Here is a 57,671-nt window from a genome sequence, read left to right as displayed (position 1 = left end):
TCAGAGTAGACATGACTTTAGCTAATCTCAACAGAGCAAATCTCAGTGGTGCTGATATGAGAGAAGCTATCCTGACAGAAGCAAACTTAAAGCAAGCTAACCTTAGCAGTGTAAATCTTCGAGTTGCCACAGTAAAAGGAACTAATCTAGAACAAGCTATCCTCCATAGTGCCGATCTAACAAAAGCAGATTTACAAGGAGCTGATTTTACCAATGCTGAATTAAGACAGGCTAATCTAAGCATGGCTAATCTCAGGAATACCAAGTTCAATGGAGCTAATCTTAGATGGGCTATTCTTAATGGAGCTGACTTAACTAATGCTAACCTGACTAATGTTAAGTTGAGTGGGGCAAATCTTCGTAAAGCAAATTTAACTAATACAAAATTAACTAATGCTAGTTTAGTTCATGCTGATTTAACTGAAGCCAATTTAATTAGAACTGATTTAGTCGGAGTAGATTTATCAGGGGCAATTTTGACTGGAGCAAAACTTTATGAAGTTCCCAGATTAAATATTAAAGCTGATGAAATTGTTTGTGAATGGATTGATACTAGTCCCAAAGGAGATCATAGCCAAGTTTATTATTTTAAATCATCAGCAGAATCTAAGAGATTTTTTAGCCAACAATCTCCAACAGTTCAAATTATTGTTGATTCACCTTTAGACCTAAAAGCTAATGTAGCTCTTGCTACAACCTACTATCATTTGGGTAAGGATTATAATTTTGTTACTCGTCCTCCCAGTATTGAAGTTAATTACCAAAAAACTATTTTGAATTTTAGAGTAGATAGTGATGAACTGTTATTTATGCTTGCATTTATTGTGATTTTTCCTTTTGCTGATGCTAAAAAAGCTCAAGTTAATGTGATAGAAATTGTCGAAAATATTCCTTTACAAAAAATGAATACCAAAATATTAGAATTGGAAATAAAAATGGAACAGCTTGTCAAAAAAAATCAACGAATCCAAACAATTATTGAGTCTGTTAGGCACAAAATTGCTTTTTTTTCAAGCCCTACTCAATTAATTTTAAATAATTCAAGTGGTGAGAGTTTAGTATTAAGTAGTAATCCAGGCTTTGGTAAAAAAAACTGTCAAAATATAACAGAGCAAACCTTTTCTTTGCCTCCTAAAAATAAGGTAGTTGATTTTATCAACAGCTTTTATTATTTGGGTCAAAGTTTGTGATCGAAGTAGAAGTCCATAGATCCCTGCGTAATTTCCTGCGATCGCAAAATGAACCTCACTGGCCTCATAATTTGACGATGGCACGTTTAGTAGCGAGGGCCTTGCGACTGGGACGTAGTGCTTTGATTCAAACAGGGTCTCCGCCGGGTAGTCATAATCAACAATATCAGTTAAGCTACCTAGTACCAATTTTAATGTGGCCTCAAAAAACAATATTAGTTGCTCCTCAGCAAGTACAGGAACATTTACTTAGGGTAGAAATTCCTAAGTTGCTTGGAAATAATTCATACAGTAGCTCATCACTGCCCAATAAGCCAATCCAAACCTATCCACAACAAGATTCTGACTTTAATGGACTACTACTAATAACTCCTGAAGCTTGGTTAATTAACCAATGGCCAGATGGGCAGTTTTCTCAAGGTATTCCCACAATTATAGATTGGGCAGACAATTTAGAAACTTGGGTTCAAAATTATTTAACTACCAGTTTTTTACCTGCTGACTGGAATCAACTGATGCAAGTTTACTCCGATGAAGCTGACTTTATTCGTGAAGCCAGGATAAACTTAACACGATCGCTTTTCCAACATCCAGCAAACCCCTACAGTTGCTACTTAATTGAACAAGATGAGGAGCAGATTTTACAAAATCTCATCGAACGTTTGTCATTGACTCCAACAAACAAGAAATTACATCGTAATCATTTGAATAATGATTTTTGGTTGAAGTGGCAAAGCGATGGACAATTAAGGTGGGCAGAAATTCATCGCCAGAGAGGCTCGTTTTCTTTATACTGTACTCCTTGTGATTTATCTGAAGCTCTCTATAATATATGGACTCAACAACCTGTCGTGATTATTGGAGGAGCATTAGACCTAGAGGCCAAAGCTTCTACCTATAGAAAGATGATGGGGTTAGAGGACTTGACCTGCGTTAAATTTTCCCCTGATCGTCGCAATGAGATGATTCAATTATATCTGCCCAATGGTTTGCCGATGCCAAATACACCTAAATTTCAGGAAGCATTAATTCAAGAAATCAGGACTTTATTGTATCTCAGTTCTAATGCTGTTGATGGATTAATAGCGATCGTCATTGGAGATGTACCACTTAAAGCTCAAGTGGGCGCTGTTTTGGCCTCTGAATTTGGTTCCCGAGTTCAAGTGGAAACTACTTCTCCTGGAGTACAAGGCATTTTGATTACTGGTTGGGAATTTTGGCAAAAGCATCAAAGGGAATTAAAAGCACCTAAATTATTGATAATTGCCACTTTACCCCTTCCATCTTTGGAAAATCCCTTAGTATCTGGACGAGTAAATTTTTATAAGCAACGGGGTTTAGATTGGTTTAGATTATACCTTTTACCAAAGGCATTACAGGAATTGCAAAGTGCTATTGCCTCTATCAGAGAATCTCAAGGTGTTGTTGCTTTGCTCGATAGTCGTGTAATTCGTCGTAGTTATGGCAAGCAATTTTTAGTAGCTCTTAGTCCTTTTGCCAAGATTGATTACTTAGATACTACATGGTTAACTTAACGAAGTCAGGAGTCAGGAGTCAGGAGTCAGGAGTCAGGAGTCAGGGGTCAGGAGTCAGGAGTCAGAATATCGATATTTAAGTACATAAATAGACATCTCCAATAATCAAAAATCAAATCAATTATTACACTCTTCAATCAAAAGAGAACTTGGACTCAACCGAGTATTTTTACTCAATTTGACCAGATGTCAAGGGAGTCCTTTTTAGATTTCTTTGATACTATAGCGCTGTGCGCAGGCAACAGGCAACAGGCAACAGCTCCGGAAGGGGGAATAAATTGCTGATAATATAAGACTTTTAGCTATTTGGCCTCTCCTGCAATTTGTAAATATACCAGCGCTCATTGCTATACATTTTGAAGTGCAGAATGTGGGTTGTAATATAAGCATTTGTGCCATTACAATCATGAATAGCTTAGAAATTTAAGCGAACGGTGAGTAATAAATAGTTATGCGTTGAAAGATGAGAAGTAAGGAGATAAGGAGATAAGCAAATGAAGCGAAAGAAAGATCCGACTGCTGCTGAACTTGTTATTATGACAGGATTCCCACCTCCAGAGGGTAAGTTAGTAAATTCTGTAAACTGGAACAGCTACCCTCTCAACCGCTGGTCATTTCAAAACGTGCGGCGCATCCTTCCAACAGCAAAACTATACCGCAATCCCGATCAGATGGTGCCTTTCCAACAAGATCCCCAAAACCTCGATCATTTATATGTAGATTTGGGTAATAATACTCGAGAGACTGTACAAGAAATACTTGAGTCATGGCAGACAGACTCTATTGTTGTGCTTCATAACAGTAAGCTAGTGTATGAGAGATATTGGAATGGAATGAGCCCAACTAAACCCCATGCAGTATTCTCAGTCAGCAAGTCGTACATCGGAACACTTGCGGCCATCCTGGTAGACCGGGGCGTTCTCGATCGCGACTGCAAGGTCGAGGTCTATGTTCCGGAGTTGGCCGATAGCGGATTCGCTGGTGCTAGCATTGGGCAGTTGCTTGACATGACTGCCGGAACCGAATGGGACGAGAGTCCGGCAGCAATGGCCGACGAAAACTCACCGGCGCGTCAATATTTCGCGGCAGCTGGTGTCTTGGTGATACCAGGTTCAAGCAGTGGAGGTGTCGCTTCATTTCTGCCTTCAATAGAGAGTAACCGGCCGCACGGACAAAGCTTTGTCTACAATGCTCCACAGACGGATGTCATGAATTGGGTTGTGGCTAGAGTTACTAAACGATCGCTCATAGAGAACCTCAACGAGGAAATCTGGTCGAAGCTTGGCACCGAAGGCGATGCATATTATTTGCTTGACGGTGCCGGTGCGCCTTGGGGGACAGGCGGTATGAGTATATGTGCTAGGGACATGGCGCGTTTCGGACAGATGATGTTGAATGGTGGGCATTTCGCTGGACGGCGAGTGGTTCCGGATTCGGTTATCACTAAGATCCTCACCAAGGGCAACAAAGCCACCTATGCCAACGGACCACATACAGAGACTTACCCGAATGGTGCCTATCGAGATTATTGGTGGATCACAAATGACAGGGACGGTGCATATCTTGCGAAAGGTGTATTCGGACAACTGATCTATATCAATCCGAAAGCACAGGTTGTCATTACACGCCATGCATCCGAAAAAGAGACATCTAATAAGCAGAAAACTATAGAGGTGGAAGCGACATTCCAAGCGATCGCAGATTTTTTGTCTAAATAAATGATTTTGAATTGAAACCCATCTTCCGCACGTCAAAATGTAGCACAACAGAAGCATAAAAACCTAGCCACTTATTTTTGAAAAAAGAGAGGTAAAAATACTCATTTAAGCCAATTTCTTGATTAATAATTTCTTAAATTCCAATTTCATCTACAATTCCTGCTATTGTTCCTAAGTGGTTAATATTTTGAATTTGTATCGTTTGTAAACCCATCATAATCTGCTCTTGATTTTTTCAGAAGAATTCTTTTTATTTTGTCTTAATTTAGATAAGCGGAGCTACTGAACACTTAACTTGAGTATAAATACTTAACACTTTAAGGGATTTGGCGGTCCCTCTCTATGTTTCTCTAATACTACAGGTTGAAGTGCGGAAGATGGGTTATAAGGCTGGTCCTCTGGCAATACTCTGAATAGTAGCTAAATTAACCAATGGATTAAGAACTAATTCTTAAAGTTAACTTTTTTACTCCTTTCTTAAATAGATTTAACAAAAAAAGTTTATTCTTGTCGAAGCTCACTGTTATGATCTAAATTAAAATCACTTAAATAACTATTGAGATAATAATGGGCGAAGCAAAGCGTCGCAAAGAATCATTAGGAGAACAATACGGCCAAGAAGCAAGATTTATTTCTTGGTTGCCAATTACTAAAAGTCAAAGTCAGAAATTTATGCAGTTGACTTCAACTGGTGCATGGATTGGTATTGGATTTCTGATTGTTGGCTGGTTAACAGTTAGATTTATTGGTCCTGCTTTTGGATGGTGGCAAATTCAATAATTCCTTATCTATGAAGCTAAGATAACAATTAGAAAAATTTAATAGCTAATAGTTAATTTTTAATTAGCAAGCATTAATTAAGAGTACTCTCAGAGTCAAATATTCTAAAATATTTATTTTATCAGATTAATGAGTATTTATTTAGCATCAAGATTAAATCAATTTAAACCTGATACAAATTTTTGACATTTTTAAAATACTAGATAAAATCTGTTCTAAAAAATTTTAAATTATGAATAATTTTTGTGACAGTTTGATTTTTGATAAATTTATAGATGTCAAAAACAACTTATTAAAATCAATATTCAAGATAATTTGGCAGTATAAAAACTCTATTATGTAGAATTTTAATTGACTCTAGGAAAATTCAATTATCACAATCAATAAAATCAATAAGCAAATACATTTTATTGTTGTGAATCCTGATTCAACTTTCAGTATTTTGTCTATAAATAGTTTTCAATATAAATACAATCTAATATCTATAAAAAATCAACAACTCACCTCTAGAAAAGTTTAGATTGAATTGTGTTCCCATTCAAAACTCTTGCTTACAGCTACTTTAATGCATCTTGATACTATTTAACTTATAACCATGATTAATTATTTGTATAATTTTCTGGTTTCAATTCCTCAAATCTCTAATTTTGGAACCTAAATTTAGTGTTTGAGTCTTTGAAAGTAAAGACATAAGTCATAGGTGGATGTTGCTCTTGATACCTTGCTCAAAAATCCTACTCAGTTAACCTAATCAAGTATCTAGTCATTAAAGACTACTCGAGAGATTTGCTAAAAAAATTATTAGGGATATACTTAATGTTCAAAAGCTAAACACCAAATTTTTATAAGACCTTAACAAAGTCTAAAATTTAGGGGTGTGGTGATAGGAGGATAACAGTGTTTCTGAGACTTGCAGAACAACATCGTCAATTTGTACAAGACCTAGTAATGAACTTGCAAGCTCTGGCAATTGTGCTGGAGAATAGAGGATATTTGGCATCTTGTTATACCTGCGGAGGTAAAATGAATAGTGCCTCATTTATGGTCAGCTTGGGAGAGAATCATCTGATTCGCTTTCTAGTATCAGATTATGGTATTACTTGGACAGAGATGCGAGATGATCGTGAACTAATGAAATTAGAAGGAGCTGAAGCAATTAGTCAGTTACAAGAGCTAGCTAATTTACTGAAAAATCAGATTCAGCCTTGTCCAAACTCTAGTCAACTTCCCCAGGAAGACTTAAGTCTGAACCAGGTTATCTAGTTTATCATAAATGTTGAAAGATCTCGAGCCGTTATCATCTTTAGATTTAATGGTCAGATGAATTTCAACCAGAAAAATAATTGAGCAATAGGCGCGCACATTTTTGGTGTTATAATCTGACCAATACTCGTGGGGCAAACGGTTGAATAAAAGCGCACCGCCTGCGCTGAGGTTTCCGAGGGCGTAAAGACGGAGCAAGACAGCTTGTGGAACTGGTCTGACGGGTGTGCAACTCGACTGGTTTGATTTGTTATCTAGTTAAGAATCTGTGTTAGTTTAGCTTTGCGTCAGCACTCGCAAGCATCTCCCGTTATAATCTTTGATTTAACAGTGAGAGTGTCAATAATTTCCTTCGTTAAACCCTTGTGGGTATGACGCTGATTGACATCTCCAGGGGTTGAAACACCCTGGATTCTGTGGCCAATCCACCGCAAATGGGATAAATCCACATTTGCTTAAAGCCTGTCAACAGACTCCTAAACTCCTAGGCATAGATCGAAATCTAGCTGTGAGTTTACTTTTTTTTGTTAGCTTTCACGAGTGGTTTTACTCAAGATGTTGGAGCAATCTTCTCGCTGCTCTAGCTGCCTACTTGCTTTTTCTGCGGAATGCTGCGCAAACAGCCGTCGTAAGAAGTTAATTCCCCGTCTCCTGTCCACCGGAATTTCACCGCACTATCGGTCTTGTCATGGCGACAAACCTTGTTCTTACTTGCCATTTCTAGTATAGCAGATTTTTACTTCGCTTTATTACCCGCGTGTCGTTATTCAACCAGCCGTTAAAACAGGCTGGCTAACTTCCTCCCGACGCTTTTTAGGTTTAATCTAAATTACAAATATTAAATAAAGCATTAATCCCCCCTTATAGAGCTATCCCTGATACGGAACTCCTGAAAACCTTGTGGGAAGTATGGGGAGGTTGGGGAGTAAGAATCTTGTCTAGAGTTCTCAAAAAAATGTATTTTTCAACCCACTTCTTTTTGGAAAAGCCTCTCAAACACTAATACATAACTTGTCTATTTTGTCAAACTTTATGTTAATAAAATTAATAAAAGATGTTGGTGATGGATAGCTGTTCCTCCCTTGAACAGCTAATCTTGTCTGCTTGTGGAGACGTAAGATATTAATTATCCACCAAAGGAAGAAACTTCAAATTCAGTTTTTAATCTCCCATTATAATCTATGATTTAATGGGGAAGTATAATGGAAACAAATTTAGTATTTCAGATAAATCTCTCTTCAATTCCATCAAGTCTGAGTAGATCGGGAAAATTGTTCTGAAATTTGTATAAAAATTAGCAACTTACCGAATAATTAAGGTTTAAACCCACATTCCGCACCACAAAATGTATTATATAAGAAGGAGTCAGGAGGACTGAGTCAGGAGTCAGAATTTAGGAGAAAATCATAGCTGCTGTGATTGAGTAAACAATCAAGCAAGTATTTATGCTTAATTGTTTACTCGGAATTTGATCAACGAAAAAAGTAATTGAGATGATTTGCATAGTATAAATACTTACCAAACTACGGATTTATATACTACTTTTGTGTTACAAGCTGAAGCACGAAATGTAGGTTTAAAGCCTCTCCTTTAAAGGAGAAAAAAGCGGTTGAGGGATGGCGAGGGGACCTCGCCATATCCAATCAACCAAGACAGCGGTCGTTCGCGACAGCGGAACGGAGTTCTATCTTCGGAGCTTCCCGTAGGGTGGGATGGCAAGGTATCCTCGCTGGCCAACCATCGACCAAGAGAAGAAAAAATTTTCACGCTCCGCGTCAATCCTCTTCTTTTCAAGGAGAGATAATTATAGCGCTGCGCGCAGGCAACAGGCAACAGGCAACAGGCAACAGGGGGAATAAAAATCTGTTTGCGCAAGCATTCCGTAGGAATCATATAAGACTTTTAGCTATTGGACAATTCCTGCAATTTGTAAATATGCCAGCGCACATTGCTATATTAATTGCTAATTATTAATTGTTGAAAATATCTGTAATTCAGAGAGGAAAAGCTACTTAAGTTGTATTTCGCTACATCTAGCTTGAACAGATGTTAATCTAGAAATAGATAAATCAAAAATTTAACATTAGCCAGACAAAAGCTACTACTAAATTAGACAAGTCTGGTGGTAATAGAGGAGAGTTGATTGCAAACTATGAGTCTTCTAGAGTCTCAATGGCAACATTTTTTCGTAGACACTAATAATGTACGGCTACATTATGTTACTCAAGGTGAAGGAGAGTTAGTTATACTCCTTCATGGGTTCCCTGAATTTTGGTATTCTTGGCGCTATCAAATCCCTGCATTGGCCCGTCATTATAAAGTTGTAGTACCAGACTTACGAGGCTACAATGATTCCGAGAAACCAGATAACGGCTATGACTTAGATACTCTAGCCGCTGATATTCGGGGATTAATTGAACGTTTGGGTTATGTTAAAGCTCATATTGTAGGCCATGATTGGGGAGGAGCGATCGCCTGGCATCTAGCCCAAAAGTTTCCTCAATGTCTTAACCGCCTGGCAATTTTGAACGCTGCCCATCCACAAAAATTGATTCAAGGAATAACAGGAAATATAGATCAACTATGGCGAAGTTGGTATATATTAGCTTTTCAAGTTCCTGGTATTCCAGAATGGCTGATTCAGCAAAATTTAAGAGAATTTATTAAAGGAGTTTTTCAAGGACAAGCTATTCGCAAAAGTGTCTTTACTACTGAAATTACTCAAATTTATCAAGCAGCTCTGGAAAAACCAGGAGCGCTGGTATCGGCAATTAATCACTATCGTCAATTTCTTTTACCTCAAAACTGGCTAAAGAGCTTTAATCCTAAGCCATCATTAATTACAGCACCAACTTTAATTTTATGGGGAAAAGAAGATTCTTTTTTAAGTCAAAAACTTACAGAAGGTTTAGATAAACTAATAGCAGCTCCTTTTTGGTTAAAAGTTATCCCTGAATGTGGCCACTGGATTCAGCAGGAAGTACCTCATACAGTGAATAGAGAGCTGCTTGATTTTTTACGAAAGAAATAATGGTTTTGGTGAAGCGCGTGTATGATATTAGTCTTAATTACTTAGGAGTCAGGAGTCAGTCCTCAGGAGTCAGGAGGGAAGAAAGAAGAAGTAAAGAGCAATAGAAGGAGAATGTTTTTTGTTTGCTGGCGCACAAAGCACGTTAACGCAGAGCGCGGAACTGAGTTCTATCCTTAACTATCTGGACATGATATCATACCTCAAATCACCAACGCCGAAATAATTGACAGTAAATTCGGTGGTATATGGGGAGATGTGGAGATTCGTATATTTGCACAATTTTTTGTATTTCATATAAATTTAGCAAAAAGCAAAAAAATCATAGTTGCATAATCTGTAGATTTATCATTAATCAGGACTTACGCAGAATCACCTTGAAAATACCATATGTAGGGGCGAATGGTATTCGCCCTCAGTCAATATAGTGTCTATGCATAAACCCTGATCAATAAAACACCTGCAACTATGAAATACTTAATCAAAGCTAAAATTTACTCTTCTTCTAAAATTTCTTCTTCACCTTCTTCCTCTTCCATATCATCAGGTCGTGCCACAGAATTAGCAGAAACCAAAGCACCGTGATTTAACTTTTCCCGAACTTGCTGTTCAACTTTTTTGGCAAAATCAGGATTTTCTTCCATATAAGCGATCGCCTTTTCTCTACCCTGAGCAAAATTACTTCCTCCGTAGCTATACCAAGCACCTTTACGCTTAATTACATCTGTCTCTTCAGCTAGGTCAATAATACAACCGAAACTAGAAATTCCTTTACCAAAAATAATATCAAATTCAGCAATACGGAATGGAGGGGCAACCTTATTTTTAGCAACTTTTACCTTAACATGAATACCATATTCCTCTGAAGATTTTTTCAGAGTTTGTGTACGACGAATATCAAGTCTTACCGAAGAATAAAACTTAAGAGCATTACCACCAGTAGTAGTTTCTGGATTACCATACACAACACCGATTTTTTGTCGAAGTTGGTTGAGAAAGACAACTGTACAACCAGACTTACCAATATTACCTGTAATTTTCCGTAACGCTTGACTCATTAAACGAGCTTGGAGACCCATGTGAGAATCTCCCATGTCCCCCTCAATTTCAGCTCTAGGAACCAATGCTGCTACCGAGTCAACAACCACAATATCAACAGCTACAGATCGAACCAGGTGATCCACTACCTCCAAACCCATCTCCCCAGTATCAGGTTGGGAGACAAGTAAATTTTCGATATCGACCCCTAATGCAGCAGCATAAGTGGGGTCAAGAGCGTGTTCCGCATCTACAAAAGCTGCAATACCTCCTGTTTTCTGAATTTCCGCGATCGCGTGTAAAGCAAGGGTAGTTTTCCCCGAACTTTCTGGGCCATAAATTTCAATAACTCTGCCCTTGGGTAAGCCACCTCCCAATGCTAAGTCTAAAGTCAATGCCCCACTAGGAATTGTTTCCACCTTCATGCGGGTAGCATCTCCCAAACGGACAATTGACCCTTTACCAAAACTTTTTTCTATAGTTTTCAGGACTGAATCTAAAGCTTTTTGTTTTTCTTTGTTATCTGTAGCTGAAGCCATGTATTTTTTTCCCAACTTAACACTAGACATTGACATTCTCTGAGGCTAAACCCCTAGCTATAGCCTGAGATTTTGAAGAGACTTGGAGGTAGCTAACTGCTAGACCCACTACTCTACACTTTAGATTAGGAGAGCCAAAACCTTCCTATTTTCGATTTCACGAAAACTAAGCCGTGCGAAACATACCATACTCAGTCACCTTATTCTCTAGGATTAAGGCCACTGTCGATGGACACGGCCAAGGTTCTACTCTAAAAAATATCCGTGTCACAAAACCCATAGCTTTACTTAATTTTCTAGGTATATTTTATTTACCATAGTCTCCAGAGGCTGCTAGTAAACGAAAACCTCTACAGAATGGCTACCCAAGTTAATCAATGTAGTTTTGCATACTGCATAATAGTAGCATTTTTAATTTTCTATGATTAGATAATACATATAAATATTATTCAGATGCTTCTATTATAATTTTTATAACATTTTTACTTATATAAACAAGGATTATTTGTAGCAATAATAAAAAAAAATGTTGAAGCTTATTGGCTGTCTTGCTCTTTCTCAGCAATTATTTGTGCTATCTTATACTTAGTAATATAGTCAGGGTCAGTGTATAAATTATTACTCTAGACACTTAAGATAGTGTAAATCAATATTTCAGTTAGCTAATACATCTGAGTAAATTTTTAGTCATCAACATTATATAGATAATGGCAAAAAATATTCCTTTCGTTGACCTCAAGCTCCAACATCAACCACTAAAAACAGAACTAGAAAATTCCATCCAGGCAGTATTAGAGAGGGGAGACTTTATACTTGGTCAGGCAGTAGAAAAATTTGAGTATTCATTTGCAGAAGCTTGTGGAGTTAAAAATGCTATTGGAGTTGCTTGTGGAACGGATGCCATAACACTAGGACTTCAAGCTTGTGGTATTGGTGCGGGTGATGAAGTAATTTTACCTGCTAATACATTTATCGCCACATTAATTGGGGTACTTCATGCTGGTGCTATCCCCGTTCTAGTGGACTGTAATCTTGACAATGCCTTAATTGACTTAGAAGCAGCTCAAAAGGCCGTCACCTCCAAGACTAAGGTAATATTACCAGTACATCTTTACGGTCAAATGGTAGCTCCTAGTAAATTACAAGACTTTGCTCAAGCTAACAATTTGATTATATTTGAAGATGCAGCCCAAGCTCATTTGGCACAAACAGAAGGATATCGTGCTGGAAGCATAGGAACAGCTGCTGCATTTAGCTTTTATCCAAGTAAAAATTTAGGTTGCTTTGGTAATGGAGGAATGGTTATTACTAACGATTCTCTGGTGGCGAATAAAATGCGAATTCTCCGTAATTATGGCGCACCGTGTAAATATGTCCATGAGGAAGTAGGTACTAACAGTAGGTTAGATACGGTACAAGCTGCAGTACTAAATGTCAAGCTTCCTTATTTAGAGAGCTGGAATAGCGATCGCAACCAAGCAGCTCAAAAATATGATAGCCTTCTCAATCCAATGAAAGAAAAAGGTATTATTCCCATACAGAATTTGAGTGGGAGTGGGCATATTTATCACTTATATGTGATTCGAGTCACCGACAAATCTCCCATTAACCGGGATACCCTAAAAGAGAAATTAACAGCCGAAGGTATTTCTGTTGGTATACATTATCCTATACCCTGTCATCTCCAACCAGCCTATAAAAATTTAGGCTATAAACAAGGAGATTTTCCCAATAGTGAAATTCTCAGTCAACAGATTTTATCCCTACCTATGTATCCTGTCATTAGTGAAGAACAAATTAATCAAGTTGTTGAGACAATTAGTAAGAGCTGATTTGTAAACTTAGCTAAAACCCTTATTTCATCTAACTATCAGGGATTTAGGTATTATTGGGCTATAACTCCAAAAACCTTTGTATTGCAAGGAATTCAGCCTCTTAATATTTACTTGATCAATCAGCTCTAAAATAGTTAATTAATAACTGTTAATTTGATTGATTTTAAAATTCAGGGTCTTCTCAGAAAAATATCACCTAAAAACAATTAATTTTAGCTATAAAATTGAGGAAAAAGTAGAATAAATAATAAGATGATAAGCATCTTTTTTTTGCTATCTCCAAATATTAATTATCCAAAAATTAAATTTAAAAAGTATTTCCTGACGGAATGCTCCGCAGAAGCCGCACTAACGCAAACAGCGAGTGATTTATACTGAAATCGAGATAAATGTAATTAAAAAGGGGATTTAAACCCGACCTAATAGCTGAAAGCTAGTTAAACTTGTGAAGTTTTCTTTCAAAGATTCATATCTGTCTAAAACTTTAATCTTTTGAATTAATATCAATAACACTAAAAAATATGCAAACTCGCCAAAAATTTCCCATTACTATTGAACAGAACATACTCACAATAGCGATCGCTGCCTTAGTATTTCTAATGTATATTCCTCTAATCATCTATTGGTATGATGGCTGGCTAAATAAAAGTATAAGTATAGAACATGAATACTTTAGTCATGGAATAATAGGTCTACCTTTTGCTGGTTATATTGTTTGGAATAATCGTCATAAATGGCAAGAATTACCCAATATTTTTCACCCATTGGGAGGCATATTATTAGGACTTGCAGGAGCTTGGTATGTAAGTGGTATCCCAGACCTGATTAACTTATCTTTTCCATTAATACTAGCAGGAATTTGTCTTTGGTTTAAAGGAATTCCTGGATTAAAATTAATGGTTATGCCGCTAATTTTCGTTTTGCTTGCTAGTCCTAACCATATTCCTTATCTAATAGAACCTTATGCCTTGCCTCTACAAAAATTTATTGCTGCAGTAGCTGGCTTCATTTTAACACAATTAAATATGGATGTTACTGTAGAACAAATATATCTATATGTAGGGGGAAGAATTGTCGAAGTTGCACCTCATTGTGCAGGTTTAAAAATGTTATTCACCAGTCTCTATGTTTCACTAATGCTACTTTACTGGACTGGTGCTATAGCTAGTCGTGTTAAAACAATTTTTTTACTTTCTAGTGCAACAGTGGTTAGCGTCAGTGCAAATATTATCAGAAACACTATACTAACAATTTTTCATGGTACAGGTCAAGATGAAGCTTTTCATTGGCTACATGATGGATGGGGTGGAGATATGTATTCTGCTTGTATGTTGGGTTTATTAGTTTTGATGATGAATTGGATAGACAGTCATTTGACAACATCAGTTGAACCTGCAAATCATGCTGATGCATAAAGTTATTGATCGAGTCTAGCTTTGAGATTTATCTTAACTAAAATAAATGTCAAAAAATCAATAAAATTTTCTTTGATTTTATATTTTTCTTTATGGGTTTAATAGCCTACAGTCACCTTTACTGTCTACAATTGGTTAGGGTTTGTAGACAGGAAGTCCGTTGTTAAAGACTATCCCCATTTACTTCCTTCTTCTTCCTTCTCAACTTCTTCCTTATCAACTTCTTCAATATTTTTCTTTATGGGTTTAATAGCCTACAGTCACCTTTACTGTCTACAATTGGTTAGGGTTTGTAGACAGGAAGTCCGTTGTTAAAGACTATCCCCATTTACTTCCTTCTTTTTCCTTCTCAACTTCTTCCTTCTTCAATATGGTTTATAGTTTAAAAAATCTCCAAAAGTATCAATTCCCACAAATAGTATTACTGGTATTTCTTTTAATCATTTTAGTAGTAGGTACTTTACCAGGTTATGTAGCAGGAAAATGGTCATGGGAAAATACCGCTAAAATTACTAATCTTAAAAGCTTAAAACAAATAAGAAAAGATGGATTAACTATTCCTGATTTGACAACAACATCTCATCAAGAAATAACAATTGCCGATCATAAGTGGTTGCTTCAAAAAATTGACTATGAAAATAAATCTGTCACTTTGTTACTTTTAACTCAAAATGGACAAAAAGACCAGCCTCAAGTAGAATGGATGGATATAAATGGGTATTATCGTTGGAAGACTGATTCGTACAAGCGAGTTAGTTTTACCTCACAGACACCTGATGGAGATAGCATTACAGACTCAGGAAAACAAAATAAATCAGATATAGAAGCTAGATTTTTGAGGAGTTGGACAAATAAACAAACCTATGCAGTTATGCAATGGTACGCCTGGCCTGGAGGTGGTAGTCCAAAACCTGGTGATTGGTTTTGGACCGATAGACTAGCTATGGTATCTCGGAATCGCGTGCCTTGGGTAGCAGTAAATATTTTATTTCCAATTGAACCTTTAGGAGATATTGACCCCTATTTGCCACAACTAACATCTATTGGGCAAAAAATTCAAGCATCATTATTAACAAAAGAAGCATTCAAATAATCTGCCAATAGTTAGCGATCGAGATTTCATCAGATAGTAATATAGCCAAAAATTTGGCGTTGATAATTGGTAAGATAATTTTCTACTAGGGGTGATACCCATCACTTAATTTGGTAAAATATTTTAGAGGTATCAGAAACAGACTACTCTTAAAGTTTCATCTCTTGATTTACCAACGCCAAAAATTTAACCACCCGACTAGGAAAACTTAATCAGATTAAGCTACTTTAAACCCTATGATTAACCGCCATTATAAAAAGTTAATTTCTTTATTTTTAGGCAGTTTCTACTCTAGTGCTGTAACTATTTCCTTAGCAACTCTAGTTTTTCCCAAAAGAGCTTATGGACAAATCCAATTACCAAATAACTCTCAGCAAAATATTTCACAGCTTAAAGCACCATCCATAGGTTCCCCCCCCTTAAATCCGAATTTTGACTCAGACCCAGATTTACGATTAAAACGTTACTTACTGGGACCAGGAGACCAACTGTCGATTCAAGTTCAGAGATTTCCAGACCTGAATGTAGCGACAACTATTGGTCCGGAAGGTACTATTCAAATACCTTTAGTAGGAACAGTGCTGTTGCAAGATTTGACAATATTAGAAGCAATAGCAAAAATCACCTCTGAATTAAATCAATTTATTATTAATCCAGAAGTATCCATATCCTTAGTTGTTCAACGTCCTGTCCGAGTCACGATCGCCGGAGAAATCACTAGACCAGGCTATTATCCAGTAGGAGGAAATTATCAAATTTCAGATGCTTTAAATGCAGCAGGTGGTACCACTTTTACGGCAGACCTGCGAAATGTAGAAGTGCGTAGAACTTTAGCTGATGGATCTGTAGTTGCTCAGGGAGTTGATATTTTAACCCCATTACAGATGGGTGGTTCACCTCCCAATCTGCGTCTAGAAGATGGAGATGTAGTGATTGTACCTTATCAGACTTCTATTACAGCTCAAGATAGTGATCGAGAATTACTAACTAACTATAGCCAAGCAGGTCCATTAGCTACTGGTATTGTGACTGTGAATGGGGAAGTAGAAAGACCTGGTTATTATCAGGCAAATCAAGTATCTTCTGCTTTACTCGCTGCTGGTGGTGCATCTCTAACTGCCGATCTACGAAGCATTTTAGTACGTAGGAAATTAAGTGATGGTAGTGTCGTTGAAGAAACAATAGACTTATATACTCCCTTGCAAAATTCTACGGAGTTGCCTAATATTCTTCTCAAGGATGGGGATGCTGTAATTGTACCTACATTAAAACCAGGCTCGGATTTTGGTTATGACCGCGATCTAGTGGGGAAATCGACTTTGAGTCAACAGCAGATTACTATTCGTATTTTTAGTAATCCTAACGATACCCTTGCTACTACTAATCTTCCGAACGGTAGTAGATTAATAGATATTCTCAATGGTATAGAATTAGATTCAGCCAATTTGGAAGAAATTAATTTGATTCGATTCGATCGGGAAACAAGAAAAATAGTTAGACGTGAACTTAATGGTAAAGAAGCAATATTTGGCAATAGTTCTCAAAATATTTTACTTCAGAATGAGGATATAATTGTTATTGATAGAACATGGATAGATAATATTACCAATTTATTTGAGAAGTATACACTTCCGATCAGAAGTTCCCTGGAATTTCTCCTGTTTTTCCGGGCTTTGGAACAAGATACTTCTAATGTGTTCTTCGGTGGAGGTAATGGTAATAATGGGAATAGAAACAGGAATAATAATTAATCATAATCAATAATTGATGAGAATTAGGCAGAGGTAAACAATAGAATAACTAGCTAATATCGAATAAAATGTTAAACAGAGCCAAGACTAAAAAAATCATTTCTAAATATATTAATAAATACTAGATTATGGCTATACCAATTATTAAACGCTATTTGATGGCTTTAGGACTATACAAGTGGGTAGGAGTAGCAACTTTCACTGTAGCAGTAGGTGTTTCAGGAATAATTGCTTTGCAGCCAAATCCAGAAACAAAAAGTACAATTCTAGGTACATTGAGGAAAATTAGTCCTGTTTTACTATTTTCTGAGACTGCTGCTCAAATCCAACAAAACGCTCAAGCAGTTACTCCAGAAATACTACTGAATGATGAAGTTCGACAGGCAGTAGCAGAAAAAGTATTGGTAGATCCAAGGAAACTCAAAGGAGCAATATTTGTTTTAAAAGAAGACATCTTCTATTTATCTTATGAAGATACAGATAAAGAAAAAGCTGTAGAAATAGTAGATGCTCTTATGGAACAAATAGTGGAGCAAAGCCGAAAAATTAATACTACATCTCAAAGAGCAATTATTGATGAAGTCAGAAAACGTTTACCCGCAGCAGTTGAAGAATTGAGAAAAGCTCAAGAACAGCAACAGAAATTTGAGAGAGAAGAGGAAGCATTACTGGTTACAGCAAGGGCAGCAGCTTTACCAGGGGCGATCGCAGGTAGCCGACAACAACAAACCCAGATTAAACTTGAGTTAGATGGGGTAGAAGCTCAGATTAAGAGTTTAGAAGAGCAGTTAGGGTTAACTGCAGATCAAGCTTATGTAGCACGGGCACTCGCTGCTGATCCAATTATAGCAAATCTCCGAGTGCAGTTGTATCAAGTAGAAAATCAGTTAGATAAGTTATTATTAGATTTTACAGAAGAATATCCACCTGTAGTTGAGTTGCGTAGGCAAAAACAAGTTGCAGAACAACAACTACAGCAACGTGCGGCAGAAGTTTTAGGGGGTAATGGGATAGCAGCACCATTGAGAAAGGTAGAGCAAATTCGAGTAGATGCTTCTTTAGACCCCACAAGACAACAGTTAGCAGAAGCCTTAATAGCTCTGAAAACTCAGCAGGAGCAACTACAAAGACAACTAGAAACAACAATTCAAACTGAGCAAGAATTGCTAGCTGAGTATGCGACTATTCCGAATAAGCAATTAAAATTAACTCAGTTGCAAGAAGAAGTTGCCATCAAAAAGTCTCGTTTGGATAAGATGCGAGCAACTTTAGAAGATGCTGAAGCCGCTGAGGCAGAAATAATTAGCAGTCTAGCTATTGCTGAGAAAGCTGCTGTTTTCAAGGAGGGTGAACCAGGAGGAGAAAAAAGTATGCCTTTGATGTTGGCAATAGGGGGACTAGCAGGCATAGTTGTTGGTGGAGGCTTAATTTTTGTTTTGGGAATGCTTTCTGGCAAGTTCTATTCTTGGGAAGAAATTCAAACAGCATTGAAGGAAAAAGATGTACAATTGTTGGGTTTGTTGCCAGATGTAATATTTTTTGACGATATGGATGCAAAGGAAATGCCTTTATTAGTTGAGCATAATTCTCCTTATCTTGAATCTTATGAAAAGTTACGGACAAATTTACAACGTCAAGGAACTAAACCTGTGAAAGTTTTGCTGTTGAGCAGTGGAGAAAAAGGGGAGGGTAAAACATTTTGTGCTTATAATTTAGCGATCGCTGCTGCACGAGCAGGTCGGCGGACACTTTTAATAGAGACAGACTTAAGAACTCCTTCAAAAGTTCAATCTCTTAAAATTGTTCCCGAACCACAAAGAACTTTTGAACCGCTTCGTTATTACAGTGATATCAGTAATTGTATCAAACAAGTTCCAGAGGTAGAAAATTTCTATATCATCCCTAGTCCCGGTCCTGTGAAACAAGCAGGAGGTATTATTGAATCAAGTGAGATGAAAAGGTTACTTTCAGATTCGCGACATCGTTTTGATTTTGTTATCCTTGACTCTCCTTGCATAAGTAAAAACAATGATGCTTTGATGTTAGAACCTTATACTGATGGCATGATTATTGTAACTAGGCCAAATTTCACTATGTCAGGTGTACTAACAGAGGTCATAGAACAGTTAACAGGTGATGATGAAGAAGAATCTGATAAATATATTCCTAAGCTTTTGGGGGTTGTGGTCAACGCTGCTGATATTCCTATAGATATTCCATTGGAACAATTTGATGATTTGGAGATACCCGAACCACAGCTCGCTGACTCACGGAGAACATCTAGTCTGAACACTGGAGTGGGAACATTGACACAGGTTCGCGATCGATAACGACTTTATTTACTCTCTTTCCTGTGCTTCTTTCGCTATGAAGCGGCTTTGTTCCATGAAAGTGGCGATCGCAAGCCAACCCTGTTGTTGGAGTTAACTAGATTTCAACTTTGTAGCTATTAGACTTACCTTTTTAAATCATACGGTTAAGCATGACACATTGTACGAATAATATCATGTCCGCTGGTATCATTTGTGTAAAACCAAGGGTGAATATCTACAGGAAATTTACGTTTTTTCAAGCTTTTAAGCCTTCTTCCCTCTCTCCTAGATAACTAAAACCTTCCTCCTTCTTCCTTCTTCCTTACCTTCACGCTTACAATACCGATGCTACCGGACATGATATAAATCTGGTTCCATCAAGGTAAATATAGATTCCAAAAAGCCCTCTGTTTGTCGTCCTGGCATACTATAAATGGCGTTGTCAGAAAAGAAGATAATTCAGAGAATGATCAGCGTCTAGAACTCAAGGAGAGATGTCATGGAATGTCCAGAATGCCACAGGCACCACATCCATAAAAATGGTCACGCGAAAAGGTAAGCAAAATTATATCTGTGTCAAGTGTGACCCTCAGTTGCTCACAGAATATCAACATAGAGGATACAGTGATGATCTCAAGCGCAACTGCTGGAAAATGTATGTTAATGGCATGGGTTTTCGTGCCATAGAGAGAATTACAGGAGTTTCACGCACAACGATTATGGATGGGGTTAAACTCGTGGGAACACTTCTACCAGATACCTATGAAGCAGAAACTATGCCAGAGGTAGGAGAATTGGAGCAACTAGAAACCTTTGTCGGAAAAAAAATCAAATCTGGCAGAGGAGCTGCTGTAGAGCATTTTCCCACCGGGATTTTAGGTTGGGTAGTAGGTAGGGTTTGCGCTCATAAAGTCTGTTGGTGGGGGTAGGAGACAGGAGACAGGAGACAGGAGACAGGAGAAATGGGGATGAGCGAGGAGGTAGTAGTAAAAATTGTCCCTTGATTTTTCTGCCATAATCATCCCAAAATACTAGCATGCATGAGCTTTTTAGACCGAAAAGCTTGCACTTTGTTAAAGACAAAAAAAGGCAGCAAACCAATATCAGTCAATGCTTTGATATTTAATCAGCAAGCCCTAGGTAACCATAGTGCAGAAACATTTATGGTACTATGGCAGACTATTTCCTGGTGGCAATGTTACTTTTGGGTGAGGGATGGTAATCCAGTTTATCGCAAATGTATTCCAGCAGGAGATCAGATTGTCAGCAAGACTTACATGACTGGTGTAGAGGGAGAAAATACACCTTTACCTCATTACTTAGCCAGGTTACATCGCAAAACCTTGTGCTATTCCAAGTCTATTGAAATGTTAAAGCACTCAATTCGGCTACTGATTCATTACCTTAAGTTTAAAGAAGTCCCTGTTCCCACCCTGTCCCTATAATTCATCCTTTAATCTGACAACGCCCTATAAATAGATTGTAGTGTCACCATTAATTCAATTGCCACATTTATTACTGTATAACTATATATATTTAGATGCTCCTCTAAGCCCAGTCTTCCTTTGATTCAACCATTGCCCTATTACCTCTGGAGATAACCAAAATGTCAAACTCCCCCTCTGTTTTAAGGACACATCATATTCAGACCAGTTGCTGAGGAGGTACTTTAGACTGAAACTTGGACTTGGAATTACTCATGTCTACGTTGATGTAGGTTTTTTGTGCCACGCACTTTTATTTTTACCCTATTTCCTTTCTTTGTGCAACAAAGCCCTATGAAGCTTTAAGTATTTATTCTGGCGAGGAAAATAATCCTAATAAAGGACCTAGAATAGCTCCAAAGACAAAGCCTCCAGCATGAGCCCAATAAGCTATACCACCTCCTTCCATGCCAATATTGGCTGGTGCATTAAGACTAGCAACACCATAAAATGCTTGCTGCAAAAACCAAAAACCTAGGAAAAAGAATGCTGGAATACGAACGGTGGTAATAAAAAATCCCAGAGGTAATAATGTGAGAACCTTAGCTTTGGGATATCTGAGGATATATGCTCCCATTACACCGGCGATCGCTCCACTTGCACCCAAGGTGGGAATAGCTGAACCGGATGAGAAAAACCACTGGGATAAAGATGCTAGTACACCACAAGCGAGATAAAAAATTAAAAATTTCACATGACCTAAACAGTCTTCTACATTATTGCCAAAAATCCAGAGGAATAGCATATTTCCACCCAAATGCAACCATCCTCCATGTAGAAACTGAGAACTGAATAAAGTTACCCACTCAGGAAATTGGGAAGTTGGCAGTGGAACTGAACAAGTATTGCTGAGTTGACAAGGAACTACAGCCCAAGAATAAAAAAACTGCCTAAGTTGAATATCTGACAAACTAATCTCGTACAAAAATAATAGGACATTAGCTACAATTAAGCCGTATACTACAAAGGCTGTTTTGCTAGTAGGGTTTTCGTCGTTTAGTGGAACCACAGTTATCTTTCCTGTTTTGCAACTTGTTAACTAATAATAGTCGTGTCTATACCACTATGTTCTTCTTTCCTACTTCTATAGTTCTTCTTTCCTACTTCTATATATCAGGACTTACCTAGAGCTACTGTATCTGATAGGGGTGAACGGCCGTTCCCATCTACAGATGGTGTATGATTTGATATTTTGCGCAAGTCCTGTATATTTTAATTTTATTGAAACTTTTTAGATAGAAGTTAAAAGTATTTACAATTATTAGACATCTCCAATAATAAAAAAGAAAATCAATTATCCCACATAAATTATCAATTCTTTACCCTTACTCCCTACTCTCTACCCCCTTTTCTGGAGATTTCTATTTGAATTGAAATTAATACACCACTTTTTCTTCTCAACTATCAATTGTTAACTCTTACGATCTACATCCTAGGCTATAAGTTGTAAATAAACGAGGGCGAAGCGCTATAGTGATTTAAGGAGGGTGTTTTTTAATTTGTCAGTAAGGATATTAGTCTGAAGTTTTCTAGAAGATGTCAATTTTGTTCAACCCCTTCTGCTCCCCAAGCAGGAGCTTTTTGTGCAGCTCTCAAAATAAATGCGCCCATCTGTTCTACTTCAGCTTGGGACATCCAGTTTTCGGTAACTTGACGACAAAAATAAGTATAATCACTACCGTCATATATCATAGGGTCTCTGAAGAAAGCAACTAAATTATTAATATTATCTCGTGGTGGTGTTGCTCCTTCTAAGTTTTTGAGGGATAGAGATATTGGAGGGTTGACTAAATTTGCTCCTCCTACATGACAGTTAAGGCAATTTTTGGCAAAAATCTGTTTGCCTGTGGATAAATCTTCAGCAGAAAATTTCTTTGTTTCTCCTTGTTCATTTAGTTTAATTTCTACTGGTTGTTTAGCGTCTAAATATCTTTTTACATAGGAATCTACAGCAGCTTCGGCTGATTGAGTATCAACAATTATTACTTGAATAATAATTAATATAGCTAGCAGAAAACGAATCAGTAATGATTTATTTAACATACTATTTTTCTAACTTTAATTAAGTACAAATCTAGAATAATAAATAATCGATTTTAGATTAGGGTTTAATGAAGAAAAAAACAATTTTTTTGTCTCCCATCAAAAAACCAATAATCTAAAATCATTAGTCAATATTTCAAGAAAAAGGAATTTTAACGGAAGATTTTACCGCCGCCCCATTGTTTGCCTAAAACTTTAGGCTGTACGAGAATATAACCAGCGACTCCGTATAGATCATCCTCTGTGAGATTTCTCATTTCTGGATAAATATCGGCACTCCTAATGCTGGGATGAAACTCAAATATCTCAACCTCCCCATCATAGGTAGTAGGATTTTCCATGTAGTCTATCAAGCCTTCAATATTATCTCGTGGCGGATAGGCTAAAGCTAAAGCTTCTGGACCAAGGCCAATATCAGGATTAGTTTTGGTTATTCCTCCGACATGACACTGAGAACAAACATTATTAAATACCTTTTTGCCTCTGGCGTATTCCTCAATCTTAAGTACAACTTTTTCACCTTTATCATTCAGAGGTAGAGTCCGGTCGTTATCTGTTAATTCCGCTGCTGTGGCAATGTTAACGAACGTTTGAAACGTCAGAAATACAATGGCAAGTACAGCTATGAAAAATTTTTTCAACATTCTTCTCCTTAAAACTGGCAAGTTAATCAACTAACACAGATACATTTATTACTTCAGATTTACTGAACTTTGATCTAATTTTTATTTATCAGTGGTCATGTGTCAATTCGTCAAGTATTTATCAACTCCGATCAAGAATTAGATTTTTGTTCTTGGGCTAATAAATGAGACATGATTGCTTTAGCATCCTCTAAGGCCAAACGGGTCTGAGAGTGTTTATAAGAAATTCCCATTTGGTCACAAAGACGAAGTACCTCATCTACATGGACATTAAAATCTTCTGCTATTTCCTGGATTGATATATCTGCGAAACCCATAACATTTTTTCAATTCATAAATAATTAAAAAAAATCCCTTGAAGCACTCAAAATCTAATTCTGAGGCATGGTTTGAATTTTATTGTCATTTGTAATGGAATTATGTTGTTCTGCCTGAAAGGGTAAATGGCAGTATGGCCCTGCTTCTAATGACTCAGTAGAAGTAGGAGGAGCAGGATGAATTTTATGAAGGCGAATTAACTGGGCCAGAGTTTTCTTTAACTGAGTACGAGGTACTATTATGTCTATAAAACCATGTGCCAATAGATATTCAGAGGTCTGAAAGTTTTCAGGTAGCTTTTCACGGACAGTTTGTTCAATAACTCGTCGTCCCGCAAAACCTATTGTTGCCTTTGGTTCAGCGATAATAATATCTCCAAGCATGGCAAAACTTGCTGTAACACCACCTGTAGTCGGATGAGTTAAAACTGGAATATATAGCAGTTTTGCTTCTCGATGACATTCTAAAGCACCGGAGATTTTGGCCATTTGCATCAGGCTCAACATTCCCTCTTGCATTCTGGCCCCACCGGAAGCACAAATAATTACTACAGGTAAACGCTCTTTAGTCGCCTGTTCAATTAACCTAGTCAGTTTTTCTCCAACAACTGACCCCATACTTCCTCCCATAAATTGGAAGTCCATCACTCCCAAAGCTACGGGTTCAGCTTCGATGTTGCCGATACCTGTTTGTACAGAATCTAAAAGCCCTGTTTTTCTTTGATATTCTTCGAGACGATCACTGTATGCTTTGCGATCGCGGAATTTTAAAGGATCTGTCCCTCTAATTTTTTCGTTAATTGCCATCCATGTGTTACTATCTATCAAATGCTGAATCCGCTCATTGCCGGATATTTTCATATGGTATCCACATTCGAGACAAACCATTTGATTTGCTTGGAGGTCTTTGGTATAAGTTAAAGCACCACAAGCTTCACATTTGATCCACAGTCCATCAGCAATTTCTCGTTCAGGTCTCTGTTGAGAGTTCTGGACTGATTTTTGTCGATTTGCAAACCAATCAAATAGAGACATTAAAATAATTTAGAATTAATTATTCAGTGATTAAATTTTTGCTAAAGCGTTGTGTTTTTCACCTATTCAGGTTAATAAGTATACAATATAGAGCTATGACTATCAGCTAATACAAAATAAACTAAGGTCGTTTTAATTCAAAAAAATTCTGTAATAGTTTAAAAAGTTTGGCTTTAAATTCTGGTTATTCTACTGAGTTTTTGTCTGCTTAGAAAAGTTTTAGCCCTAAGTATCTATACTTTACATCTCCTGAGTAATACACTCTATCTAAGAGTAATTGACTTCATCCAGAAAAATTAGGATGAGAATCCAGGGAAAAACAGATTGAAGTAGGTTGATAATATACCATCACCCCACATAACAGTCAAACCTGCTCCCATTGCTAAAAAAGGCCCGAATGGCATTGGTTGTTTTCGGTCTAGCCAACCTAAAGTGATCGCTCCTCCACCTACAAATGCTCCCATAGTACAGGCGAGAAAACAAGTTAATAGTAGATATTTCCAACCTAACCAAGCTCCGATCATGGCTGCTAATTTGGCATCTCCTCCACCCATAACTGTTTGCCCGAAAGCTATTGAACCGAATATAGAGATTAAGTCAAACAACCATAAACCCAGGACTGCGCCCATAATACCAACCATTAAAAAATTGATTAGATTATTTTCTTGAATATTTTTCTCTAATATGGTAAGCAACTGGAAGCCTAAACCCAAGACTAATCCAGATTGTGTGAGAGGATTAGGTAAAGTCATGGTATCTAAGTCAATCATAGACAGAGCAAGTAGCCAACTGAAAAAAGTCCAATAACCTAAGGTGGAAATTGTAGTTCCAAATTTCCAGAAAACTAGCAAAAATAAGAAACTTGTAATGACTTCTACTAAGGGATAGCGGATAGAAATTGGACTGTGACAGTGGCCACAACGTCCATATAACCATAACCAAGCAAATATTGGGATATTTTCCCAGGGTTTTAATTTACTTTGACAACGGGGGCAGTGAGAGGGAGGCAAGAGTATAGATAATTTAGAAGGTATGCGATAAATGACGACGTTGAGAAAGCTGCCAATGGATGCACCAAGGGCAAATACAATTAGGGTAAGAGGCCATATTCTCAGTAAGTCCATATTCGGTTAATAAATTTTTGATTCAATTAGTTCTACAGGGACGAAAAATTCACCTGGTAATAAAATTGGCTGATGGGAGAATATTAGACTAGCTCTGTAACTGACAGGACTAATGGCTACACCAAAGGGATGTCTTAGCAGATCAGGATGAGTTTCCAGATAAGTGCGATAGAGTAGTTTAGCCAATTTCTGTAGGGACGGGGGAAGTAATAAAGCAATAGTTGGATCTAAGTATTTTACTGGTCTTTTTTGTGTAGCTTTTACCACGAGGAACCCTGATTTGAAGAAGTAGTCAGTAGGACTGATACTGTTTCACAAGTCATCCATCGAGTGTGTAATTCTGAGGTCCTCTTTCCTTCGGAAATGCTACGCAAACAGAATATAGGACACACTTCATTACAGTCATGGATTGAGATTATACAAACTGAAAATTTTTATTGACACTAATCTTGAACGATTATTTCACCGAAAAACTGGTTCTGAAGTCTCGCCCTTTGAGGGCGACTTTTCATTTACTTTTGGTTTGATAAATATGGTATCATTTCGTTAGTGCACGAGTTAAATTATGAAAGCTCAGATATAAGTATCGTATTTATCCAACATGCCAACAAAAACAACGATTAGCACAGCTATTTGTTTGTGTCCGTGTGGTCTGGAACGATAGTCTAGCTTGTTGTTAGAAAAAGTATACTTCAGGCCAGAAAAAACCGACTAATTCCGATCTACAAAAACTCTTTATTACTCAACCTAAAAAAACTGAAGATAAAGAATGGTTATCAGAAGTTTCTGTTGTACCATTACAACATTGATTAAATGATTTAAACCAAGCTTATCAAAACTTCTTTAAGTCTACAAAAGCTCAAAGAAAAGGTAAAACTTTTTTACCTCCAAAGTTTAAGCAACGTAAATCAAGACAAACAGCTAGATTTATCTTAAGAGGTTTTCAACTACATGAAGACAAAGTATACTTGGCCAAAATAGGCTATTTAAAAGTAGTTTGGTCAAGAGATTTACCAGGATAACCATCATCAGTAACAGTAATCAAAGATTCAGCTAATAGATACTTTCTCAGTTTTGTAGTAGAAATTCAACCGCAAATACTACCAGGATCTAGCAATTCTCTAGGTATAGGTTTAGGTATCAAAACTTTTGCTACATTGAGTAATGGTAAAAAAGTAGGCGCACCAAAACCATTAAAAAAACGAATTATTAGCCAAGCACAATAGAATGAGAACTTGATAAATGAGCGTCGTTTACAAATTATGAATAAAGGTAATCAGACGAAAATTAGGAATGAATTTGCTCTGATTATTGATGATTCTGGACATAGGAAAAACGAATGCAACCGAGCTGTATGTTCCCTGGGACTCGCAAGTGCACTAAATGAATAGTAGTTCTGTAAAATCGGCAACTGAAATTGATTATTTAATTACAAATAAACCATATAAAAGTGTGACAGGAGAATGGATAGTTATATGATGGCCGGTTGAATATTTATAAATAACGACGGAAGAGTCAGGAGTCAGGAGGACCGAGTCAGGAGTCAGGAGAAAAAAAGAAGGAAGTTTTTTATCACTAATTATCCGGACATGATATTACTACTTTTTCCCAGAGAAACTATATCGAAAAATTTTATAGAGAAGAGAAGGGTTGGTTAGGTTTAAGAGAGTATCAAGTGATAAATAAAACCAGTTTAATGCGTCACTTTATTCTAGTTTTTACTGCCTATACTTTCATCCTGTATCAACAATTAATGGGGGGGCTGAGAAAACGCCCGTGCTCATAAACCTTTGACAAATTTTACAGAAACATGATTAAGCATTTCTCACAGGTATTTCTGAGGTTGGAATAGTGGAGATTTAGTATCTTTCATTGAAACTGAGGAAGTAGGTAGAGTTAATCCTCGCTCAAAATCAAATAGTTTTAACTTCCCAGTGCCAGGACAGAAAGCAAAAAGTGTTCATGTGAGCAAATTAAAAGTTGTATATAAAAAAGACGGTTATACCTATACATTTTGTCAACAGTTGTCCATAAATGTCGAGAAAAATGCCATCTAAGACTTAACAGTTTCTTACAGACACGAAGTAAATATATTGTATTGATGGTTTTAGGGAGTAGGGAGTAGGGAGGCCGGGAAGGTGGGGAGGCCGGATATCGAACAAGCAAAAAATATTTACCGGTTTAATTGTAGCACATTAATCTCGAATATGCTGTAACTATTCAACAAACATAATATTAAATTTTGTTGATATTTTTCTTGAGCCACGAACCAGCAAAACCAACTACTAACAATCCAATTAATACAGAAGGTTCAGGAACATTTTCAATTGATTGAGGATCAATAGGTATATCTGAAAAACTATTTGCCTGGATAAATACAGCAGAATCGAGTTTCGCATCACCAGCATCAGCGATCGCTAACCTAATATGATGAGTTCCAGCACTCAGTCCTAATGCTTGGGCAGTAAATAGATTAGTAAAACCATCATATTCTATATCAAAAAATGGCCCCCCCTCACTAGGGTCATTGTTATTGAAAAATTCCGGGTTACTCGCTTTAGTTCCTAGAGGTTTTCCTCCATTAACTGTATTGATGGCAACTGGAGTAGATGTACCAGGAATTAGAGCAATATTGGTTCCATTTAGGAAGAAACCGAAGACATCATTGAATTCAGAGTTTGTCCATTCTACATATTCTTCAGAAGCAAATACATAATTGAAGTAAAGGTCTCCTCCTTCACTTTCAAAGTCAAATTCCAGAATTGTTGCATCCTCGGTAGTGAATCCAGGAATCAACCCATCCAAATCTGAATCTCCAGGCAATTCATTCTCGGTAGTTTGCTCATCTGAATTATTCGGACCTTGGGCATCCGTAGCTGTACCTGTAGTCAGAATAATACCGCTATCGATGCCAATACCAGATGATAATCCATTGGTGAAAATTCCTGAAGCACCTCCTGTACCTATATAGTTGATAGAATCTGGTGCAATGGTAATCCCACTGCCTAAGATTTCATTAACTAAATCATTGCCGTTATTGGTGGGAGTTATGGAAATTGCCTGAGCTGCTGTGATGCCACTGAGAGCAGCGAAAGCTGTTCCAGCAAAGGTTGCTGAAAATTTTTTGATCAATTGTGAAATAGTCATGATTAGATTGACCCTAAAAAAAGTAAGATGTTGACAATACATAGTTGAGTTCTTTGTTTGTTCCTCAACATATTCTTATTTTCAGTGATTTTTCGGACTTGTACTGTGATCCGGATCTTGAAGAGGTGGTGATATTGATTTAGTAATATCTGTGAAGGCAGTTCAACAATTAATAATTAATAATTAATAAATAATTAATTATTACCTCTTCTTTTCAAGGAGAGGATTGACTAATCATGAAAATTTTTATTTATTATCCCCTTAATAAGGGGAGGCGGATACCCACAATTTTTCGGTAATTAGTATTGGGAATGCGCTCCAATAGCTAAATTGATGGAATAGTGATAAATAAAGAACTGTATCTAGCTACTAACTCCCGACTTCTTCTTCACATACTGCAAAAGTAGTAGATAAGTATTCAAGGCAACATATGCAAGACGACCATTTTTTTTACCTACGACATATCACTTACGACATATGATTTACGACATATTACTTAGTTTTCTTCAATAATCACAGAGAAGTCGATCGCTGTTTATGATATTAGGATTAGTTTGCAAATAATCATATACTTGTTGACAAGCTTCTATTAACAAATCATCTAGATTCAAATTCCATAAAATAATCTTGCCATCGAAACCAAATGAAAAACGATCGCCCCTGAAACTAACAAGCGATCGCTCTTATCTAATAGAGTTGTTGGGAAATAACAATTGAACAATGCTCAAAACCTTATAGAATAAGCTTTTCATGATTCTAGGGATGAAAAGCGCTATAAACTTTGACTAATAAGGGTTTTAGCCATTTTTTTAGCTTAATTCCCAACAACTCTAATATATTTATTATAACTTTAGTAATTCTATTTGCGCTTTAACTTGGAACCAGCACCAGCAGCACCAAAAGCTAGTAAACCTAAAATTGAAGCAGGTTCGGGTGTAGATTGAGTTTCTCCTTGAGATGGTTCAAATTGTGTAAAAGTGATATTGTCGATTCCAGTTCCTATATCTCCAGCACCATTAACACTATAAACAATAGACAAAGATTTTATAGCATTTAAATTACCACTAATGCTGAAGGTATCAAGAGTTTCTAAACTTACTGGGCCTGTGGAACCTAGAAAGTCCTGAGAATTAATAACAGTTGAAAAACTATCAGAAAATACTGTTACAGTCGCTACACCAGGACCACCGTTGACAGATAACGCATCTAAATCTAGAAGGTCTATACTAACTTCTGATACAGCTTGACTAAATTCAATAAAGTAGTTACTAGCTCCCGGTCCTGACAACCCATCCGTCAGGAAGAAATTGCCAATTTGGGACTGAAGAGTAGCGCCGTCACTAGAAGAAAAAGCAGTTATTGGATCTCCAATTTGTGCGATTTCAGGATTAGATGTGGGGGTTTGATTTCCTGTCCAGAAAGTTAATACATTGCCATTATTCGCAGTAACACTGTTAACTAATTGACCATCAGTGAATCCACTTTCAAAATCAACTACACCCATTGAAGCAGCTTGAACTGGGGAATTTATTACTGCTAAACCAACAGAAGTAATTGCTGTTCCTATTACATATTTATTGGCACTCAAAGCATTAGCCAAACTTTTTACGGTCTACGACCGTAAAAAGTTAAAAAAATTTTTTTTGGATACTTGAGTCTTAGTATTCATAATTATTCTGCTCCTTTGATGGATATTTGTTTAACTTTGTTGTGAATAAAATATTTGTGTTTACCTGTAAATATATTGACACAGAGATTCTGACAATAGCAAGTGTTTATTCAAAAATTTACTGAATCTTCATAAAACCGTCAAAAATCATGCAAAAATTTACCGAATATTCATATTAAAGTATTTGTAGTTAACATCAATTTTTCCTAAATCTCAACTCTTTTTCCGGAACTTTACTGAATCTTTAAAAATCGGGATAATTGTTTGAAATTGTAGGATATGTTTTCTATCGTCACTAATATAAAATGCAACGCATCTTCTGAATAGCTAAATAACCACAGACCGAACAATCAAACTTAAACCAACGACCAACAAAAACAACAAAACCACCGTGCGAAATTTCTCTTCTGGCAACCTTTTTCTCAACCTACTACCAAGATTTATCCCTATAGCAACTGGCAAAATACCCACTACAGCAATACCTAACAAAGATGGCTGCAGCAATCCAATTTTGCCCAGTAGAAACAGCATAATCATACTTGAAAGGGTAAAAGAAAGATTGATCGCTTGTACAAAAGTTTCTTTATTTAGGTTTAAAGCAAGTAAGAATGGCAAAATAGGCATAATCTGAGAACCGGTGATACCATTTATTACTCCTGTTGTCAATCCTACAGGAACAGTCAGCCATGTTCTCATCTTCTCAGAAAGGATAATAGATTTTGAGCGCAACGCCCATAGAGCATAGAGAAATAAAATAGCTCCCAGAATAGCTCGACTAATTGCACCTTCTATAGAATTGAGAACATATACCCCCAGAAGTAACCCTGGGAAAGTAGAGACATAAATAGGCCAGAAATTACTAAGTGCATCTTGAAACTTTCCAGTTTGTGCCATTACCAGGAGGTTACTTGAGAGGGAAGGTACGATAACTAAGGGTATAGCTATTTTTGGATTGAGAAAGGTTGCCATCGTAGGCAAGCATATAGTTGAAAAACCTAGTCCTGTAATTCCTTTGAGAAAAGCTGCAAAGAAAAATGATAAAAATATGGAAACCACTGTCTGGAGATTCATTTGTCATATCAAGTGCGGATAATTAGTTATAGCGCTATGCGCAAGTCAGAAGTCAGCAAAATTAATGTCAAGTTAGATTTCACAAATAAGTCGATCGCTCTCACTCACATTAGGATTAGTTTGCAAATAATCATATACCTGTTGACAAGCTTCTATAGCAATGAGCGCTGGTATATTTACAAATTGTAGTAGGGGCAAAAGAGCTAGAAGTCTTATATGATTCCTACGGAATGCTTGCGCAAACGGCAATTTATTCCCCCTGTTCCCAGTTAAGTGTTGCCTGTTCCCTGCGCACAGCGCTATATCAACAAATTATCCAGATTAAAATTCCATAAAATAATCTTGCCATCAGAAGCAGCAGAAGCTAACACTTTGCCATCAGGACTAAAACTCACACTTAAAACATTAGCCTCATAAGTATCCAAACTTTTGAGCAAAGTACCTTCAAAATGCCAAATTCTCAATATCCCATCTGTACTACCAGAAACCAATTTGTCGAGAGTTCAGTTTTGTCGAGAGTTCAGTACAAAACAAAATTCACCTGCTTTAATCCCTTGATCAATCTCTTCATCAGCCTTTTGTCTGACATAACTAGAAGCATCATCGGGTAAACAGCTACCTAAATAATATTGGTAATTATTCATAAAAAAAATTAGGTGATAGCTACTGTTTTCCTATTTTTTTGTCAGATTTTTTTTACTAAAACTATCTATATAACCCGTATAATATTAATCGAAACCAATTAATTAACTGATAATCATCTCACAAAAGTTGAATTGAAAATGTCTACAAATCTCTGGACTCGTCGTCATATTTTATCTCTAGCAGAATTTACACCCAATGAATATAATATTGTACTACAAACAGCAGCTAGTTTTCAAGAAGTTTTAGGTCGCCGGATGAAGAAAGTACCTGCATTACAAGGTCTAGTAGTAGCAAATTTATTCTTTGAACCTTCTACACGCACCCGCAATAGTTTTGAATTAGCTGCGAAACGTTTGTCTGCGGATACTCTAAATTTTGCCCCTGGTACTTCCTCTTTGAGCAAAGGAGAAACTATTCTGGATACAGCAATGACCTATCTAGCAATGGGCACAGATATGATGGTCATTCGACATCGTGATGCTGGAGTTCCCGCAGCGATCGCTTCGGAAATGGATCGCAATGGTTCTGGAGTGCGAATTCTGAATGCTGGAGATGGTCAACATGAACACCCTTCTCAAGCTTTACTTGACCTATTTACTATCTGTATGTTGTTAGACTCAACTCAACCTAGAATAGAACTTTTAGAAGGAAAAAAAATTGCTATTGTGGGAGATATTCTCCACTCTAGAGTAGCACGATCTAACATTTGGAGTTTGACGGCTTCTGGTGCCGAAGTACATTTAGCTGGAACACCTACTTTACTACCTAAATATTTCGCCGAATTTGGCAAAAATAGACCGAGTAAATTATTTTTACATTGGGATATTAAACCAGCTCTAGAAAAAGCTGATTTTGTAATGACCCTACGTCTCCAAAAAGAAAGGATGAGCGAATCTTTATTACCTAGTTTACGAGAATATCATCAATTATTTGGTATTACACGCGATCGCCTCAAACTTTGTCAACCAGGAGTCAAATTATTACATCCTGGACCTGTTAACCGAGGAGTAGAAATTAGTTCTGACTTAATGGATGACCCTGAGTTAAGTTTAATTTCTCAACAAGTAACTAGTGGTATTGCTGTACGAATGGCTTTACTATATCTTTTAGGTGGAAGCAAAACAGAATCTTGAATATAGTTAAGTATTATATTGGTGAGGTACAAAATTACAGATTTTAGAGAATAAGGAATAAGCAACACAAAGAGGAGAAATAAATGTGTACCATTCTCTAAAAAATGCCATAATATAGCAGCAATATTTTCTTTTTGCAGAAAGGCACTTTATCGATTTTTTGAATTATGCTTCAGTTGATAAATACCAATATAGACTGCTGAATATAAACAATTATACTTAAATTATTTTCAATAGAATTACTTTATTGAAGAAAGCAAAAATATCTAAAAAAACAAAATTGAAGCAATAAATAACTCCTGAAGAAAAATATTTATGATTTTTCTTTAACTCCTGAATTATTCCCTGATATCATGTCCGCACTTTATCATTTGTGTAAAACCAAGGGTAAATATCTACAGGAAATTTAGGTTTTTTCAAGCTTTTAAGCCTTCTTCCCTCTTCCCTCTTCCCTCTTCCCTCTTCCTTCTTCCTTCTTCCTTACCTTCACGCTTACAATACCGATGCTACCGGACATGATATGAAAACATGGAGATTTTGCTAGAATAAATATAGATTTTACATGATTGGAAACAAATTATTACTGATATTATGAATTCTATTTTAAAAGTACCTTTATCTACCAAACTCAAACCAGAACAAAATCATTTTGCTATTACTATAGCTCCTTTATCTATTGCTGAAATCTACACTTTAGCGGATAATCCTGCTAATGGTGCTGTAGTAGTAATGAGCGGAATGGTTCGCAATCAAACAGACGGCAAATCTGTAGTGGCCTTAGAATATCAAGCATATCAACCTATGGCCATCAAAGTTTTTGAGCAAATCTCTACAGAAATTCGTAGTCAATGGCCAGAAGTCGAGACCGTGGTCATTCATCATCGAGTGGGACGTTTAAAAATTGGTGAAATAAGTGTTTTAGTGGCTGTCGGATGTCCACACCGTTCAGAAGCTTTTGAAGCTTCTCGTTATGGCATTGATACTTTGAAACATACAGCCCCTATATGGAAAAAAGAACATTGGGCAGATGGGTCAAGTAGTTGGGTCAGTATTGGAGCTTGTGAAGAGCAATAGAGATAGTAGAGTCAGGAATTGGGAGTAGAATCAATTTAAATAAAGAAAAAAAAGGAAGTCGAGAAAAAGTTATTTAACAAATTTCCTGATCGCTACTATCCCACATTCGGCACGTCAATTTGTAACATCAAAAGTAGTATACATTTTTTATTGTTGGTAAATATTTATACAGTATAAATTACTTCTCAAAAGTTAAATTCTCAGGAAAATATTAAGCATAAATACTTACTGAATTATTAATTCCTATTAACGACTATAATTTTTTTTCTTACTTTTGACTTTTGACTTTTGACTTTTGAATTTTGACTGTGGATAATTGGGAACTCTAGAAAAGATTTCTCGTCTAATTGGAACTAGAGCTAAATAACAAAATTATTGAGCCAGTTCCGCTGATGAATCAATATATATTTGTACCCTGGTCTAAGGTTGAACAAACCCTTTCGCAAGTGGAATTGCCACCTGAAAAACTCTCTAACTACGATCTAGTACTGCGCTGCCAACAAGGTCATCGCCCAGATCGTGCAATCTTTGCAGAACTTCTACATCGATACCAACTCCATGTAGATAAAATTTTGTATCATTTAGCCCCTGAATGGCAAGACCGCTCAGATTTGGCTCAAGAGGTTTGGATTCGTGTATACCGTAATATTAAAAAGTTACAAGAACCAGTAAAGTTTAAGAGTTGGCTCAGTCGTATCACAACTAACCTGTTTTATGATGAGTTACGGAAACGAAAACGAGTTACCCCTCCTCTATCGTTAGACGCTCCTCTGACTTTAGATGATGGTATTATAGATTGGGAGATTCCTACAAATACTCCAGGGCCAGAAGAAGAGTTAAGTACACAAGAATTTTATGATTATCTGAGGGATGCAATCTCTCAACTACCAGAAGTCTTTAGGGTAACTATTGTCTTGAGAGAAATAGAAGGTTTATCTTATGAAGAAATTGCAGAAATTACTGGAGTTTCTCTAGGTACTGTCAAATCAAGAATTGCTAGAGCTAGGCAAAGATTACAATTACAACTCCAAAAATATCTAGATATTTGAATGATATACATATAATAAGTAATTTGATTTTGAGTAGAAATTTAGTCAAGATAAATCTCTAAATATTAATCAAATTTAATCGAGTAAAACAAAAATAATTCAATTAGCTTTTCTGAGAAAATATCAAAATTTTATGTAGCGTTGACTATGAATAAAAATGTTAATTCAAATAACTTAGATAATCAATTTCAGGGTGGAAAAAAATGATGGAACAAGAAAGGTTTGAATTAGTAAGTGCATATTTAGATGGTGAAGTAACTCCATCACAACGTAGAGAAGTAGAACTTCTACTTGCTACAGATCCAGTGGCAAAACACCTCTATCAAAGACTACTACAACTACATTCTGAATTTCAAAGAATGCCAATACCTCCAAAAGTAGAACCTGTGGAGATAATGGTTGATCGAGTATTTGATAAAATCGACCGTAGATCAAAACGGAAATTTGTCTTAGGTGGTACTGCTATTGCGGCTCTATGTATAGCATTTATATCGGGAATAATCTCAAATAGTCGGACTAATATTCTGCAGCTAGCTGAACATTCTAATTCTGAAACTGTACAAATTGCTTTAAATGAGCCTGTAATAGAAATAGTGAATCCTAATAATGTGATGTTAACTATAAACGATCCAGTACTTAAAATTCCTCAACCTCCAATTTCACCAGTGAAAAATCAATAATAAGATTGTAAAATTACAAGTAGTTAGCAAATTATATTCCTTTAATATGACTATATTTATGTATAATTTTTACTATACTTGGAAGTGGAAAGGTTTATCAAAATAATTGGGTTATTCACCCCGTCTTTTAAGACAAAATATTTTTGTAGGGTTACTCAAAATCCCCTACTTCCCCTCCTGGGAGGGGGAGGGGCGAGGAGTGGGTTAACTTCTGACTTATGACTTCTGTACGTCGCCAATCCGACGGCTCCCCTATCTGACTTCGTCAATGGTTTGTCCAAAATCCACTAGGCAGTAATTTACCACCAAATAAATTAACCTTTTCTGGTAACATTAAGTAGCTCCAGACAGTCCATAAGTATTCTCCATTAATTCCAAAAGTATCAATTTTTTGTCTCTGGTACTCGTTTTCTGTTGGATGGCGTTCAGGATGATAATCCTCTAATCGATCCAAATCTAGCAAAACGTCTGGATTTGTGAATGATAAGATAAATCCATATACATTCATATCTCCTCTAGTCATCGCTGGATAGCCAAAAGATAGTTCATACAATAGACCATTAGTTATTGCCGGAAAAGCATCCACAACATATTCAGCACAATAGGATTTGTAGTTTACCTCTCCTGGTTTAAGAGTACCGTAGACAAAGACTTGAAGATATTCCACATAATTACTTCTCAAGAAATTACCTTCTAAAGACAAGTAAAAACTACCAGATGCTGTGTAAAACAATCTATCTATTAGTTACATATCGAAGCTACTGAAACGGCATTTGCTGTTGAGTACTACGAATACTCTATAATATAATAGTAAGGTTAAACTTAAATAGAGTTTATGCTAAGACCACAAAAATTAATCAATCGTAATTCTTAATATCTGATTAAATGATTTTAGTAGTAAATATGATGGCTTTTCTACTCCCCCAGTTAACTTTAGGCGCTTTTTTACCAGAGCTACCACTTGATAGTTTATTTTCTACCCAAGGAATAATGGTAATGCTACTAGCAGCTTATGCTGTAGCTATGTGGATGTTTCTTACTAGCGCCCCGAAAGTTCACACAATCATGGTTTCAGATTTAGCCCTTGCTCAACAGTTTTATGAAGGAATGCTGGATTTACCAGTAGCAGAAGTGCCTTTACATTATTATTATAATTATGAACAAACATTAGGTGCAACAGGTATAGATCCACTTTATCTATCAAGTGATTATTCCAGACCAAGCACTACTAACCAAGGAATAGGAGTTTCAGATGGTCTGTGGTATCAATTGATGAAAAACACCCAGGTACATATTATTAGTGGAGCAAGTCTTGGTACAAAAAATAATCAACGCCATGTTTGTTTTGATAAAGATTGTTTAGAACAAATATTAATGCGCGTACAAATGCGAGGTATTAAATACAAAATCAGAATGGAGAGACCCCTGAATTTATTAGTTAAAGACTGGAATGGTCAAATAATAGAAATAGCTGAAGTCAAAAACTAAAAATATAGCCGTTAATAACGGCTTTGAGAAGAAATAAATTCCACCTCAAAATAATATTAATAATCTTAAAATTATCATCCTTAACCTATTGTTAAAGAACCGTTCAGCACTCAGCACTCAGCTTTGTTCATTTTTTTTGACGTTTAGAAGGGGATTTCAATCAGAGCTGCTAAAAGCTGATAGCTAGTTAATTATTGCTCTGCTGATTAAATCTAAAAGTATTTACAGATAAAGGTTTTAGTCTTTTTGGGGTCGAATTGCAGTGCCTAGTTTTTAGCTCTTTATGCTCAAAAAGGAGCGTATTTTAGGCGCATAGTTGGGCAGAAAAATCATTCTTACAATTGTTACTCCTACCTCCTCGCTGATCCCCATTTCTCCTGTCTCCTGCCTCCTGTCTCCTGCCTCCTGTCTCCTGTCTCCTACCCTCACCCATAAGACTTTTGAGCGCAAACCCTAATTATTGCTCTGTTGATTAAATCTAAAAGCATTGACATATAAAGACAAGTGCCTTTTTGGCGTCGAATTGCAGTGCGCTTGTTTCAGTCTAAAACGCTCATGGATGTTAGTATTTTACGCAAGAGTTGGGCAGAACAATCTTGGGACAATTATTACTCCTAGCTCCTCTAAATTCCCCTAACTCCTGTCTCCTGTCTCCTGTCTCCTGACTCCTCCTTACTTAACCAATCTATAAGTGTTTAACCGGATTTGATATTATTTCTTATTTCCAGGCATTAAACGGTAGGAACTCATACTTAAAGATGCTCCTAGAAGTTGAGAAAACCAGATCTCAAAAGAGCGAACCCCGTAATTAGGAAATTCTGAGCCAATATTAGATATAGGTTCAACAAGAATAGTAAACATTCCTAAACGATTTCCTGCTAAAACATCAGTAAATAAGCGATCGCCTACCATTGCAACCTGTTCTACTGGTAAATTCATCGCATCAACAGCTTTTTTTAATTTACGACGAGAAGGTTTACCAGCTCCAGCAATATAAGGTATATTAAGAGACTCGGCAATGCGACTTATTCTATATTGACTCAGATTATTACTTACTAACCATAGACTTGTGATAGTTCTAATTTCTTCTACCCATTCACTTAATTCAGGAGAAGTGTTACTGTCACGAATTGGTACAAGAGTATCATCTACATCTAAAACTAACCCTTTAATTTGATTTTTTTGAATAATTCCCGATGTTAGGCTTAAAATTGAGTTCCCTAAAACTAAATCTGGCTGTAAAAGTTTACCCCAAGACATAAAATTAATATTTATTATAATCACAATAATTTTAAATAAATAAGTTAAAAGTCAAAAGTAAAATATTAGCGCAGTATAAATAAAATACATCAAAGTTATTTATTCATAAACTGCTAATTTTGACTTTCTTACTCATCAAAAAAAAATAAAAAAAACTACTAGCTACTGAGATGATAACATTCTTTCTACCTCTGCAATAGCAGCCTCATGTTCTGCAGCAGTACGACTGAAAATATGAGTACCATCATACCTGGCCATAAAATATAAATATTCAGTATCATCTGGATTAAGAGTTGCTTCTAAACTTGCTAAACCAGGACTAGCAATTGCAGTTGGTGGTAAGCCAGTATTAAGATAAGTATTATAAGGAGAAGGAGTTTCAACCTGACTATAGGTAAGAGGTTTCTCTTTTGTTTGACGAATACCAAGGCCATACTCCACTGTTGGGTCTGCTGCTAACCTCATACCTTTCTTCAAACGATTATTAAATACACCGGAAATTACACCTCGCTCCTCAGAAACTACAGATTCCTTTTCTACAATACTCGCCAATGTCACCCACTCATGGAGGTTCAAATTTTCGGCATTATTCAGATTTTTCTGATATACAGGTAATGCAATTTTTTCAAACTGTCCTAGCATTTGATTAATAATAGCTTCAGGAGTATTTTTTTGTGCTTCTATCTTATAAGTATCTGGGAATAAATAACCCTCTAAGTGAGGTATATTACTTGGTAACCAGGGAAATTTATCATAAGGAATATTTCTAGTAGCAGCAATAAAATCAGCAGCAGGAAAAAATCCTTGAGCTTCTAAATATTCAGCCATTTGTTGAATTGACCATCCTTCACGAATGGTATAGCTGAGTTTAACTACATCTCCCTCTAGAATTTTATCTGCGATCGCGCTGAGTGGTTCTGTCGGTGATAATTTATAAGTTCCTGCTTTAAATTCTAGATTGGGATTTTGTATTCCCAACCATTTGACCCAGAAATTCCAAGCTGTTGCAGAACGAATAATACCAGCAGCTTCTAAATCTTCACCTATTTGTTGACCATAAGTTCCAACTGGAATTGTAATTGTTACAGCATTTTCTTCTGGAGACTGAGTGGATGATGTGTTTGTCACTAGTGGTCCACTAACCCAACTCCACCAGGCCCATCCCTGCCAAGCGAAAATACCACAGCTTACAGGCAGAATGGCCAAATAGAATAGAGCACGATTAGAAATTAGTTTAATACTGTTTCTCATTTGATTAGTTAATACTTTATCCTCAAGGTTCTCTTAGCTGAGTTTGTAGCGAAGATGATTCTTTAGGTTATTCTAGAGCATAATTTTAGATCTAAATATTTAATTAAATCACCCTAATTTGCTCAAAATTCCAAAGAGTCTATTCCATATCATGGAAAAGTTGATCTTCTAGCATTGATTGAACCATTGGCTGAATTTCCTGAAACTCTTCTTCTGAAAGCAATTCTAGTTTTCCATCATTGCTTTTACGAGCTGGAATTAAAAATGGATCTAATGGTGTGTATATTGCGTATTTCTGGTCTTTATATAAAAAAGTGGCCAACTCTTCGTAATATTCACCTTCTTCATCATTTTCATCTACTTCATCTAGTTCATCTTCATCCCATTCTGGTAACTCCCCAGTAACAGTTAAAGTTATAGCTGTTCTTTGAAGTGTGAGGTTTTGTTCTTCAAGTACAACTTTGGCAGTATCAAAAATTCGATCAATTTCCATTTCATCACCTACAGGAATACTTGCTTGGTCTAAATCTCCTTGTGCCCAAGTAAAGATTTCTATAGGTAAGTCTACTGGTAGTAACATTACATACTCTTGGTTATCTAACTCCATAGAATACTCTACAGTACAACATAGCGATCGCTCTGCCTCATCAGTTAAAGTGACATAAGTTTCTGGAGATTGTCCATTTTCTTGTGATTCTGGGGATGAATACATTTTGGGTATTTTGATGATTTTTTCACTTTAGTAGTGATCTAAGTATAGATAAATTCTGTTCATTAAGCTTCAAACAAGGTCTAAGAGATGGAGTTTTTGTTGATTACCAGTAAGCAGATTTTTAGATTTTGCTAACTGTAAGTAGTATTATGTATTTCAATACTGAACAATTTTTCGATTAGCGGGCATCTTGCCCGCGCTACAAACATTTAATTATTAATATTTGTAATTCATATACTTGGAATCTGCTGTAAAACAAAGACTGAAAGAATTAAAAATAGTCAGATAATGTGTAGATTTCGCGTTCATAAATAGTCTTAATATACTTGCATAATGCTATATTTATAGATATTATTATATTTTTTCTATACATCAATTTAAATTTATTTCTCTTCTATGTAATAGGTTTTTCTATATCTATCTCTATTGAATTATTTACTTGTGAAATAATATTTGGTTTTCTACGTTCATCCAGCCATTGCTGTAAAATCAAAGCTGCCGCTTTTCTATCAATTAAATGTTTATTCTGAGAAGGAGAAATATTTGCAGCTTTCAACATATCCTCAGCTTGAACTGAAGTCAAACGTTCATCAATATATTCTATAGGTAGAGCCAGAGCTTGTGACAATCTTTGAGCATATTTTTGTATTTTTTTCGCTTGAAAACCTATAGAACCATTCATAGAATATGGTAAACCTACGACCAGAACTTGTACTTGACGTTCTTGGACAATAATTTTTAACTGAGCTATATCTTCTTGAAAAGAGGTACGTCTAATAGTAGTAATACCAGTAGCAATTAAACCAGTACCATCACATCCTGCAACCCCCACACGTTTGTTCCCTACATCTAAACCCAGGGCTGAAATTCGAGATTGAGGCATTGAAAATTCAACTCCTTACTTCTACTTATATTATTTGGATTTATGACACATCTCTAATTCCTTCTCTTGGTCAGTTGGAGATGTTCAAAAATTAATAACTAATAATTAACAATTACCTCTTCTATTATGAAAAACAGATAGGATTGACCAAAAAAAAATTAAAATTATTTTGTAAGCATTCAGCCGTTAGCTATTAGCCATCAGCTATTACTTTTTTTTTAGTTCTAGATAAAATCTTTACTAATTGAGTCATAATTAAATTTTACTATAAAAGCTGGCTGAAACAGTCTATTTTGATTAAAATTGCCTCATGAGAGCTGACAGCTGACACCTAACAGCTAATAGCTGAATGCTTAAATTATTTTTCTCCTGGTTCCGAAAGACTTCAAGCTGGAAATTATTAATTATTTGCTGAGAAAACTTCACTATTATCAGTAATCAGTTAGCCTCCTAACGGAGGAACTGCGGACTTCAGTACCTTTGCAATAAGTAGGCTTGACATAAGGAATAGTCTCTTTTTTTATCCCTTTAAAAAGGGAGGCGCATACCCACAATTTTTCGGCAATTGATAATTTAACTTATAGATAAGAATTGATTTTATAGCAGTTTGCACTCGTCTAGTTACAGATTTTATCTCTAACAACTTTTGATAATAACTCATAGATTTTAGTTGTAAATATACCAAAGCAAACTGCTATATATTTAATTATTGGAGATGTCTATTAATATTAATTAGACACAAGTAATTCCTCATTTCTGAGATTTTCCATTATCATCTTCATCTCCACTTGTTAAATTAGGAGAAATAGTTGGCGATGGAGAATTTACTTGCTCATTTGTAGCTTCCCAATAATAATTATTATGATTAGTTTTCAACTGAGAATTACTACTTTTACCATGTCGATTTTGCATCATTTTCAACAAAGAACTACGACTAGGAACTGGTTTACGAACTGGTTGCAGACCTTGAAGAACTTCCGAAAACTGGAGGTCAGAAATAACTGACTTAGACTCTCGAAGTTTATGCCAAACAGAACGAGACATCAACAAAGAATGTTCAATTTGTTGAGCTTTTATCTTTTCTAAATATGCTTCACGTTCAGGTTGATAATCAACAGAAGCAAGTTGTAGAGATTGATCGGGAAAATCTTGAGCCAACGTTGCCATTTGAGATAATAACTCTGGATACAACCAAGTATAAGCTGGATGTACAGTTAATTGAGCTATATGTGGTTGTGTACCATCACGACATAATTGTACTTGAAAGTAGGCGATCGCTGCCTTACGTTGGGGTTCAAATACATACCCACTAACCAATTCATTATGATTTAGCCATTGCCTTACTCCCTCTATTAAACTACTAACAAAGCCAGTTTGAAAATCTGGGATATGGCGGTCGAATACTTGCCGTACTAGAGGAGGCATAGATGCTGTGTCCAATTGATAGAGCAACTGAGCATCAGCATTACTCACAGGTAGTAAGTTTGGTAAATTTGGCTGAGAAAGGGCTAACTCTTGTAATTTTTGGGTCGTAATTGTCCAATAAGTAATTTGAGCTAATGGCTGAAAACCATTTTGGCGATAAAGGGCCATCGTCTCTTGATCGTTAACATTAACTTCCAATAACCATGTGCGTGCTTCCCAAATTTTCTCAAAGCAGTATCGTAATAGTTGAGAACCTATTCCTCTGTTAGTCCCTGTTTCTTCCGTAACTATTCCTTCTACCCGCCAACTGCTGCGAGTGCGGTTGCTAGGAGAGACCTGGATTGCCCCTTTAATTTGTCCATCTACTTCTGCAACATAGGAAATTAACAAATATTTGCAGGGATTAGGGAAAAGGCTCAATAATTTTATAGGCCAGTACCAACGACTAATTTGTGGTAATTTCTGGCTTAAGCTAATAGGAGAGAGGTTAAAGGTAACATCTCGATGGTTGTGTTGTACCTCTGGAGTTTCCCTACATAGGTTATTGATAGCTTCTAGGTCGCGGTACTCTAGGGGACGGATGACCACCTGACTTTTGTTTTGGCGGGTTAAAGGTTTCATTATTTTTTCTTCTAGATTTTTAGGTACTTATATCAAATAAAGTTTTGATTTTTGTGGAACTGGAAATTTGGCGAAATCAGGTTTTAGTCATCCAGATAAATGACTAAAATGGACCTAAATTTATAGTTGTTTCAGATTAGTTATATAAGCATTATTAATACTTTATATCTTGTCATTAGTCATCTCCAGAAAAGAGGCAACAGGCAACAGGCAACAGGCAACAGGGAGAAATAATTGATAATTTATAGATAAGAATTGATTTTATTTTTGATTATGGGAGATGTCTATTAGTCATCTTCACTTTTTTTGCTTTCATTTCCATCAACTTCTTGTTTTATCTTTTCTTTTGCGGGTTTAATCTCACCGTCACTTGTGGTACTTAAAATTGCTTGGGTTTATAAGACACAGAATGGCGTGTAGAAGACTATCCATAAGTAATTTTCCCCTCTGCCTTCTGCCTTCTGCTTCCTGCCTCCTGCCTTCCTCAAGATGATGATGGCCTGATCAAAACTACTGGAGTTTGTTCATCCGCGTTTCCTGCGGGATTACTTCTCAAAGCGTCCTCCAATAAAGAGGTAGACACATTAGAGGTTGCTGCTAATATTTTAACTGCTTTCAAATCGTTAACATCTACGATCGCTGCACCCAGACCAGTTGCTTTTTGGATTTCTTCTACTAATTTTTGAGGATTTTCTGGACCTAAAACTATAAATTGGTCATAAGGAGGTAAAGTTCCAGTAACATCATCTATTAGTCTGGCTTGTTCTCCTGCAAATTGGTAGAACATACCGGGTTTGCCTAATAATTTGGCTATGGCACCTCCGAAAAAGGCCATCAATACTTTAACTGGTCCAACAATATCTACTAGCGTTTGCATCCCACAAGCTGTTGCCAGACTGGAAGTTGGCAGAAAGAAGTAACATATACGTTTGGCTACCCATCCAGGTTTCACGTCAGTAGGGTGACGAAAACGACCTTGTATTAAGGCCAGGGGTGTTTCACCAATAGTCACTATGTCCCCTGGTTGAGCATGAGGAACTACATAACGTTTGACAATTTCTATGGGATCGTCTAATTCAGTTAATAAGTGAGTGCGAATGGGAAATACTGTTGCATTTTGTGCTTCTCGCTGATTTGGAGTAGCTTTAGGATCGGGAAATTTGAGAGGCACTACAATATTACGAACTTTGGGAATGCGGCCTTGAGGTCCATAGGTAATATAATTGACTTTAATCCAAGCTGACTTGAGTTGGTCTAAATTTTCCCCACGAATATCAATTGATATTTTCAGTTTTGTCTTTTTTCCTACTTTAACGATATAAGCAAACCAATAATCATCAGCTCTAGCTGGGGCATCTTCATGGAAAGGAATAATTCGAGTTTGATAATTTACTTTTTCTAAACTTGCACCAGACAGCAGTTTTACTTCTGCTTGTATTTCTGGCACCATAATTTCTAAGCTTTTGGTACGGTTGCATAATTCCATTTCACCCACTAATAGGTAATTTTCTGGTTCTGCAACTGCTAAATGCCATTCTCCAGAGTTTAATTCTAAAGCATTTCCTGGACGACTACGATATTGTAATTCTAGTGCTAAATAGCCTAAACCTAGAAGTATAGTTAAGACTATAATTCCTGTTGTGAAAATTTCTATAATCACTTAATCTCCGGTTAATATTTATTTGAACTAAGTTTGCTTAATATAATTTCCTTCATCTTATTTGAAAATTCAGCTTATTTTACCGAAAAAATGGGTCTAAAGCCTCGCCTATAAGCGGGCAACTCTTCGTATCAGACTTTTAGCTATTGGGTAGTTCCTGCAATTTGTAAAGATATAGCACTACGCAAATAGCTTAGGACGTTTATAAATGCTCAAACTTAGTCAGGGATTACTTATAACTTTTGACTTATAACTTTTGACTTCTGACTTGCGCGTAGCGCTATACTAGCACGCACTGCTATATATTGACATTTTTTATTAAATATGATATTGAGATATAGCTAAATTAAAGAATCTGCGTCTCTGGGGGAGCGCAGAGTGTCAAAAAGTAAAACAAAATATCTAAGTTATTCTGGTTCTTTTTCTTGTAAAGATTTGTAAACTAATAGGTAGTGTTTTGCAGGATTGGTTTCTAGAAAAAATTAGTCCCACTCAGAAAAAATACTTCTAACTCTCTGTTGCTGATACACAGAATAGATTTGGAGTATTTTCGCAAGAACACAAAACTAGAAAATTACTGATTTTTGAACTCAGAAATAGGACTTCTATGAAGCAACTTATGATTGCCGAACGCTATCTATTACTTGTACATATTTTGTCAACAGTTTTTGGACTAGCAGGTCTGTTAATAGTTCTACCTAATCCTGACATTATTATCAGTTTGCCTCCAGTAGGACAGACTGCTTTCCAATTGAGTATGACAGGTGGAGGAGCAACTTATATTATCTTTGGAGCATTAGCAGTTGCCTTGTATAGCATGAGGAATTTGGGAATAGGTACAACCCTGGCTTTTATGCTGCCTTCTGTGTTTCTATCTTTGAGTAGTGAACTATTGGGCACAAGCACAGGTTTTCCTTTTGGAGATTATGCTTACCTTAGTGGCTTGGGATACAAAATCGCAGGTTTAGTACCTTTTACTATTCCCTTATCTTGGTTTTATATGGGGTTAGTTTCTTATTTACTAGCTCGTTGTGGTTTACAGGTTAAGAGTTCTAGCTCTTGGATACGTCATGTAGGAGCGATCGCTACAGGAGCAGTGCTTCTAACAGCTTGGGACTTAGTCCTTGACCCAGCTATGAGTCAGGCACCATTTCCGTTTTGGACATTTCAAGAGGAAGGCTCTTTCTTTGGTATGCCTTACCGGAACTTATTGGGATGGGTAGGTACAGGTGCAATATATATGTCTGTAGCTGCTTGGTTTTGGCGCAATAAAACAATTTCATTGTCCCGCCAAGAGTTAAATTTGCCACTCATTACCTATTTAGTTAACTTTGCTTTTGGAGCAACAATTACTGTAGTTGCACTAGATAGCAGATTCTTATTACCCACTTGTTTGAGTGTAGTCCTAGGGTTAATTCCAGCGATCGCCCTGTGGTTAATATCTCCAGCTAATCAATTGAGTGAGGTGGATATGTCCCTCGATAATGCGATGAGTGATGATGAGGTAAAAGTACCTGTAACGCAGGTGAAAATGGCTGTTAAATAACTCAAAAGTTATATCAGTTTTAAGTTTGAGAGAGAACACCGAGAACACCAGGGGCAAAGGTATTTGAAGAAATAGATTCTTGGCTTTGTTGGAGAGATAATATAGAGTCTAAAATACTGCCTAATAGAATCGAAAATCATGCCTGAAGCCTTTTTTTTTGTTATTTTACTGTTGCAACTACCAGCAACAGCTATCTTACTATCGCGCCTCATCAAAGGTCCTACTCGCCAACCGCCATTAAAACCTGACTCACCCACACCAGAATTAGTAGGTAAAGTAACTGTTGTCATACCAACTCTCAATGAAGCGACTCGCATTACTCCCTGTTTGCTTGGGTTGACTCGGCAGAGTTATGAAGTACGGGAATTTATCGTTGTTGATAGTAACTCGGTAGATGATACCCAATATATAGTCAAGACTAAGGCAGAAACAGACCCAAGGTTTCGCTTAATTACGGATGACCCTTTGCCCTCTGGATGGGTAGGTCGTCCGTGGGCTTTGCATACGGGTTTTTTGAGAAGTTCTCCAGAGAGTGAATGGTTTCTGGGGGTTGATGCAGATATTCAGCCAAACCCTGGGTTGGTCGCTAGTTTGGTCAAAAAGGCAGAGGCTGAAAACTATGACCTGATTTCGTTGTCGCCACAGTTTATTCTGAAATATCCAGGAGAGCTGTGGCTACAACCTGCTTTACTCATCACGTTAGTCTATAGATTTGGACCTACGGGCACGGGGGCGCAAACGCCGGAACGAGTTATGGCTAATGGTCAGTGTTTTCTGTGTCGGCGCTCGGTGTTATCAGAGGTAGGAGGTTATAGCAGTGCTAAGGGTTCTTTTTGTGATGATGTAACTCTGGCTAGAAATATTGCTGCCCAAGGTTTTAAGGTGGGGTTTTTGGATGGGGCAGAGGTTTTGCAGGTCAGGATGTATGAGGGTATGGTAGAAACTTGGCAGGAGTGGGGGCGATCGCTTGACCTTAAGGATGCTTCCCCTACTGCTCAAGTTTGGAGTGACCTTTGGTTATTGTCAGCTACGCAGGGTTTACCTTTGTTGATAGTTTTGAGTTATTTATTGTTTAGTTTGCCTGTTGATGTTTCTTTATCTTCCAGGTTTTTATTGTTTGGATTAAATTTATTTTTACTATTAATTAGATTTGCTTTGTTATTAGCGATCGCTCCTGCTTATGATTTGAGTAAAGCTAAATTTGGTTGGTTATTTTGGTTATCTCCTTTAGCAGATCCTTTTGCAGTTTTGCGGATATTTTTATCTGCGATGAAAACTCCTAAAAAATGGAGAGGTAGAGTTTATGGGTAATTAGTAATATTGATTATCTCGCTTACGCGAAAGAGGATGAAGTGCTTGGTCTGCCTTTTATGGGGGGTTATATCAAATCCGTTTAATTCGGTATCAAAAAAATGTTCCATCTTCAACCATTACCAAATATTTCTCGACCTCCCCACATTCCCCTCCTGGGAGCAGGGCTAATTTATTGTCGTCAGAGAATATTTATAACCCTATATTTTTTTGAGTTCCTGTGCTTCCCACAGTCCCCACATTCCCCTCCTGGGAGTGGTTATATCAAATCCGTTTAATTCGGTATAAAAACATTCTTTATCTTCACCATTACCAAATCTTCATAAATTTTTTCCCTCCTGACTCGGTCCTCCTGACTCGGTCCTCCTACTTCAAAAGATTTTATACCGATGCTACCGGATTTGATATTAGGGGTGGGTTCCCATACTCCCCACACTCCCAACCCCCTCCTTTTTTCTAAGCGTGACAATAAATTGACCCTGCCTCCTGGGCTATGCTTTATCAACATCTTTCTTAACATAAAACTTGACAAAACAGACAAATTATATCATGTCCGGTTGAACAGTTATAAATAAACGACGAAGGAGTCAGGAGACAACCCACCCCCAACCCCTCCCAGGAGGGGAAGACAGGAGACAGGAGGGTAGAAAGAATGAAGAAGGAGAAAGTTTTTTTATCACTAATTATCCGGACATGATATTATGGGTAAGTCTGGGAGCGGCTTTTTCGGGAGAAAATTGTATTGAAAAATACACTATGAGTGAGGACTGTAGACAAAATTCTTACTCCCCCCTCTTCCCCCTCTTCCCACTCTTCCCCCTCTTCCCACTCTAATTACACCGATGCTACCGGATTTGATATTAACCCCCCAGAATCCGCCTTGAGAGCTAATGAGTGAACGCTGAATGGCAGAACGCTTTTTTGACATACTCCCGACGTTGCCCTTACGGGACAACGCGGGATTCTTCAGCCTGGGAAACCCTGACCGCTGTTTCGTGTGAGGTGATGTCCTCCCCCTGTGTTGACCTTGATTATAACAAAATGTACCTAGTTTGTCAAGGGCTTATGAACGTTTAGTTTATGAAGGTATCCGAATCTTGGCCCTGGCTTTCCCATACGACGCTCCCCTTCGGGAGAGCGCGGGACTTCCCGCCAGGAAAGTTAATTTTCTTGAGTTTCAACTTCCTCTGGCAAGGAATAATCTGGCACAGAGGAGTATGTCTGAGACAGCACAGCTAAATCATCCTCCAGCTCGGAAGGAAGATCAACCCCATAATAGTAGCAGAGAATGAGAGTAATATCTTTATTGTAAGACATTAAGCTAGGAGCGTACTTGGCTAAAGTATTATTAACCGCTCTCAACAAATTATCATAGCTATCCGCAGAGCTAACCACAAAAGGTTCAAGACGCTTAATTAACTCGTAGTAGCTAGAGATATCCAAATCCTTCATTTCTCTCTCAAGAGGTGGAGTCTCAGCCCCAATTTCTGGCAGAATGCGACTCACGAAAGTCACTCGGTGCATGACTCGCCAACAAGAGGGAGCTTTACCATCGTTACGCGCTCCTCGTAGAGCAATAGCATTTTTGTCATTGCTTTCATTCAGCCAGATGGGGTCAATGACTTTGTTAAACAACTGCTCGTGGTTTTCATTGTCTTCTTGCAGGAAGAAAGTCATAAAACGATAAGCATCAACTTTCCCTGGACACAATACAGGTTTGCTGTCAGCGTCATAAACTGGATCGGGTTCGGAAGGATCTTCGGAATAGTCATATTTCTGAATGTTATTCGAGAGGTCAAAAGTTATCTGAACCTCAAAGGTTTCTTGTTGTTCCTTAGCACGACTCCTGGTCAGACTTACCCCCAGGTTCGAGAAGCCAGTTGACTTAAATTCTGAAGCTGAAAACTCAAATTTCATTTCCAGTTCTGATGTGGCACCACTTTGAAAAGAGAAATTAAAAGACCCCTCATAACTTTCTGTACGACTCTGAGTAGTTTCAGAAGACTGAGAATAAAAACCGCCATCGGCAGACCAAACATAAGTATTGACAATGTTCTGCTTCGCAAATTTATCTGGAAGTGCCTGATCTTTATTATTTTCACGCTCAAAGGCTTTTCCTATATCGCTAGTCGTTGATGCCAGAGATGCAAGAGCAGATATCTGTGAAGTAAACCAAGCGCCAAAACCTCCAGCACTCTTGGTCTTGGTTACGGGATTGTCTGTACCCAAACCAGACGTAACAGTTAGGGGAGAGCGGCGACTCTGGGAAAATCCTATGCCACCAGCAATAAGACTAGCACCAAGGTTAGCAGCATAATCAATACCAACATCTGCTGCCCAACCCTCGCCATAAGCAACATTAAAGTTTTCATAATAAGCTGCTAGCTCTTTCTCTTTTCGATTAATCTCTTCCTTCAGATTATAAGCTTCCCTGGGTTTGAAGTAACTGTATTCGCCGTAATCACTAGCTGTAGGATAGTTTGGATCGAGGAAAATTGCACCCTGTTCGTCATAACCAATCTTGCCATCAAGAGTACCTTGTTTAGTATATTGGGGATTAATCTTGAAGGGAATGAGGTTGAAGTCTGGCGGAATGTCTTGGTTAGGGCGAATAGAATAACTAAACAAAGCATTGTTATGCTCAAAGCGTAGGGCAAAAACATCCGCTGTCTTGGAGATAACCAGAGCTAACCCTATATTTTCCGGCACATAACGAGGACCTAAAACTGGGTTATAAGCAGGAGGTTTATAATTATTATCTGGATCTGGTAATGGTTGCCAATAGCCTTTGAGTTGTTGTGTGGTATTTTCAGTAGTAGTTTTGCCAACCTCGATCGCTTTCTCATCGGTGTAACTATTATCACTATCTAGTTGAGTTGCACCTGTTCCCGCTCCTGACAGATCGATATCAATGGTTTTACCTACACCCAATGGTGCAAGAACAAAACTCAGATCAATCTCGCCTCCATTCTTTGCTTCTTGCTCAAAGCCATTTTGAGCTGAGTTGCTACGAGAGTGAGCATAAGAGTAGTTGTAGGAATTCACTTCCGTGACTTCTACAGCAGTAGTTCCATCATAACTATCTTGATAATCTTCAGGTCCTACAGTCAAGTTTTCACTGGGAACAGGTGGCGCACCTTCAATAAACCCGATAATTTGTGGGTCAAACTGTACTTGAGCCATCCACTGAGTTTTCAGGTTGGCAACTTTGAAGCCATGAACCAGATGCCACTGATTGTTGTAAATTTAGGTATATAGGCGTTGCAGGCTGCCAGAGGTTCCCCGGTTGGGATCGTTGAACATCACCCCGTAGTCAACCACAGAGGGGAAGCCGTGAATCACGGTTTGATATTGTTGGGTATAGCCATCAATCGCCGAACGCACCAGGGCAATGTCATCCCCAATGGGTGCGTTGGAAACTGCTCGGGTGGGTTTGTTATTATCGTTTGTGGGGAATGTCAGGTCGTTACCCGTAAAAGATTCGTCTTTGAGAAGATTGGCATCTTCAGTGAGATTACAAGAGAAGTAAGCAATCAGGTCTTTCTTTTCTCCCTTGACATAGGTAAAGAGACTCTCTTGAATTTGCTGCTGTAGACGGAAAGTTTTCCAGATACGAATTTCATCCATTTCTCCATGAAGGAAATTAGCGAAGTTACCCTCATTATCTTTGGCAGCACCCAAAGAAAATTGCGGTTTATTGTCAGAGGAATTCCGTTCATACCTCAACTCAACAGGTTGACCATTGAGGTAGGCAGAGCAGATATTGGCGTCGGGATCGGTGTTTTTTACCCACTGCCATTTTTCGCCTGTAATTTTCGCGTGGTTTTCTCCCACACTATCATAAGCAATGTTGCCTTCTTTTTCATTCAATGACCACCAGGCGACCAGTCCTCCTGTTTCCTGACCGTAGAGCAACTGTCCTAAAGATTCCGGCTCAAGGGCTATATTCCAAATTCGCACATCGGAGATCATGCCGTTGAAACTCTCTCCTATCTTCACCGGGAAGTTGCCAATACCAGGGTCTATGTCTTTGATCAGATCGGATTCTCCAGCTTTTTCCCCATCAATGTAAAAGATGATCCGTGTATGAGCTTCAGGAATTTGTACCTCTACGGTCTCTTTTTGATCTCCAATTTGTATGGTCTCGGTATAAGTTTTGTCAACTAATTCCGTTTTGCGGACGACTGCCACCTTCTGTAATGTATTGGTAGTCAGGGCGCTACTGGAGGTAAAGGTTTTCCAAGTTCCGTCTTGGTTTTGGCAGGAGAAGACTAACTTTCCATTTTGGTTCGTCTCTAACTTATAGGGAGTGAGTTGAGTGTTGTTAGAGCTAACACCTGTCTTAGCCAATAGGGTCGATGCTTTAATTTGAGCAGGCTGACAGAAAAGCTCTAGGGTTAAGTCTTTGGTAATGTTAAGGGCACTTGCATCAGGCGCTTCCAGAACATCACCATTTTGGAATTGAATTCCGTAGGATTGGAGATAGGCGAAGGCTAGGTGAGTCCAACTGCTTTGAAATATTGCTTGCTGACTGCGATAAGCATGGTTGTCAAATTGAGCAGTTAAGGAAAAGGCAGGTGCTGCTCCTAATACTCGCTTCCCTTCCACATTACCATCATGTCCGTTACCGGAATAATCACGGGTATCGGTACCGTCTAAGCGCCAGTAGGCAATCAAGCCTTCTTGTGGGTTGAGCTGCGTTCCCATAGATTCACGGATTTCTTCCTGGGTGCGGGCTAAATCCCAGATTCGGACTTCTACTAGGTCAGCTTTAGCTTTCTTGGCGTTATCGTATCTCCTACCTAAATTCCAAACACCTGCTCCTTGCAAGGATGTCACATTACTATTTTCAGATGCTACCAACTCCCCATCACGGTAAGTCTTCCGACTTTTGCCATCGTAATCATAGACACAAGCCCAATGATGCCAATTGTTATCTGAGTATTTAGCATCACAGTCCAGGTCATTAGAGTAGAAAGCGAAAGCAAACTTATTATTTGCTCGGAAGCCAATATGCAACCCTTTGTTGTTCTCTGAGGTTCCTTGACTACAGAGCCAATCATCTCGACCATTTTCCAGACGCTGTGCCCAAAATTCCACAGTAAAACTCTTGTTTCTCAGATCAATTTTGTCACCACAAGTAATATAATTTTCGCCATTGAAACGAAAGGCATATTTGGGCAACATTGAGATGCCGTACTGAGAGATGTTTAAATGATTATGGGGTTTGTCATTCTTATGATAGATAAGACAATTACTGGGAGCATCTGGAATCTCTAAGGAGATATCTGGAGCCTCTATAACAGCGGGTGCAGTTTCTTTGTTAGTCTGAAAATCATAAGAAAGAACTCCGTAATGCCCATTATCAGTAGAGTCTTCATACTTTTTTCGCTGTCGCGTATTTGGTGATACCACTCCTCCGTTACTGGTATATTTGTTTAAGTTCCCCGTATTTCGAGCTAAATTATTAACTGTATTTTCACCATCAACTCGCCAATTGGCGAGTAAACCCGATTGTGGTTTGTCTATCCATCGGTACATATTATCCTGAATTTGTTTCTGGCTGCGGGCAGAATCCCAGACTCGCACCTCTGCAACATAGCCATGAAAGTCAAAACGCTTACCTACGCAACGATCTCCAACTTTCCACGCTCCTCCCGAGTACGGATGAGTTCCTGTATATCCATCCGTAGCGTCTAGTTCCTCTCCATTCCTATACATCTTCGTGGTCTGATTTTCCTTGTTTATTACAGCAGCATAATGATTCCAACTCTGCATAACTGAAGAGTCATATATTCTCTCAACTCTATGTTTTCCATTAACCCGTACAGCAAGTCTTCTCGATCTGCCACTCACACCCGCAAAATAATTATACCTCCCAAACATTAGTCTTTGAGTTTCGGGGGTATCATCTTTGTACTTAGATACAATCCAATCTTCGCGATCGTTATGATTTCTTTTTGCCCAATATTCGATAGTATAACTTTTATCTGTGACGTTTAGGCCGTCTTCTCCGTTCGTGTGATAGTGACATTTCTGGGAAGCGTTATCTCCAATAAAGGAAGCTGCTGGCTGATTGACAGTCTTTTCTTCTAACTTCCAGTAAGCGACTAATCCTGATTCATTACCCTCAAGTTGTTGCCTCATCTTTTCGATGATTTGTTCTTCGGTGCGAGCACTATTCCAAACTCGCAGTTCCATCATCTCTACTTTTGCAAAGTCTGCGGTTTCGCGTGAACCAATCAGGAAACTACCATCCCCTTGATAGGGAGTCACATTACTATCAGATGCTACTTCAATTCCATCACGGTAAATTTTCCGACTTCTGGCTGAGTGGTCGTAGACACAAGCCCAGTGATGCCAATTGTTGTCTGAGTTATTAGAATTGCAGTTGAGAGCGCTATACCAGAAATCGAAGGCAAACTGATTATTAGATCGGAAACCAATGTGAAGTTTTTTGTTCGATACGCCTGTCTCGCCGTGAGACAACAACCAATCATCACGATTAGAGTCCGTGCGCCTTGCCCAAAACTCAATGGTAAAGCTCTTGTTCTTCAAGTCTATTTGGTCGCCACAGTTGATATAGGTATTACCCTCAAACCTCAAGGCCGATACAGGTAAGTTTTCAGGCCTTTCTTTCCCTGGAATCAAAGTTGGCTTAACCCAAGTTTCCAGAGTCACTGCATCAGCGTCCGAATCAAACCCTTTGAGTTTAACTTCGTTGTCCGTACTAATATAATCATCCTGATCAAACAAAAGAGACTCCGAAACAGGAGGCGAAGTCCAACCTGTGGTTTTTCCATTCCCTGATTGAGTCGCGTCTCCATTCACAATGGAACTCGTTGCCGGGGCAACTCCCAAGCTAAGATTGAACAACATAGAACCACTGTAGACTACTGCACGGTCTTGGGAATTGTATTTAAGGGTTTTTACCGGAGTAATAGTTGATTCTTTTTTCTCTTCCTCTTCGTCTTCCTCTTCCTGCTGATATTCAGTCACCCCTTGATTAATCAGTAGCTGCAACAAATCAACCAGGCGGGGGGCATCTGTCCAGGTTTCTTCATAACCCATTGCCTTGATGGTAAGGGTACAAGTTTCTTCCGTGCTTCCATCTGTAATAGAAATTTCCCCATCGTTCATCTCAGCTTCACCGTTGTAAGCTAACCAAGTCAGAGTATTCTCACTGTCGCTTTCAGAAGTGAATTTGGCTTTGGCGGTAGTGATATCGAAGTAAGCCACTGAGAATTGTTGATTATCCTCTCGCTGGAAATAAAGTCCCAGTTTGTCTGGTCCACATTCCCGGATGTCTGGGCGAATGGTGGTGCGAGCAAAATCTAGTCCTGCGCCTTTGACGGTTAATCCGTAAGGGTCTATTGCCAGGAGGGGCAGGGACTTGAATGTGGCTGCTTGATTTCTGGAAATAGCTGCTTTTAACTCAGCGAGTTGTTGGAGTTTTTCTGCCAGCTCTTGCTTTTTCTGAGGCAGTTCTTGTTCTTTGTTGAGGACTTGTTCCAGTTGGGCGGCAATTTTGTTTTTGACTTGGGAGAGGATACCGGAACTGAGAGGTTTAGTCACAGAAGTTAACTCTTGCCAGTGCTTTACCAGTTTTTTGTATTCGGGTTGCTCTGGGCGATAGTTTTGCTTTAGTCCCTGGGCAATGGTAGCTAATGCGGTTTGTTTGCTTTCTAGTTCCTTTTTGGAGGGAAGTTTGTCTAGTTCTTGGAGTTGTTGACGTATTTTGAGGAGCTGTTTTTTGGTTTCTTGGAGGTCTTGTTTGTTCTTGGAGATGGAGTCAGCTCTTTGTTTGAGTTGCTTGGGGTCTACATCTTCGAGTATTTGACTAGGCTGAGACTCCATCATTAATGGCAAGCTTAACAAATCCTGGGCGATGGTGGCTAATGCGGTTTGTTTTGCTTCTAGTTCCTTTTTGGAGAGGAGTTTGTCTAGCTCTTCGAGTTGTTGACGTATTTGGAGGATCTGTTTTTTGGTTTCTTGGAGGTCTTGTTTGTTGTTGGAGATGGAGTCAGCTCTTTGTTTGAGTTGCTTGGGGTCTACACCTTCGAGTGTTTGAGTCGGCCCAGGCCCTAATAATGGTAAGGTTAACATATCTGGGATTTGGGCAAGTTTTCCATCGCGGCCTACTCCTATATCAAAAATAGCTATTTTACCCAGATTGACTTCTATTTCTCCAGTAGGAATAGCCAACATCACACGACCATCATTCTTGATACCATCGCCGTCAGTATCATTGGTTTCTTGTTCATAGTAGAACAAACTGGAAAAGCTGGAAATGATAGGACGACCAATCTTAATGCTAGTACGACTTACTCCAGGATTATCACCCACAGGAGCATCAGACGCAACCCACTGGGGTTTCTTCTTCCCTGCGAGTGTTCCATGACAAGCCCGATTAGTTTTATCATAGACTATATCTCCTGACCCTTCATCAAAGCGCCAATAATTCATCAATAGAGTTTCATTACCTACCAAGCGGTAGTTCATTTCCTGTTGAATCTGCCCTTGGGTGCGTGCAGAATTCCAAATCCGGATTTCGTCTATGGTTCCTTGGAAATTTTGGTCACCGTAGGTTCCAATAATAAAATTTCCTGTGGATTGAGCGTGATTTTCCGCAGTTCCTTCTGCTACTTGGACTCCATCCCGGTAAATTTCCATTTTCTTGTTTTCTTTCTTATAGACAAAAGCATAATAGACTTGTCGCTTAATAAGGTAAACTAGAGATTAGTGTTTTAAAGATCAGAAGAAAAAATGCTGGACATCAATCGAGTGCTAAAAGAAGACCGACTCTTAAGGGCATTAACGGGACTAAACCGTAAGGCATTTGATGAATTGTTGCAAGCTTTTTCTGTCCAGCTAAACTTGGAAGCGATCGCTAGCACCCAAA

Annotated in this window: 43 protein-coding genes and 4 pseudogenes (1 of these 47 running past the window's edge); 22 read left to right on the top strand and 25 right to left on the bottom strand. The window is 37.7% G+C overall.

Annotated elements, in window-relative coordinates:
- From F6K18_RS20445 to F6K18_RS20420, 6 genes are all read left to right on the top strand, one after another.
- On the top strand, window positions 1–1,190 hold the 3' portion of the coding sequence (locus F6K18_RS20445; protein WP_287523417.1) for a pentapeptide repeat-containing protein. Its footprint begins 337 nt before the window's first position; 1,190 of the gene's 1,527 nt are visible here — the last part of the coding sequence; its start codon lies beyond the left edge, outside the window; its stop codon occupies window positions 1,188–1,190.
- Window positions 1,187–2,725, top strand: a complete 1,539-nt coding sequence (locus F6K18_RS20440; RefSeq protein ID WP_287523415.1) for a helicase C-terminal domain-containing protein — start codon at window positions 1,187–1,189, stop codon at window positions 2,723–2,725. The genes F6K18_RS20445 and F6K18_RS20440 overlap by 4 nt, the downstream gene beginning before the upstream one ends.
- 494 nt (window positions 2,726–3,219) lie before the next feature.
- Window positions 3,220–4,443: a serine hydrolase gene (locus F6K18_RS20435; protein ID WP_287523412.1), complete on the top strand. Its 1,224-nt coding sequence runs from the start codon at window positions 3,220–3,222 to the stop codon at window positions 4,441–4,443.
- Between the two features lie 567 nt (window positions 4,444–5,010).
- A complete protein-coding gene (locus F6K18_RS20430; protein ID WP_287523410.1) occupies window positions 5,011–5,223 on the top strand; it encodes a DUF2839 domain-containing protein in 213 nt (70 codons plus the stop codon).
- A gap of 897 nt (window positions 5,224–6,120) precedes the next feature.
- Window positions 6,121–6,486, top strand: a complete 366-nt coding sequence (locus F6K18_RS20425; RefSeq protein WP_124144568.1) for a DUF1815 family protein — start codon at window positions 6,121–6,123, stop codon at window positions 6,484–6,486.
- Between the two features lie 2,152 nt (window positions 6,487–8,638).
- Window positions 8,639–9,517 carry an alpha/beta hydrolase gene (locus tag F6K18_RS20420; RefSeq protein WP_287523408.1) on the top strand — a complete coding sequence of 293 codons (879 nt, stop codon included), beginning with the start codon at window positions 8,639–8,641 and terminating at the stop codon, window positions 9,515–9,517.
- 491 nt (window positions 9,518–10,008) lie between these two features.
- Here F6K18_RS20420 and recA read toward each other — a convergent pair whose 3' ends face one another.
- The gene (recA, locus tag F6K18_RS20415) at window positions 10,009–11,091 is read right to left on the bottom strand and encodes a recombinase RecA (protein WP_287523476.1); all 1,083 of its coding nucleotides are present in this window, start codon (window positions 11,089–11,091) and stop codon (window positions 10,009–10,011) included.
- Window positions 11,092–11,798: 707 nt separating this feature from the next.
- On the opposite strand from recA, the gene F6K18_RS20410 reads away from it, so the two are divergent.
- From F6K18_RS20410 to F6K18_RS20380, 7 genes and pseudogenes are all read left to right on the top strand, one after another.
- Entirely contained in the window at window positions 11,799–12,923 is a 1,125-nt protein-coding gene (locus F6K18_RS20410) for a DegT/DnrJ/EryC1/StrS family aminotransferase (protein ID WP_287523406.1), read from the top strand.
- A gap of 524 nt (window positions 12,924–13,447) precedes the next feature.
- Window positions 13,448–14,341: a cyanoexosortase B gene (gene crtB, locus F6K18_RS20405; RefSeq protein ID WP_287523403.1), complete on the top strand. Its 894-nt coding sequence runs from the start codon at window positions 13,448–13,450 to the stop codon at window positions 14,339–14,341.
- A 370-nt stretch (window positions 14,342–14,711) separates the two neighbouring features.
- Entirely contained in the window at window positions 14,712–15,434 is a 723-nt protein-coding gene (locus F6K18_RS20400) for a cyanoexosortase B system-associated protein (RefSeq protein ID WP_287523400.1), read from the top strand.
- A gap of 236 nt (window positions 15,435–15,670) precedes the next feature.
- Window positions 15,671–17,185, top strand: coding sequence for an SLBB domain-containing protein (locus tag F6K18_RS20395; protein ID WP_287523397.1), 1,515 nt, complete (start codon window positions 15,671–15,673; stop codon window positions 17,183–17,185).
- A 128-nt stretch (window positions 17,186–17,313) separates the two neighbouring features.
- The gene (locus F6K18_RS20390) at window positions 17,314–19,515 is read left to right on the top strand and encodes a tyrosine-protein kinase domain-containing protein (RefSeq protein ID WP_287523395.1); all 2,202 of its coding nucleotides are present in this window, start codon (window positions 17,314–17,316) and stop codon (window positions 19,513–19,515) included.
- 481 nt (window positions 19,516–19,996) lie between these two features.
- Window positions 19,997–20,390, top strand: a pseudogene (locus F6K18_RS20385) (IS1 family transposase); the annotation flags it as partial.
- A 246-nt stretch (window positions 20,391–20,636) separates the two neighbouring features.
- Window positions 20,637–20,942, top strand: a pseudogene (locus F6K18_RS20380) (IS1 family transposase); the annotation flags it as partial.
- Between the two features lie 349 nt (window positions 20,943–21,291).
- Here F6K18_RS20380 and F6K18_RS20375 read toward each other — a convergent pair.
- The 7 genes from F6K18_RS20375 to F6K18_RS20345 form a co-directional block, all read right to left on the bottom strand.
- Entirely contained in the window at window positions 21,292–21,990 is a 699-nt protein-coding gene (locus F6K18_RS20375) for a rhomboid family intramembrane serine protease (RefSeq protein ID WP_287523393.1), read from the bottom strand.
- A gap of 530 nt (window positions 21,991–22,520) precedes the next feature.
- A complete protein-coding gene (gene psbV2, locus F6K18_RS20370) occupies window positions 22,521–23,024 on the bottom strand; it encodes a photosystem II cytochrome PsbV2 (protein ID WP_287523391.1) in 504 nt (167 codons plus the stop codon).
- Between the two features lie 152 nt (window positions 23,025–23,176).
- A complete protein-coding gene (psbV, locus tag F6K18_RS20365) occupies window positions 23,177–23,668 on the bottom strand; it encodes a photosystem II cytochrome c-550 (RefSeq protein ID WP_287523388.1) in 492 nt (163 codons plus the stop codon).
- Window positions 23,669–23,799: 131 nt separating this feature from the next.
- A complete protein-coding gene (locus tag F6K18_RS20360; RefSeq protein ID WP_124143902.1) occupies window positions 23,800–23,985 on the bottom strand; it encodes a translation initiation factor IF-2 N-terminal domain-containing protein in 186 nt (61 codons plus the stop codon).
- A 54-nt stretch (window positions 23,986–24,039) separates the two neighbouring features.
- Window positions 24,040–25,020: an acetyl-CoA carboxylase, carboxyltransferase subunit beta gene (gene accD / locus F6K18_RS20355; protein WP_287523386.1), complete on the bottom strand. Its 981-nt coding sequence runs from the start codon at window positions 25,018–25,020 to the stop codon at window positions 24,040–24,042.
- Window positions 25,021–25,316: 296 nt separating this feature from the next.
- Entirely contained in the window at window positions 25,317–26,144 is an 828-nt protein-coding gene (locus F6K18_RS20350) for a prepilin peptidase (RefSeq protein WP_287523383.1), read from the bottom strand.
- Window positions 26,145–26,150: 6 nt separating this feature from the next.
- Window positions 26,151–26,411 carry a hypothetical protein gene (locus F6K18_RS20345; protein WP_124143905.1) on the bottom strand — a complete coding sequence of 87 codons (261 nt, stop codon included), beginning with the start codon at window positions 26,409–26,411 and terminating at the stop codon, window positions 26,151–26,153.
- Window positions 26,412–26,728: 317 nt separating this feature from the next.
- Between F6K18_RS20345 and F6K18_RS20340 the strand changes: the two are divergent.
- Window positions 26,729–26,824 (top strand): annotated as a pseudogene (locus F6K18_RS20340) (helix-turn-helix domain-containing protein); the annotation flags it as partial.
- Window positions 26,825–27,738: 914 nt separating this feature from the next.
- A pseudogene (locus F6K18_RS20335) lies at window positions 27,739–27,952 on the top strand (IS701 family transposase); the annotation flags it as partial.
- A gap of 427 nt (window positions 27,953–28,379) precedes the next feature.
- Here F6K18_RS20335 and F6K18_RS20330 read toward each other — a convergent pair.
- The 6 genes from F6K18_RS20330 to F6K18_RS20305 form a co-directional block, all read right to left on the bottom strand.
- On the bottom strand, window positions 28,380–29,291 hold the full coding sequence (locus F6K18_RS20330) for a choice-of-anchor L family PEP-CTERM protein (RefSeq protein ID WP_287523380.1): 912 nt from the start codon (window positions 29,289–29,291) through the stop codon (window positions 28,380–28,382).
- Window positions 29,292–30,150: 859 nt separating this feature from the next.
- Window positions 30,151–30,891 (bottom strand): PEP-CTERM sorting domain-containing protein, encoded by a 741-nt coding sequence (locus tag F6K18_RS20325; RefSeq protein WP_287523377.1) that lies wholly within the window; start codon window positions 30,889–30,891, stop codon window positions 30,151–30,153.
- Window positions 30,892–31,287: 396 nt separating this feature from the next.
- Window positions 31,288–32,031, bottom strand: coding sequence for a sulfite exporter TauE/SafE family protein (locus F6K18_RS20320; protein ID WP_287523374.1), 744 nt, complete (start codon window positions 32,029–32,031; stop codon window positions 31,288–31,290).
- A 72-nt stretch (window positions 32,032–32,103) separates the two neighbouring features.
- On the bottom strand, window positions 32,104–32,280 hold the full coding sequence (locus F6K18_RS20315) for a hypothetical protein (protein ID WP_287523372.1): 177 nt from the start codon (window positions 32,278–32,280) through the stop codon (window positions 32,104–32,106).
- A 50-nt stretch (window positions 32,281–32,330) separates the two neighbouring features.
- Complete coding sequence (locus F6K18_RS20310) at window positions 32,331–32,522, bottom strand: hypothetical protein (RefSeq protein ID WP_287523370.1); 192 nt, start codon at window positions 32,520–32,522, stop codon at window positions 32,331–32,333.
- 12 nt (window positions 32,523–32,534) lie between these two features.
- On the bottom strand, window positions 32,535–32,675 hold the full coding sequence (locus F6K18_RS20305; RefSeq protein WP_287523369.1) for a hypothetical protein: 141 nt from the start codon (window positions 32,673–32,675) through the stop codon (window positions 32,535–32,537).
- Window positions 32,676–32,813: 138 nt separating this feature from the next.
- Between F6K18_RS20305 and F6K18_RS20300 the strand changes: the two genes are divergently transcribed.
- The 4 genes from F6K18_RS20300 (at window position 32,814) to F6K18_RS20285 (ending at window position 36,612) form a co-directional block, all read left to right on the top strand.
- Window positions 32,814–33,809: an aspartate carbamoyltransferase catalytic subunit gene (locus tag F6K18_RS20300; protein WP_287523367.1), complete on the top strand. Its 996-nt coding sequence runs from the start codon at window positions 32,814–32,816 to the stop codon at window positions 33,807–33,809.
- Between the two features lie 591 nt (window positions 33,810–34,400).
- Window positions 34,401–34,883 (top strand): molybdenum cofactor biosynthesis protein MoaE, encoded by a 483-nt coding sequence (locus tag F6K18_RS20295; RefSeq protein ID WP_287242372.1) that lies wholly within the window; start codon window positions 34,401–34,403, stop codon window positions 34,881–34,883.
- A 392-nt stretch (window positions 34,884–35,275) separates the two neighbouring features.
- The gene (locus F6K18_RS20290; protein WP_124143909.1) at window positions 35,276–35,932 is read left to right on the top strand and encodes a sigma-70 family RNA polymerase sigma factor; all 657 of its coding nucleotides are present in this window, start codon (window positions 35,276–35,278) and stop codon (window positions 35,930–35,932) included.
- A 203-nt stretch (window positions 35,933–36,135) separates the two neighbouring features.
- Complete coding sequence (locus F6K18_RS20285) at window positions 36,136–36,612, top strand: transcriptional regulator (RefSeq protein ID WP_287523364.1); 477 nt, start codon at window positions 36,136–36,138, stop codon at window positions 36,610–36,612.
- Window positions 36,613–36,877: 265 nt separating this feature from the next.
- Here the strand turns inward: F6K18_RS20285 and F6K18_RS20280 are convergent, their stop codons facing one another.
- Complete coding sequence (locus F6K18_RS20280) at window positions 36,878–37,345, bottom strand: gamma-glutamylcyclotransferase (protein ID WP_240038835.1); 468 nt, start codon at window positions 37,343–37,345, stop codon at window positions 36,878–36,880.
- Between the two features lie 152 nt (window positions 37,346–37,497).
- Between F6K18_RS20280 and F6K18_RS20275 the strand changes: the two genes are divergently transcribed.
- On the top strand, window positions 37,498–38,100 hold the full coding sequence (locus F6K18_RS20275; RefSeq protein WP_287523361.1) for a glyoxalase-like domain protein: 603 nt from the start codon (window positions 37,498–37,500) through the stop codon (window positions 38,098–38,100).
- Window positions 38,101–38,404: 304 nt separating this feature from the next.
- Here the strand turns inward: F6K18_RS20275 and F6K18_RS20270 are convergent, their stop codons facing one another.
- The 7 genes from F6K18_RS20270 to F6K18_RS20240 all read right to left on the bottom strand — a co-directional run bounded on the left by F6K18_RS20270 (window position 38,405) and on the right by F6K18_RS20240 (window position 45,909).
- Window positions 38,405–38,533, bottom strand: coding sequence for a hypothetical protein (locus F6K18_RS20270; RefSeq protein ID WP_287523359.1), 129 nt, complete (start codon window positions 38,531–38,533; stop codon window positions 38,405–38,407).
- A 278-nt stretch (window positions 38,534–38,811) separates the two neighbouring features.
- Window positions 38,812–39,360, bottom strand: a complete 549-nt coding sequence (locus F6K18_RS20265) for a YqeG family HAD IIIA-type phosphatase (protein WP_287523356.1) — start codon at window positions 39,358–39,360, stop codon at window positions 38,812–38,814.
- 162 nt (window positions 39,361–39,522) lie between these two features.
- Window positions 39,523–40,611: an endolytic transglycosylase MltG gene (mltG, locus tag F6K18_RS20260; RefSeq protein ID WP_287523354.1), complete on the bottom strand. Its 1,089-nt coding sequence runs from the start codon at window positions 40,609–40,611 to the stop codon at window positions 39,523–39,525.
- A 139-nt stretch (window positions 40,612–40,750) separates the two neighbouring features.
- Window positions 40,751–41,323 carry a DUF3727 domain-containing protein gene (locus tag F6K18_RS20255; RefSeq protein ID WP_287277226.1) on the bottom strand — a complete coding sequence of 191 codons (573 nt, stop codon included), beginning with the start codon at window positions 41,321–41,323 and terminating at the stop codon, window positions 40,751–40,753.
- A gap of 394 nt (window positions 41,324–41,717) precedes the next feature.
- Complete coding sequence (ruvX, locus tag F6K18_RS20250; protein WP_124143915.1) at window positions 41,718–42,206, bottom strand: Holliday junction resolvase RuvX; 489 nt, start codon at window positions 42,204–42,206, stop codon at window positions 41,718–41,720.
- A gap of 750 nt (window positions 42,207–42,956) precedes the next feature.
- A complete protein-coding gene (locus F6K18_RS20245; protein ID WP_287523351.1) occupies window positions 42,957–44,252 on the bottom strand; it encodes a GNAT family N-acetyltransferase in 1,296 nt (431 codons plus the stop codon).
- Window positions 44,253–44,736: 484 nt separating this feature from the next.
- A complete protein-coding gene (locus tag F6K18_RS20240; RefSeq protein ID WP_287523474.1) occupies window positions 44,737–45,909 on the bottom strand; it encodes a F420-0:Gamma-glutamyl ligase in 1,173 nt (390 codons plus the stop codon).
- Window positions 45,910–46,519: 610 nt separating this feature from the next.
- Here F6K18_RS20240 and cruF point away from each other — a divergent pair.
- Complete coding sequence (cruF, locus tag F6K18_RS20235) at window positions 46,520–47,458, top strand: gamma-carotene 1'-hydroxylase CruF (protein ID WP_287523349.1); 939 nt, start codon at window positions 46,520–46,522, stop codon at window positions 47,456–47,458.
- A 138-nt stretch (window positions 47,459–47,596) separates the two neighbouring features.
- Window positions 47,597–48,769, top strand: coding sequence for a 2'-O-glycosyltransferase CruG (gene cruG, locus F6K18_RS20230; RefSeq protein WP_287523347.1), 1,173 nt, complete (start codon window positions 47,597–47,599; stop codon window positions 48,767–48,769).
- Between the two features lie 274 nt (window positions 48,770–49,043).
- Here cruG and F6K18_RS20225 read toward each other — a convergent pair whose 3' ends face one another.
- From F6K18_RS20225 to F6K18_RS20215, 3 genes are all read right to left on the bottom strand, one after another.
- Complete coding sequence (locus F6K18_RS20225) at window positions 49,044–49,238, bottom strand: hypothetical protein (RefSeq protein ID WP_287523344.1); 195 nt, start codon at window positions 49,236–49,238, stop codon at window positions 49,044–49,046.
- A 692-nt stretch (window positions 49,239–49,930) separates the two neighbouring features.
- The gene (locus F6K18_RS20220) at window positions 49,931–51,952 is read right to left on the bottom strand and encodes a hypothetical protein (RefSeq protein ID WP_287523342.1); all 2,022 of its coding nucleotides are present in this window, start codon (window positions 51,950–51,952) and stop codon (window positions 49,931–49,933) included.
- A 63-nt stretch (window positions 51,953–52,015) separates the two neighbouring features.
- Window positions 52,016–57,493: a LamG-like jellyroll fold domain-containing protein gene (locus tag F6K18_RS20215; protein WP_287523471.1), complete on the bottom strand. Its 5,478-nt coding sequence runs from the start codon at window positions 57,491–57,493 to the stop codon at window positions 52,016–52,018.
- Window positions 57,494–57,671 lie beyond the last annotated feature (178 nt).

Origin of the sequence: Okeania sp. SIO2C2 (assembly GCF_010692625.1) — a bacterium.
GTDB classification, from domain to species: Bacteria; Cyanobacteriota; Cyanobacteriia; order Cyanobacteriales; family Microcoleaceae; genus Okeania; species Okeania hirsuta.
This window is presented reverse-complemented; position numbering and strand designations above follow the sequence as displayed.

Excerpts from the sequence above, each read along its gene's own strand:
- F6K18_RS20320 (WP_287523374.1), bottom strand. The coding sequence starts at position 32,031 with ATGAATCTCCAGACAGTGGTTTCCATATTTTTATCATTTTTCTTTGCA.
- mltG (WP_287523354.1), bottom strand. The coding sequence starts at position 40,611 with ATGAGAAACAGTATTAAACTAATTTCTAATCGTGCTCTATTCTATTTG.
- cruG (WP_287523347.1), top strand. The coding sequence starts at position 47,597 with ATGCCTGAAGCCTTTTTTTTTGTTATTTTACTGTTGCAACTACCAGCA.
- ruvX (WP_124143915.1), bottom strand. The coding sequence starts at position 42,206 with ATGCCTCAATCTCGAATTTCAGCCCTGGGTTTAGATGTAGGGAACAAA.
- F6K18_RS20255 (WP_287277226.1), bottom strand. The coding sequence starts at position 41,323 with ATGTATTCATCCCCAGAATCACAAGAAAATGGACAATCTCCAGAAACT.
- F6K18_RS20435 (WP_287523412.1), top strand. The coding sequence starts at position 3,220 with ATGAAGCGAAAGAAAGATCCGACTGCTGCTGAACTTGTTATTATGACA.
- F6K18_RS20220 (WP_287523342.1), bottom strand. The coding sequence starts at position 51,952 with ATGGCTCAAGTACAGTTTGACCCACAAATTATCGGGTTTATTGAAGGT.
- F6K18_RS20270 (WP_287523359.1), bottom strand. The coding sequence starts at position 38,533 with ATGGGTGAGGGTAGGAGACAGGAGACAGGAGGCAGGAGACAGGAGGCA.
- psbV (WP_287523388.1), bottom strand. The coding sequence starts at position 23,668 with ATGTTGAAAAAATTTTTCATAGCTGTACTTGCCATTGTATTTCTGACG.
- F6K18_RS20245 (WP_287523351.1), bottom strand. The coding sequence starts at position 44,252 with ATGAAACCTTTAACCCGCCAAAACAAAAGTCAGGTGGTCATCCGTCCC.
- F6K18_RS20390 (WP_287523395.1), top strand. The coding sequence starts at position 17,314 with ATGGCTATACCAATTATTAAACGCTATTTGATGGCTTTAGGACTATAC.
- F6K18_RS20265 (WP_287523356.1), bottom strand. The coding sequence starts at position 39,360 with ATGTCTTGGGGTAAACTTTTACAGCCAGATTTAGTTTTAGGGAACTCA.
- F6K18_RS20305 (WP_287523369.1), bottom strand. The coding sequence starts at position 32,675 with ATGAATAATTACCAATATTATTTAGGTAGCTGTTTACCCGATGATGCT.
- psbV2 (WP_287523391.1), bottom strand. The coding sequence starts at position 23,024 with ATGTTAAATAAATCATTACTGATTCGTTTTCTGCTAGCTATATTAATT.
- F6K18_RS20350 (WP_287523383.1), bottom strand. The coding sequence starts at position 26,144 with ATGGACTTACTGAGAATATGGCCTCTTACCCTAATTGTATTTGCCCTT.
- F6K18_RS20285 (WP_287523364.1), top strand. The coding sequence starts at position 36,136 with ATGATGGAACAAGAAAGGTTTGAATTAGTAAGTGCATATTTAGATGGT.
- F6K18_RS20410 (WP_287523406.1), top strand. The coding sequence starts at position 11,799 with ATGGCAAAAAATATTCCTTTCGTTGACCTCAAGCTCCAACATCAACCA.
- crtB (WP_287523403.1), top strand. The coding sequence starts at position 13,448 with ATGCAAACTCGCCAAAAATTTCCCATTACTATTGAACAGAACATACTC.
- recA (WP_287523476.1), bottom strand. The coding sequence starts at position 11,091 with ATGGCTTCAGCTACAGATAACAAAGAAAAACAAAAAGCTTTAGATTCA.
- F6K18_RS20420 (WP_287523408.1), top strand. The coding sequence starts at position 8,639 with ATGAGTCTTCTAGAGTCTCAATGGCAACATTTTTTCGTAGACACTAAT.
- F6K18_RS20290 (WP_124143909.1), top strand. The coding sequence starts at position 35,276 with ATGAATCAATATATATTTGTACCCTGGTCTAAGGTTGAACAAACCCTT.
- F6K18_RS20395 (WP_287523397.1), top strand. The coding sequence starts at position 15,671 with ATGATTAACCGCCATTATAAAAAGTTAATTTCTTTATTTTTAGGCAGT.
- F6K18_RS20275 (WP_287523361.1), top strand. The coding sequence starts at position 37,498 with ATGATTTTAGTAGTAAATATGATGGCTTTTCTACTCCCCCAGTTAACT.
- F6K18_RS20360 (WP_124143902.1), bottom strand. The coding sequence starts at position 23,985 with ATGGGTTTCGCAGATATATCAATCCAGGAAATAGCAGAAGATTTTAAT.
- F6K18_RS20400 (WP_287523400.1), top strand. The coding sequence starts at position 14,712 with ATGGTTTATAGTTTAAAAAATCTCCAAAAGTATCAATTCCCACAAATA.
- F6K18_RS20330 (WP_287523380.1), bottom strand. The coding sequence starts at position 29,291 with ATGACTATTTCACAATTGATCAAAAAATTTTCAGCAACCTTTGCTGGA.
- accD (WP_287523386.1), bottom strand. The coding sequence starts at position 25,020 with ATGTCTCTATTTGATTGGTTTGCAAATCGACAAAAATCAGTCCAGAAC.
- F6K18_RS20430 (WP_287523410.1), top strand. The coding sequence starts at position 5,011 with ATGGGCGAAGCAAAGCGTCGCAAAGAATCATTAGGAGAACAATACGGC.
- cruF (WP_287523349.1), top strand. The coding sequence starts at position 46,520 with ATGAAGCAACTTATGATTGCCGAACGCTATCTATTACTTGTACATATT.
- F6K18_RS20300 (WP_287523367.1), top strand. The coding sequence starts at position 32,814 with ATGTCTACAAATCTCTGGACTCGTCGTCATATTTTATCTCTAGCAGAA.
- F6K18_RS20295 (WP_287242372.1), top strand. The coding sequence starts at position 34,401 with ATGAATTCTATTTTAAAAGTACCTTTATCTACCAAACTCAAACCAGAA.